A 57,671-nucleotide genomic window follows, 5' to 3' on the forward strand; every position below is an offset into this window, starting at 1 on the left:
TCTCCAACCTCTATATGGCGGAGCCTCCCGTGGCGCTGGCCGAGCGGCTGCTGGGGCTGGCGGGCCGGGAGGGCAGGGTGTTCCTGTCCAACTCCGGTGCCGAGGCCGTGGAGGCGGCCTTCAAGATCGCGCGGCGGACCGGGCGTCCCCATATCGTCGCGGCGCAGGGCGGCTTCCACGGGCGCACGATGGGCGCTCTCGCGCTCACGGGACAGCCCGCCAAGCAGGAGCCGTTCCTGCCGCTGCCCGGTGGCGTGACGCATGTGCCGTACGGGGACGTGGAGGCGCTGCGTGCCGCGGTGACCGAGCGGACGGCGGCCGTGGTCCTGGAGCCCGTCCAGGGGGAGAACGGCGTGGTGCCGGCCCCGCCGGGCTACCTCCGCGCCGCCCGGGAGATCACCGCGGCCACCGGGACGCTCCTGGTGCTGGACGAGATCCAGACCGGCATCGGGCGCACCGGGCACTGGTTCGCGCACCAGGCCGAGGACGAGGGCGCGGAGCCGGACGTGATGACGCTGGCGAAGGGCCTGGGCGGCGGTCTGCCGATCGGCGCCACGGTCGCCTTCGGCACGGCCGCCGGACTGCTGGCCCCCGGTCAGCACGGCTCCACCTTCGGCGGCAACCCCGTCTCCTGCGCCGCCGCCCTCGCCGTTCTGGACACCGTCGAGAAGGACGGACTGCTGTCCCACGTCCGGCGCGTGGGGGAGCGGCTGCGGGCGGGTGCCGCGGCGTGCGGGCATCCGCTGCTGCGCGAGGTGCGCGGTGCCGGGCTGCTGCTCGGGCTCGTTCTCGCCCGGCCGGTGGCGCGGGAGGTGCAGCGGGCCGCGCTGGAGGCGGGCTTCCTGGTGAACGCGGCGGCTCCGGACGTCGTCCGTCTGGTGCCTCCGCTCGTCGTCACGGAGGAGCAAGTGGACGCGTTCGTGCGGGCGTTGCCGGGGCTTCTGGAGGCTGCCGACGGCAGCTGAGCGGGGCGCCGGACAGGGCCGGGCGGAGCGCGGGACAGCGCTCCGCCCGGCCCTTGTCTTCACCGGGGAGGGGTGTCGGCGGGCCGTCAGGAGGGTCCGGTGGGACGGAAACCGACTCCCCGGACTTGCCACTGACCTGGCGAGATAGTTAGGTTAGGCATACCTAAGCATTTGTGGTCCTGGGTCGCCTCACCGGCCCAAGGCCCGGCCAACAGGTTCCCATGGCCCGGCCAGGAGGCGGAAGGGCCCGTCGGGACCGAGCGGCACAACGAGAGGACGAGCATGTCGGCACGGCGCGGGGAGACCGCGAACACGGCGGGTGGCCCCATCGAGGATCTGGTCGGCATAGGCTTCGGCCCCGCCAACCTCGCCCTCGCCATCGCGATCGAGGACCACAACCGCCGCAACCCCGGCAGCGCCATCCACGCGGGCTTCCTGGAGCGCCAGGAGAGCTTCGGCTGGCACCGGGGCATGCTCCTCGAAGGCGCCACCATGCAGGTGTCGTTCCTCAAGGACCTTGTCACCATGCGGGATCCCAGCAGCCGCTTCTCGTTCCTGCGCTACCTCCAGGACCGCGGCCGGCTCGCCGACTTCATCAACCAGAAGACCTTCTTCCCCACCCGGGTCGAGTTCCACGACTACTTCGAGTGGTGCGCCGCCGAGTTCGCCTCCGCCGTGGACTACGGCCGCACCGCCGTCACCGTCCGCGCCGAGGCGGGCGACGGCCCGGTGGAGAGCGTCGAGGTCGTCTCCCGCTCCGTCGCCGACCCGGCCGACGAGACCGTGCGCCGCACCCGCAACCTCTCCCTGGGGACGGGCCTCACCCCCCGCCTCCCGGAGGGCGTCCGCCTCGGCGAGCGCGTCTGGCACAACCGCGACCTGCTCTTCCGCGCCGGCGAGCTCACCGTCCGGCCGCACCGCCGCTTCGTCGTCGTCGGCGCGGGCCAGTCCGCCGCCGAGAGCGCCGAGTACCTGCACCGCACCTTCCCCGACGCCGAGGTCTGCGCCGTCTTCTCCCGCTACGGCTACAGCCCCGCCGACGACAGCCCCTTCGCCAACCGCATCTTCGACCCCGCCGCGGTCGACCACTACTTCGACGCCCCCGAGGACGTCAAGCAGGGCCTGCTGTCCTACCACGCCAACACCAACTACTCCGTGGTGGACGGCGAGTTGATCGAGCAGCTCTACCGCACCACCTACCAGGAGAAGGTCCGGGGCCACGAGCGGCTGCGGATCCTCAACACCACCCGGCTCACCGCCGTCGAGGACATCCCGGGCGGCGCCCGCGCCGTGGTCCGCTCCCTGACCTCCGGCGAAACCTTCACCCTCGACTGCGACGCCGTCGTCCTCGCCACCGGCTACCGCCCCGCCGACCCCCGTGAACTCCTCGGCGACCTCGCCGCCGAGTGCCTCACCGACGAGCACGGCCGGCTGCGCGTGGACCGCGACCACCGGGTGATGACCACCGACCGCGTCCGCGTCGGCATCTACGTCCAGGGCAGCACCGAGCACACCCACGGCATCACCTCGTCGCTGCTGTCCACCCTCGCGATCCGCTCCGGCGAGATCTGCGACTCGCTGCTGCTGCGCCGCACCGAACGGGACGTCCTGGCCGGCCGCGACGCCGCCACCGTCTGAACCCGCCCTTTTTCCCGAGGAATTCGATGCCCACCGCTACTCTCGACGACCTGCGCAACGACGTCGCCGACGTCCTCGGCGAGGACCCCGCCGACCTCCCCTTCGACGAGGACCTGCGCGACCTCGGCCTCGACTCGATCCGCCTGATGACCCTGGTGGAGCGCTGGCGCGCCCGCGGGCTCACCGCCGACTTCACCGAACTGGCCGAGGCCGAGCCCACCCTGACGGGCTGGCACACGCTGCTCACCGCCTGAACCACCCCGACGTCCGTCGACCCGCTCAAGGAGAACCATGAACACCCGTGCCGTCGCCCGGCGCCCCCGCCGCGCCGCCGCGGCCGTCCTCGCCGCCGCCGCCCTGCTGACCGTCACCGCGTGCGGCAGCGACAAGTCCGATGACGCCAAGCCCGCGGCCGGCGACGGCAAGGAGCGGGTGATCGAGGCGACCAACGGCAAGATCACCGTCCCGGCGGACGCCAAGCGCATCGTCAGCCTCTCCTACGCCACCGGCGCCCTGCTGGATCTGGGCGTCGAGCCGGTCGGCACCAGCGCCATCGACGAGAACAACCCCATGGAGCTGCTGCCCTCGCAGGTCGAGAAGGCCAAGAAGATCACCTCGATCGGCTCGGGCATCGAGACCAACATCGAGAAGGTCGCCTCCCTCAAGCCCGACCTCATCATCGTCGAGGGCGCCAGCGCCTTCGACTGGAATATCAAGCGGCTCGAGGGCATGGGCATCCCCACCCTCTACTTCGGCATCAAGACCCCCGGCGACCTCTACGCCGCCCAGGAGAAGATCGCCAAGGCCGTCGGCAAGGAAGATGTGTTCGCCAAGCTCAAGGCGGACTACAAGGCCAAGGCCGACAAGATCAAGGCCACTTACGGGGACAAGCTCAAGTCCAAGAAGTGGGCCATCGCCTCCTCCTACGGCAACGGCGAGTTCATGGTCGACACCCGCACCTCCTGGGTCGGCCGCATCCTCGCCGACGTCGGCGTCTCCTTCGCCAAGGCCGCCGACGAGGGCAAGGACCACGAGGTGACCTACTCCATGGAGAAGATCAACGTCCTCTCCGACGCCGACGTGATCCTCGTCCCGAAGGCGTTCGCCACCGGCGAGGTCCCCAAGGAGACCAAGGAGCTCCAGGACAAGCCCTCCTGGAAGCTGCTGAAGGCCGCCAAGGACAACCACGTCCTCCCCGTCACCTACGCCACCAGCGACCGCTACGGCACGTCGATCGACGTCCTCGACCAGATCGAGAAGATCGCCAAGGGCCTCTAGGCCCCCTGTTCGCCCCGGCCCGTCGGAACCCCCGCCGGGCGGGCCGGGGCAGCACCACCCCTTCGCTTCCTCCCGCCGCGCGCACCGCCGCGGCGGTCTCCCGCACCACGAACGACCCGGAAGGCGCCATGCCAGAGGTGACCAGCGACGCAGCACGGACCCTGGAGCTCACGCGAGCCCAGGAGGGTGTGCTGTCGGCGCAGCGGATCGACCCCGAGAACCCCGGCTACAACGTCGGCCAGTACGTGGAACTCAAGGGTGAGCTCGACGTCGCCGCCCTGGAGGAAGCCCTCCGCCGCACCCTCGCCGAGGCCGACGGGCTGCACATCCGCCTCGCCGAGGAGGACGGCCGCACCGTTCAGGTCCCCGTCCCCTTCGACGCCGCCGCCTGGCACCTTCCCCGCCTCGACACCACCGGCGCCGTCTCCCCGGTCGACGCCGCCGTCGAGCTCGTCCGCGCCCAGCTCGACTGCCCGCCGCGGCTGGACGCCGCCGACGGCGGGGCCCCCGCGCTCACCGGCTCGCTGCTGGTGACCGTCGCCCCCGGCCACCACCTGTGGTTCCAGTACTTCCACCACCTGGTCGTCGACGGCTACAGCGTCGCCCTGTTCACCCGCCGCGTCGCCGCCGTCTACACCGCCCTGGTGCGCGGCGAGGACGTCCCGGCCACCCCCTTCGAGCCCGTCGCCACCCTCGTCGGGGCCGACCGCGCCTACCTCGCCTCCGACAAGCCCGCCGCCGACCGCGCCTACTGGACGCAGCGCCACGACGGCCGGCCGCGCGTCACCGGCCTCACCGAGCAGACCGCCCAGGCCTCCTGGACCTTCCTGCGACACCGCACCGGCCTGGACGCCGAGCGCTCCGCCGCCGTCCTGGCCGCCGCCGAATCCGTCCGCTGCACCTGGGCCGAGGCCGCCACCGCCGCCGTCGCCGGCTACCTGCACCGCATGACCGGCACCACCGACGCCGTCCTCGGCATGCACTTCATGGCCCGCAGCGCCCGCGGCACCCTGCGCGTGCCCGGCATGGCCGTCAACGTGCTGCCCGTCCGCCTCGCCGTCCAGGGCACCGACACCCTCCCCGACCTGATCCGGCGCGCCGCCGGCGAACTCAAGGACGCCCGCCGCCACCAGCACTACCGCGGCGAGGACATCCGCCGCGACCTCGGCCTCGTCGGCAGCGACGAGCGGCTGTACGGGCCCATGCTCAACCTCAAGCCCTTCGACCTCGACCTGGACTTCGCGGGCATCCCCGGGCACACCGTCAACCTCGCCTCCGGACCCGTCGAGGACCTGTCGGTCTCCGTCAGCAAGAGCCCCGACGGCCTCCTCCACCTGGAGTTCGACGCCAACCCCGCGCTCTACGACGCCGCTTCCCTCGCCGGCCACGCCGAGCGCTGCGCCGACCTGCTGGCCCGCCTCGCCGCCGATCCCGCCCTCACCCTCGACGAGGCTCAGCTCCTCGCCAACGCCGAGCGCGAGGCCGTCCTGCACACATGGAACGCCACCGAGCGCCCCGTGGCCGCCGCCACCCTCGTCGAGCGCATTGCCGCACGCACCGCCGCCACGCCCGACGCCACCGCCGTCGTCTTCGAGGGCACCACCCTCACCTACCGCGAACTCGACGCGCGCGCCGAGGCGTTGGCCCGTACGCTCACCGCCGCCGGGGCGGGCCGCGACGCGATCGTTGCCGTGGCCGTGCCGCGCTCCGCCGAGCTGATGGTCGCGCTGCTGGGCGTCCTCAAGTCCGGCGCCGCCTATCTGCCGCTGGACACCGACTATCCGGCCGAGCGGCTCGCCGCCATGGCCGAGGACGCCGCACCCGTACGCGTCGTCACCACCGCCGCCGTGGCCGACCGTCTCCCGGCCGCCGCGCGGGACGTCGCGCTGCTGCTGGAGGATGTGAAGGAGTCGGACGCCGCGCCCGCCGCCCCCCGGCCCGACGACGCCGCCTACGTCATCTACACCTCCGGCTCCACCGGCCGCCCCAAGGGCGTCGTCGTCACCCACCGCGCCATCGTCAACCGTCTGGCCTGGATGCAGCACGCCTACCGGCTGCGCCGCGACGACCGCGTGCTGCAGAAGACCCCCGCCAGCTTCGACGTCTCCGTCTGGGAGTTCTTCTGGGCCCTGTGCGAGGGCGCCACTGTCGTCCTCGCCCGCCCCGAGGGCCACAAGGACCCCGCCTACCTCGCCCGGTTGATCGCCGCACAGAAGATCACCACCGTCCACTTCGTGCCGTCGATGCTCCGCGCCTTCCTGGAGGAGCCCGCCACCGCCGCCTCCTGCGCCGGACTGCGCCGGGCCTTCTGCTCCGGCGAGGCGCTGCCCGGCGACGTCGTCGAGCGCTGGCACGAGACGCTCCCCGGCGTTCCGCTGCACAACCTCTACGGCCCGACGGAGGCGGCCGTCGACGTCACGTACCACCGCACCCGCCCCGGCGCCGGCGTCGTCCCCATCGGGCGGCCGGTGTGGAACACCCGGCTGTACGTCCTGGACGCGGCCCTGCGCCCGGTCCCGGTCGGCGTCCCCGGCGAGCTCTACCTCGCCGGCGTCCAGCTCGCCCGCGGCTACCTGCGCCGCCCCGGACTGACGGCCGGCCGCTTCGTCGCCGACCCGTTCGGGCCGCGGGGCGGACGCCTGTACCGCACCGGCGACCTCGTTCGCTGGGCCGCCGACGGTTCCGTCGAGTACCTCGGCCGCACCGACGACCAGGTCAAGGTCCGCGGCTTCCGCATCGAACTCGGCGAGATCGAGGCCGCGTTGGAGGCCCTGCCTGGCGTCGCCCAGGCCGCCGTCACCGCCCGCGAGATCACCCCCGGCGGCGCCCGCCGCCTCATCGGCTACGCCGTGCCCGCCGCCGGTGCCGCCCTCGACCCGGAGGAGCTGCGCACCGGGCTGGCCGCCACGCTGCCCGAGCACATGGTGCCGCCCGCGATGCTCGTCCTCGACGCCCTCCCGCTGAGCCTCAACGGCAAGCTGGACCGCAAGGCCCTGCCCGACCCCGAGCCCGCCGCCGCCACCGCCTCGCGCGCCCCCCGCACCGAGGCCGAGCGTGTGCTCGCCGGCGTCGTCGCCGAGATCCTCGGCCTGGACGCCGTCGGCGCCGACGACAACTTCTTCTCCCTCGGCGGCGACAGCATCTCCGCCATCCAGCTCGGCAGCCGCGCCCGCCAGGCGGGCTGGGGCATCACGCCCCGCGTGGTCTTCGAGCGCAAGACGGTCGCCGCGGTCGCGGCCGTCGCCGAGCGCCTCGACGGCGGCGGGACCCGGGACGCCCGCGACGACGCCGACGGGCCGGTGCCCGCCATGCCCATCACCGAGTGGCTGCGCGAGCGCGGCGGGCCGATACGGCGCTTCGCGCAGACCACGGCCGTCACCGTCCCGGCCGGGCTCGACCCGGAGCGTCTGACGGCCGCGCTGGGTGCCCTGACGGAGCGTCATGATGCGCTGAGGCTGCGGCTGGTGACGGAGTCCGGCGGCTACGGGGCATGGACGACCGAGGTCCGCCCCGCCGCCCCCGTGCCCACCCTCCACCGCGCCGACCTCACCGGCCTCGACGGCGACGCCCTCGACGCCGCCCTCGGACGCGAGCGCGACGCCGCCGCCGACCGGCTCGACCCCGCCGCCGGCACCGTCCTCGCCGCCACCTGGTGCGACCTCGGCCCCGGCACCCCCGGCCGGCTCGTCCTCGCCGTCCACCACCTCGCCGTCGACGGCGTCTCCTGGCGCATCCTCCTGCCCGACCTGCGCGCCGCCTACGAAGGACGCGACCTCGCCCCCGCGAGCACCCCGCTGCGCCGCTGGGCCCGCGGCCTCCACGACGCCGCCGCGAGCGACGCCGTCCAGGCCCAACTCCCGCTCTGGCGCGAGATCCTGGCCCCCGGCACCGGACCGCTGCTCGGCGAACGGGCCGTCGACCCGGCCCGCGACACCGCCGCCACCGGGCGCACCCTGCGCCTGACGCTGCCCGCCGACCGCACCGCGCCGCTCCTGGCCGAGGTGCCCGCGCTGCGCCACGCCGGCGTGGACCACGTCCTGCTCACCGGCCTCGCCCTGGCCGTCGCCGGCCGCCGCCGGGAGAAGCAGGGCCCCGCCGCCCGCGCCGACCTGCTGCTGCGCCTGGAGGGCCACGGCCGCCAGGACCACCTCGTGCCCGGCGCCGACACCGCCCGCACCGTCGGCTGGCTCACCAGCGAATTCCCCGTCCGTCTCGACCTGGACGGGATCGACCTCGACTCCGCCGCCGCCGGCGGGGACGCCGCGGGCCGCGCCCTCGGCCTCGTCAAGGAAGCGCTGCGCGCCCTGCCCGACGACGGCACCGGCTACGGACTGCTCCGCCACCTCGACCCCGCGGCCCGCGCCGAACTGGCCGCCCTGCCCGCGCCGGAGCTGCTCTTCAACTACCTCGGCCGGTTCGCCGCCGACGAGGCCGAGTGGACGCCCGCCGGCGACGCCTTCGCCGCCGCCACCGACCCCGGACAGCCCGCCCTGCACGCCCTGGAGATCGGCGCGTTCGTCCACGAGCGGCCCGAGGGGCCGGAGTTGACGTGCGTGCTCACCTGGCCGGAGGGCGTCCTCACCGAGGACGCCGTCCGCGACCTCGCCGACCGCTGGTTCACCGCCCTGGACGCGCTCGCCGCCCACGCCGCCGGCGGCGGCACCGCCCGCCTGACCCCGTCCGACGTCCCGCTCGCCGGCCTCGGCCCGGACGCGCTGGACCGCGTCCTGGACGCCCACCCCGGCACCGAGGACGTCCTGCCGCTCTCCCCGCTCCAGGACGGGCTGCTCTTCCACTCCCTCTACGAGACCGCCGCGGACGACCTCTACACCTCCCTCACCGGACTCGAACTCACCGGCCCGCTCGACGAGGAGGCGCTGCACCGCGCCGTCGACGCCGTCGTGCACCGTCACCCGGCCCTGCGCGCGGGTTTCGACCACACCAGCACCGACCGCCCCGTCCAGACCGTCGAGGCCCGGGTCACCGTCCCGTGGACCCTGCACGACCTCACCGGCACCCCCGCCGAGGCCCTCGACGAGGCCGTGGACGCCATCGAGACCGCCGAGGCCACCCGGCCCTTCGACCTCGCCCGGCCGCCGCTGCTGCGCTGCGCCCTGCTGCGCATCGCCGACGAGCGCCACCGCCTGGTGCTGACCCGCCACCACATCGTCATGGACGGCTGGTCCACCCCGGTCATGCTGCGCGAGATCCTCGCCGCCTACGCGGCCGGCGGCGACGCCTCCGCGCTGCCGCCCGCCGCCTCCTACGCCGACCACCTGGCCTGGCTGGCCCGCCAGGACGCCGACGCCCACGCCGCCGCCTGGCGCACCGCGCTCGACGGGCTGACCTCGCCGACCCTGCTCGCCGACGTCCTCCCGGGCGACGGGGCCGACGGGACCCGGGCCGGTGAGGTGGACCTCCCGCTGCCCCGGGCGACCGCCGACGCCCTGACCGCGCTGGCCCGCAGCCACGGACTGACCCTCAACACCCTGGTCCAGGGCGCCTGGGCGATCCTGCTCGCCCGGCTGACCGGCCGCACCGACGTCGTCTTCGGCGCCACCGTCTCCGGCCGCCCGGCCGACATCCCCGGCGTCGAGTCCATCGTCGGCCTCTTCAGCAACACCATCCCCGTCCGCTTCACCGTGAACGAGGACGAGACCGTCGCCGACGCCCTGGCCCGCCTCCAGGACGACCAGTCGCGCCTCCTCGACCACCAGTACGCCTCGCTCGCCGGCATCCAGGCACAGGCCGGACTCGGCACGCTCTTCGACACCCTGCTGGTCTTCGAGAACTACCCCATGGACGCGGACGAGTTGACGGCCGGCGGCCTGGCCGTCACCGGCATCGGCAATCGCGGTGCCACCCACTACCCGCTCACCGTCCTGACCCTGCCCGGCGACGCCCCGCAGATCACCGTCGAGTACCGGCCCGACTCGTTCAGCGGCGAGCAGGCCGCCGAGCTGGGCGGCCGCCTGCTGCGCCTGCTCGCCGCCATGGCCGAGCAGCCGCGGGCGACCGTCGCCTCGCTCGACGTCCTCGACCCCGCCGAGCGCGACACCCTGCTGCACACCTGGAACGCCACCGCCCGGCCCGTCCCCGACGGCACCGTCGTCGACGCCTTCGAGCAGCAGGTGGCCGCCACCCCCGATGCCACCGCCGTCGTCTGCGGCGACCAGCGCTGGACGTACGCCGAACTCGACGCCCGCGCCGACGCATTGGCCGCCCTCCTCGCCGAGCGGGGAGCGGGACCCGGCGCGACCGTCGCCCTCGCCCTGCCCCGCTCCGCCGACCTCGTCGCCGCCGTGCTGGGCGCCCTCAAGTCCGGCGCCGCCTACCTGCCCGTGGACCTCGACCACCCGGCCGAGCGCGTCGCCCTGATGCTGGAGGACGCCGCACCGGCCGTCACCCTGACCACCCGTCAGGTCGCCGGGGAACTGCCCCTCGACGCGACCCTGTTCGCGGAGGACGTGCCGCAGGCCGCCGCCCGCCCGGCAGGCCTGCGCCGCCCGGCCCTCGACGACCTCGCCTACGTCATCCACACCTCCGGCTCCACCGGCCGCCCCAAGGGCGTCCAGGTGCCGCACCGCGGCCTGGTCAACATGCTCGACCACCACCGCTCCACCGTCTTCGCCCGCGCCGTCGAGGCCGCCGGCGGCCGTCGGCTCCGCGCCGCCCACACCGCCTCGTTCTCCTTCGACTCCTCCTGGGAACAGCTCCTCTGGCTCATCTGCGGCCACGAACTGCACGTCTACACCGAGGAGTTCCGCCGCGACCCGCAGGCACTGGCCGCCCGGCTGCGCGCCGACCGCATCGACACCCTCGACGTCACCCCGTCCTTCGGCCGGCAACTCGTCGAATGGGGCCTCCTCGACGGCGAGGGTCACCGGCCCGTCCTCTTCCTGCTCGGCGGCGAAGCCGTGGACGAGGCGCTGTGGACCCGAATCCGCGGGACCGAGGGCGTCATCGGCCACAACTTCTACGGCCCCACCGAATACACCGTCGACACCCTCGGCGCCGCCCTCGACGACAGCACCACCCCCTTCGTCGGCCGCCCCATCGCCAACACCCGTGTCTATGTGCTCGATGCGCGACTCCGGCCGGTCCCGGCCGGCGTCGCCGGCGAGCTGTACATCGCCGGACCCGGCCTCGCCCGCGGCTACGGCAACCGCCCCGGACTGACCGCCTCCCGCTTCGTCGCCGACCCCTTCGGTGACGAAGGCACCCGGATGTACCGCACCGGGGACGTCGTCCGGTGGCGCGCCGACGGCACGCTCGACTACCTCGGCCGCGACGACGACCAGGTCAAGATCCGTGGCTTCCGCGTCGAGACCGGCGAGATCGAGGCCGCGCTGGCCGGCCTGCCCGGCGTCGCCCAGTCCGCCGTCCTGGTGCGCACCGCCGCGGCCGGCGTCAAGCGCCTCGTCGCCTATGCCGCACCCACCCCGGGCGCGACCCTCGAACCCGCCGCCCTGCGCACGACGTTGGCCGCACGGCTGCCCGAGTACATGGTCCCGTCCGCGGTCGTCGTCCTGGACGCGCTGCCGTTGAACGTCAACGGCAAGCTCGACCGCCAAGCCCTCCCGGAGCCGGACGCCGCCCACTTCACCACCACCGGCGGCCGCGCCCCGCGCGACGAGCGCGAGGCCCTGGTGTGCGGGGTGTTCGCCGACGTCCTCGGCCTGCCCACGGTCGGCGCCGACGACGACTTCTTCGCCCTCGGCGGCCACTCGCTGCTCGCCACCCGCCTCGTCGGCCGCGTCCGCACCGCCCTCGGCCACCCGGTCACCGTCCGCGACCTGTTCGAGGCCCGCACCCCGGCCGCCGTCGCCCGCCGCCTCGACGCCACCGGCGCCGACCGGCCCGGCCCCACGGCCCGCCCGCGCCCCGAGGAGGTGCCGCTGTCGCCCGCCCAGGCCCGGCTGTGGTTCCTCCACCAGCTCGGCGGACCCAGCACCGCTTACACCATCCCCTGCTCCCTGCGCATCGAGGGGGAGCTGGACGCCGCCGCGCTGCGCGCCGCGTTCGCCGACGTCGTCGCCCGCCACGAGGCGCTGCGCACCGTCTTCCCCGACCGCGACGGCCGCCCGCACCAGAAGGTGCTGACCGCCGACGAGGCCCATGTCCCCTTCGAGGAGCGGGAGGTGGCGCCCGGGCACCTGGACGCGGCCGTCGCCGAGGCCGGAGCCCGCGCCTTCGACCTGGCCGCCGCGCCCCCGGTGCACGCCACGCTGATCGGCTCCGGCGACGGCGTCCACGTCCTGGTCGTGGCCCTGCACCACATCGTCGGCGACGAATGGTCCGAGGGCGTGCTGCTGCGCGACCTCGACGCCGCCTACGCCGCCCGCCTCCGGGGCGAGAAGGAGCCCGACTGGGCCGCCCTGCCCGTGCAGTTCGCCGACCACACCCTGTGGCAGCGCGAGCTGCTGACGGACTCCGCGGACGGCGAACGCCTCACCGCCTACTGGACGGAGCGCCTCGCCGGCCTGTCCGACGAGCTCGCCCTGCCCGCCGACCGCCCGCGCCCGGCAGAGCCCAGCGGACGCGGCGGCGCCGTCCGGCTGACCCTGCCCGACGCCCTGCACACCGCGCTGCGCGACTACGCGCACCGCACCGGCGTCACCCCGTTCATGGTCACCCAGGCCGCCGGCGCCCTGCTGCTCGGCTCCCTCGCCGGGGCCACGGACGTCGCCCTGGGCACCCCGGTCGCCGGACGGGCCGACGAGGCCGTGGAGAACGTCGTCGGCTTCTTCGTCAACACCCTCGTCATGCGGCACGACCTGACCGCCCCCGAGGGCGCGGCCGCTCCCACCTTCGACCAGCTCGTCGAGCGCTCCCGCGAGACCGTGCTGGGCGCGCTCGCCCACCAGGACCTGCCCTTCGACCGCCTGGTGGAGATCGTCAGCCCCGAGCGCTCGCTCGGCCGCCACCCGCTGTTCCAGGTCATGGTCCAGCACCGCAAGGAGGCCGCCGGACTGGACGCCCTGCTGGGCGCCCGCACCGAGCTGCTGCCCGACCCGCTGCACGCCGCCCGCTTCGACCTGGCCTTCACCTTCCTGGAGTCCGCCGACGGCGACCGCACCGACCTGACCGTCATCCACTCCTCCGACCTCTACGACCGCGCCACCGCCGAACTCCTCGCCGACCGGCTCCTGCACGTCCTGTCGCAGGCGCTCGCCGCCCCCGGCCGCACCGTCGACCGCATCGGGACCATGAGCCCGCGCGAGAGCCGGGCCCTGGCGGGGGAGTGGAACGCCACCGCGCACGCCGTGCCCGGGGGTACGCTCGTGACCCGCTTCGCCGAGCGGCTGGCCGCCACCCCGGATGCCGTTGCCGTCGTGTACGAGGGCACCGAGCTGACGTATCGTCAACTCGACGAGCGGGCCGGTGCGCTGGCCGCCCGCCTCGTCGCCGAGGGTGCCGGTCCGGACCGGATTGTCGCCGTGGCCGTGCCGCGCTCCGCCGAACTGATGGTCGCGCTGCTGGGTGTTCTGAAGTCCGGCGCCGCCTACCTGCCGCTCGACCTCGACTACCCCGCCGACCGCCTGGCCGGCATGGTCGAGGACGCCGCGCCGGTCTGCGTCGTGACCGTGGCGGACGAGCGCGACCGGCTGCCGCGGTTCGGTGACATCCCGGTCGTGCTCGCCGACGGGCCCGCACCGGCCGTGGACGCCGAACTGCCCGTCGCCGGGCCGCAGCACGCGGCCTACGTCATCTACACCTCCGGCTCCACCGGCCGCCCCAAGGGTGTCGTCGTCACCCACGAGGCGATCGTCAACCGCCTGGACTGGATGCGCGAGCAGTACGGCATCCGGCCCGAGGACCGCATCCTGCAGAAGACCCCGGCCAGCTTCGACGTGTCGGTCTGGGAGTTCTTCCTGCCGCTCGTCAGCGGCGCCGCCGTGGTCCTCGCCCGGCCCGGCGGCCACCGCGAGCCCGACCACCTCGCCGCCCTGGCCGCCGAACACGGCATCACCACCGCCCACTTCGTCCCGTCCATGCTCACCGCCTTCACCGTCGCGGCCGAGCAGGACGAGGCGATCCGCACCGGCTTCGCGGGCGTGCGCCGCGTCTTCTGCTCCGGCGAGGCCCTGCCCGCCGCCGCCGTGGACCGCTTCGCCGCCCTGTGGCCGCACATCGAGCTGCACAACCTCTACGGCCCGACCGAGGCGGCCGTCGACGTCACGTACCACCGTGCCGAGCCCGGTACCGGTGTCGTGCCGATCGGCCGCCCGGTGTGGAACACGCGCCTGCATGTCCTGGACGCGGCCCTGCGCCCCGTTCCGGTCGGCGTCCCCGGCGAGCTCTACCTCGCCGGTGTCCAGCTGGCCCGCGGTTACCTCAACCGCGCGGGCCTGACCGCGGGGCGCTTCGTCGCCGACCCGCAGGGCAGCGGTGAGCGCATGTACCGCACCGGCGACCTCGTCCGCCGCCGTGCCGACGGCTCCGTCGAATACCTCGGCCGCACCGACGACCAGGTCAAGATCCGCGGCTTCCGCATCGAACTCGGCGAGATCGAGGCCGCGTTGACCGACCTGCCCGCCGTGGCGCAGGCCGCCGTCGTCGCCCGGCCGCTGGCCCCCGGCGGCGCCCGCCAGCTCGTCGCCTACGCCGTCCCCGCCGCCGGTGCCACGCCCGACCCGCAGGAGCTGCGCGACGCGCTCGCCGGCCGTCTGCCCGAGCACATGGTGCCCGTCGTCGTCGCCCTGCTGGACGCGCTGCCGCTGAGCGTCAACGGCAAGCTCGACCGCAAGGCCCTGCCCGAGCCCGGCCGCACGGCCCGCCCGGCCTCGCCCCGAGAGGAACGGAACAGCCCGGCCGCCGCCATGGCCGCGGTCTTCGCCCAGGTCCTGGGGCTCCGCGATGTCGGCGAGGACGAGAACTTCTTCGCCCTGGGCGGCGACAGCATCGTCTCCATCCAGCTCGTCAGCGCCGCCCGCAAGGCCGGTTTCACCGTCGCCGCGAAGGACGTCTTCCAGCACCCCACCCCGGCCGCCCTGGCCGCCGCGGGCGGAACGCCCGTACCGCAGGACGCGCCCGCGGCGGCCGTCCCGGACGCCGACGGCGAACTGCCGCCGCTGCCCGTCGTCCACTGGCTGCGCGAACGCGGCGGCCCCATCGGCCGGTTCAACCAGTCGGTGCTCCTCACCGTCCCCGCCGGCCTGCGCCCCGACGCCCTGCGCGCCGCCCTCGCCGACCTCGCCCGCAACCACCCGGCCCTGCGCCTGCGCCTCGACCGCACCGACGGCCTGTGGACGCAGGAGATCCTGCCCGCCGACCAGGCACCCGCGGTGACCGACCCGGCCACCCTGCGCCGCGCCGACCTCACCGGCCTGGACACGGCCGCCCGCGCCGAACTCCTCACCAAGGAGGCCGACGCCTCGGCCGCCGCCCTCGACCCGGACCACGGCACCGTGCTGCGCGCCGTCCACCTGGACGCCGGGCCGGACACCGACGGCCGCCTGCTGCTGACGATCCACCACCTCGCCGTCGACGGCGTCTCCTGGCGCGTTCTGCTCCCCGGGCTCGCCGACGCCTACGCCGCCCGCGCCCAGGGCCGCTCCCCCGCCCTCGAACCCGAGGCCACCGGACTGCGCGCCTGGGCCACCACCCTGCTGGAGCACGCCCACAGCCGCACCCGCACCGCCGAGACCGCCCACTGGCGCACCGCGCTCGCCGGACCGCAGGCACCCCTCGCCCGCACCCCCGCCGACCCGCGCCGCGACACCACCGCCACCCTGCGCACCCTGCGCCTCGCCCTGCCCGCCGACCGCACGGCACCCCTGCTGAACGCCGTGCCCCAGGCGTACTCGGCCGGTGTGGACGACGTCCTGCTCGCCGGCCTCGCCCTCGCGGCCGCCGACTGGCGGCGCACCACCAACCCGGCCCTGCCCGCCGCCTCTACCGGCGCCCTCCAGATCGACCTGGAAGGACATGGCCGCGGCGGCAGCGACACGGCCGGCATCACCCCGGACCTGTCCCGCACCGTCGGCTGGTTCACCACCGTCCACCCCGTCCGCCTGGACGTCTCCACCCTCGACGTCGCCGCCGCCCTGGCCGGCGGCCGTCCCGCCGGGGACGCCCTCAAGCTCGTCAAGGAACAGCTGCGGGCCGCCCCCGACCGGGGTCTGGGCCACGGCCTGCTGCGCCACCTCAACGCCCAGACGGCGCCGGTGCTCTCCGCCCTGCCCGCCTCGCAGCTGCTCTTCAACTACCGCGGCCGCACCGATCACCAGGGCGCCGTGACCGGCTGGCCGTTCGCCCCCGACGCCGAGCGCGCCGCCGTCACCGAGGGCGCCGCCCCCGACGCCGGCATGCCCGTGCCGTACCCGCTGGAGCTCGACGCGGTCGTCCGCGCCGACGCCGACGGGAAGCCCGAGCTGGCCGTCGAGTGGTACTGGCCCGCCGCCCTCTTCACCGAGGAGCAGGTCGCCGCCCTGGCCGACCGCTTCTTCGCCGCGCTCGACGCCCTCGCCCGGCACACCGCCGACCCCGACGCGGGCGGCATCACCCCCTCCGACGTGCGCCTGGTCGCCATGGACCAGAAGCGCATCGACCGCCTCGAAGCCCGCCTGCGCAGGCGCCGATGACCGACGACCGCGGCCCCGCGCCGACCCCGCAGACCCCCGCCACCCGCGAGACCGAGAGCGCTCCCATGACTGAGACCCCCGACCTGATCCCGGCCGACGACCCTGCCGCGGGGTCCGCGCTCGAGGACGTCTACCCCCTGTCCTCCCTCCAGGAGGGCCTCCTCTTCCACGCCGTCTACGACGAGGACGCCCGGGACGTCTACGTCGTCCAGTCCCACCTGGACCTCGAAGGCCCCCTCGCCCTCACGGACTTGGCCGCCGCCACCGACGCCCTGCTGCGCCGCCACGCCAACCTGCGCGCCGGCTTCTGGTACGACGACGGCGAGGAGCCCGTCCAGTTCATCCCCCGGCACGCCGACACCCCGCTGCGCGAACTCGACCTCACCGACCGTGCGGACGACGAGGCCGTGCGCGCCGCCATGGACGAGGACTGGAACCACCGCTTCGACCTGGCCGAACCGCCGCTCCTGCGGCTGACGTTGCTGCGCCTGGGCCCCGACACCGCCCGCCTCGTCGTCACCTGCCACCACCTGCTCCTCGACGGCTGGTCCATGCCGATCCTGATGCGGGAGCTGATCACCCTCATCGGCTGGCGCGGCGACCTCATGGGCCTGCCGCCCGTCCGTCCCTACCGCGACCACCTCGAACTCCTCGCCACCCGCGACACCGACGCGGCCCGCCGCGCCTGGACCGCCGCCCTCGACGGCGTCACCGAGGCCCACCCGGTGGCCCCGGGCGCCGCGCTCGGCGCCCCCGTCGAGCCCGCCACCGTCGAGACCGAGGCCGACGCCGACCTGACCGCCGCCGTCAACGCCGCGGCCCGTGGCCGCGGGCTGACCCTCGGCAACGTCGCCCACACCCTCTGGGGCGTCCTCGTCGGCTCCCTCACCGGCGCCACCGACGTCATCAGCGGTACCACCGTCTCCGGCCGCCCCGCCGACCTGCCCGGCGCCGAGACCATGGTCGGCCTCTTCATCAACACCCTGCCGGTCCGCGTCCGCCTCGGCGCCGACGCCACCCTCGCCTCCACCGCCGCCGCCGTCCAGGCCGAACAGGCCGCCCTGATGGACCACCAGCACCTCGGCCTCGGCGGCATCCAGCGGCTGACGGCCGTGGACGGCCCGCTCTTCGACACCCTTCTCGTCGTCGAGAACTACACCGGCAGCGACGACGTCTCCGACACCCTCGCGCTGGCCGCCGGCGGTGCCGGCCTCGCCGTCACCGGCCTCGGCGCCCGCGACGCCACCCACTACCCGCTGACCATGTCCGTCCTGCCCGGCAGTACGCTGCGCCTCGAACTCGGCTACCGGCCCGACCTGTTCGACCGCGCCGCCGCCGAGCGCATCACCGGCCGCTTCCTGCGCCTGCTCGCCCTCTTCGCCGAACAGCCCGACACCCCGCTCGCCCGCCTCGACCTCCTCCTGCCCGGCGAGCGCGAGCAGCTGACGGCGGCGACCGACGGCGGTGACCACCCCGTCCCCGACGGCACCGTCATCGACCTGTTCACCGCGCAGGCCGCCCGCACCCCCGACGCCACCGCGCTCGTCGGCCCGGCCCTCGGGGGCAGCACCGAGGACCTCTCCTTCGCCGTCCTCGACGAGCGTTCCGACCGCCTCGCCCGGCTCCTGGCGGCCCGCGGCCTGGGCACCGAGCGCACCGCCGCCCTCGCCCTGCCGCGCTCCACCGACTCCGTCACCGCGATCCTCGCGGTCCTCAAGTCCGGCGGCGCCTACCTGCCGATGGACCTCGACCACCCCGACGAGCGCCTCGCCCTCCTCCTGGCCGACGCCCGGCCCGCCCTCCTGCTCACCACCCGCAAGGTCGCCCCCCGGCTGACCGCGGGTCCGGACACCACTGTCGTCCTCCTCGACGACCCGGCCGTCCGTGCCGAGCTGGACTCCCTGCCCGCCGGCCCGTTCACCGACGACGAGCGCGGCGGCCCCGTCGAACTCGCCCACCCCGCCTACCTCATCCACACCTCCGGCTCCACCGGCCGCCCCAAGGGCGTCGTCATCGAACACCGCGGCCTCGCCGCCCTCGCCCACGACCACCTCGACACCGTCTTCGCCGACGCCGTCCGCGCCACCGGCCGCGACCGCCTGCGTGCCCTGCACACCGCCTCGTTCTCCTTCGACTCCTCCTGGGAACAGCTCATCTGGCTGATCGGCGGCCACGAACTGCACGTCCTCGGCGAGCACGAGCGCCGCGACGCCGAGGCCGTCGTCCGCTACGCCACCGGGCACCGCATCGACACCCTCGACGTCACCCCCTCCTATGCCCAGCAGCTCCTCGACAGCGGACTGCTCGCCGGGGACACCCGGCCGCAGGTTCTCCTGCTCGGCGGCGAGGCCGTCTCCGAACCCCTGTGGGCCCGGCTCCGCGAGGAGCGAGACCTCACCTGCGTCAACTACTACGGACCGACCGAGTTCACCGTCGACGCCCTCGTCGCCCACCTCGCCGACAGCACCACCCCCACTGTCGGCCGTCCCCTGCGCAACACCCGTGCCCATGTGCTCGATTCGATGCTCCGCCCCGTCCCGGCCGGTGTCCCCGGCGAGCTCTACCTCGCGGGGGTGCAGCTGGCGCGCGGTTACCTCGACCGCCCAGGCCTGACCGCCTCCCGCTTCGTCGCCGACCCCAACGGCCCGGCGGGCAGCCGCATGTACCGCACCGGCGACCTCGTGCGCCGCCGCGAGGACGGCACCCTCGACTTCCTCGGCCGCACCGACGACCAGGTCAAGATCCGCGGCTACCGCATCGAACTCGGCGAGATCGAGGCCGTGCTGGCGGACCGGGAGGACGTCGGACACGCCGCCGTCCTCGTCCGTACGACCGGCGCCGGCATCAAGCGCGTCGTCGCCTACGTCGTCCCCGCCCCCGGCGCCACCCCCGACGCCACCGGGCTGCGCGCCGCCTGCGAGGCACGCCTGCCCGAGTACATGGTCCCCTCGGCCTTCGCCGTCCTCGACGCCCTCCCGCTCAACGTCAACGGCAAGATCGACCGGACCGCGCTGCCCGACGACGCCCTGGAGTACGCCGCGGGCGCCGAGGACCGCGCACCCGCGACCCCCGACGAGACTCTCCTCTGCGAGCTCTTCGCCGAGGTCCTCGAACTGCCCCGGGCCGGCGTCCACGACGACTTCTTCCGCCTCGGCGGCGACAGCATCACCTCCATCCGCCTCGTCGGCGCCGCCCGCGCCGCCGGACTCGCCCTCAGCCCCCGCGACGTCTTCGAGGGCCGCACCCCCGCCGGGCTCGCCGCCCGCACCGGCGAAGAGACGCCCGCGAACACCCCGTTCACCGCCCCCGCACTGCCGGAGCCGAGCGAGGAGGCCCGCGTCGCCGCCCCCGGCGACGCCGAGCTCTGGCCGCTCTCCCCGCTCCAGCAGGGCCTGCTCTTCGAGGCCCTCTACGACGAGGACGCCCTCGACGTCTACACCTCGCGCGACGTCGTCTCCCTGCGCCGGCCCGTCCCCCTGGACACCCTGCGCACCGCCGTCACCGCCGTCCTCGACCGCCACCCCAACCTGCGCGCCGGTTTCCTGCACGACGGACTCGACCGGCCCGTCCAGTTCGTCCCGGACACGGTCGACGTCCCCGTCACCGAGGCCGACCTGCGCGCCCTCGCCCCCGAGGCCGCCGACGCCGAACTCCGCCGCCTCCAGGACGCCGAGGCCCGCACCCGCTTCGACCTCACCGCCCCGCCGCTGCTGCGCCTGGTCTCCGTCCTCACCCCCGACGGCCGCCAGCACATCCTCGTCACCAACCACACCCTGCTGTGGGACGGCTGGTCCTCCGGCCTTTTCCTCCAGGAGCTCCTGGCCTGCTGCCACGCTCTGGTGACCACCGGCGACCTCCTCCCGGCCGACGAGGAGCCGCTGGCCTACCGGGACTTCCTCGCCTGGCTGCACGCCCAGGACACGGCGGCGGGCGAAGAGGCCTGGCGCACGGCCCTGTCCGGGGTCGAGGAGCCCACGCTGATCGCCCCGCACGCCCGCGAGCGCGCCTCGCTCCTGCCCGAGGAGCACAGCACCGAGCTCACCGCCGAGCTCAGCGCCCGCATCGCCGGCTGGGCCCGCACCCACGGCCTCACCCTCAACACCGTGCTCTCCGGCGTCTGGGGCCTCCTGCTGGCCGGACTCACCGGGCGCCAGGACGTGGTCTTCGGCACCACCGTCTCCGGCCGCCCCGCCGACCTCCCCGGCATCGACCGGACCATCGGCATGTTCCTCAACACCGTCCCCGTCCGCGTCCGTCTGGACCGCGACGAGACGGCCGCCGCCTTCCTCACCCGCCTCCAGGCCGAACAGGCCGCGCTGCTGCCCCACCACCAGCTCAGCCTGGGCGCCATCCAGCGCACCACCGGCCTCGGCCGCCTCTTCGACACCCTCCAGGTACTCCGCAACACCCCCGTGGACCAGGAGGAGCGGGACCGGGTCGGCGAGGCGCTCGGCGTGGAGGGCGTCACCGACGTCGACGCCACCCACTTCCCGCTCATCTTCACCACCAACCCCGGTGAACGCCTCGTCCTGGAATGGAAGTTCCGCCCCGACGCGTTCGACCGCGCCACGGTGGAGGAGCACGCGGGACGGCTCGTCTCCCTGCTGGAGCGCATCACCGCCGACGTGCCGGTCCGCGCCCTGGACGTGCTCACGCAGCGGGAGCGCGACGTGGTGCTGGGGGAGTGGGCGGACACCTGGCGCGAGCTTCCGGACGCTTCGGTGGCCGAACTGCTTGCGGAGCGGGCGGCGTTGACGCCGGAGGCGACGGCGCTGGTGGACGGGGACCGTGTGTGGTCCTTCGCCGAGCTGGACGCCCAGGTGAATCGTCTCGCGCGGTTGTTCCTGGCGCGGGGTGCCGGTCCGGATCGTGTGGTGGCGCTGGGGTTGCCGCGTTCGCTGGAGATGGTGGCGGCGCTGTTCGCGGTGCTGCGGGCGGGTGCTGCTTACCTTCCGCTGGAGCTGGACTATCCGGTGGACCGCCTCGCCTTCATGGTCGAGGAGACGGGACCGGTCGTCCTGGTGACCCACTCCTCCGTCCGCGACAAGATGCCTTCGGGCGTGCCGGTGGTGGAGCTGGACGATCCGGTCGTGTCCGCTGAACTGGCCGGATTCTCCGGTGAGTCGGTGGATGCGGTGGTGGATCTGGATGCGGCTGCGTATGTGATTTTCACGTCGGGTTCGACGGGTCGGCCGAAGGGTGTGGTGACTCCGTACCGTGGTTTGACCAATATGCAGCTCAATCACCGTGAGGCGATTTTCAACCCGGTGGTGGAGTCGGCGGGTGGGCGTCGTCTGCGGATTGCGCACACGGTGTCGTTCTCCTTCGACATGTCGTGGGAGGAACTGCTGTGGCTGGTCGAGGGGCATGAGGTCCATGTCCTGGACGAGTCGCTGCGCCGTGACGCCGAGGGCCTGGCCGCTTATTGCGCCGAGCATGCGGTGGACGTCATCAATGTGACGCCCTCGTACGCCCAAGCGCTCGTCGAGTGCGGTCTGTTGGACGAGGGCCGGCATCGACCGGTGCTCGTCCTCCTCGGCGGCGAGGCGGTGTCCGAGGTCCTGTGGAAGCTTCTGGCCGAAACGCCGGGACTGATCGGCTATAACCTGTACGGTCCGACCGAGTACACGATCAACACGCTGGGCGGCGGCACGCTCGACAGCGACACTGCCACGGTCGGCCGTCCGATCTGGAACACCCGCGCCCACGTGCTCGACGCCTGGCTGCGGCCCGTACCGGTCGGTGTCCCCGGCGAGTTGTACGTCTCGGGCGTCGGCCTGGCCCGTGGGTACCTGGATCGTCCGGGTCTGACGGCCGGCCGGTTCGTCGCGGATCCGTTCGGTGCGCCGGGCGACCGGATGTACCGCACGGGCGACGTCGTGCGGTGGCGTCGGGATGGTTTGCTGGACTTCCTGGGGCGGGTGGACGACCAGGTGAAGATCCGGGGTTACCGGGTCGAGCCCGGCGAGATCGAGGACGCGCTGACGCGGCTCGCCTCGGTCGCGCACGCGGCCGTCGTGGTCCGTGAGGACACCCCGGGCGTCAAGCGCCTGGCCGCGTACCTTGTCCCCGCAGGTCCCGACGGGATCGACGTGGCCGCCGTCCGTGCGGCGCTGGCGGCCGAACTGCCGGAGTACATGGTCCCGTCGGCGTTCGTCGTGCTCGACGCGCTGCCGCTGACCGTCAACGGCAAGCTCGACCGCAAGGCGCTCCCCGCGCCCTCCGGCGAGGGAACCGGACGGGCGCCCCGCACCGAGCGGGAGGCCCTGCTGTGCACCCTCTTCGGCGAGGTGCTCGGCCTCGAATCCGTCGGCCCCGACGACCACTTCCTCGACCTCGGCGGTCACTCCCTGCTGGCCACCCGCCTGGTCAGCCGGATACGGACGGCGCTCGACACCAGCCTGTCCATCCGCGACCTCTTCGAGGCGCCGACCCCGGCCGCGCTCGCCGAGCGCACCGCCCGGACCGACGGCGGGCACCCCGCCCTGGTCCGCGGCGACCGGCCGGCCGCCCTGCCGCTGTCCCATGCCCAGCGCCGGATGTGGTACCTGCAGAACCTCGACGCCTCGGGCGCCACCTACAACGTCCCGCTCGTCGTCCGCGTCAGCGGCGCGCTCGACCTGGACGCCCTGCGGCACGCCGTGGCCGACGTGACCCGGCGCCACGAGAGCCTGCGCACGGTCGTGGGACGGCGCGACGGGCAGGACGTCCAGCTCGTCCTCGACGCGCCCGACCCGGCCGACGCGCTGTACCTCGCCCCCACCACGGAGGCGACGCTGGACGCGGACGTGGCGGAGGCCGTCCGGTACGGCTTCGACCTCGCGCGCGAACTGCCGCTGCGCGTCACGGTGCTGGAGGCCGGGCCCGAGGACCACGTCCTCGTACTGCTCTTCCACCACATCGCCGGCGACGAGTGGTCGATGCTGCCCTTCATCGACGACCTCACCGCCGCGTACACCAGCCGCGCCGCGGGCGGCACTCCCGATTGGGAGCCGCTGCCGGTCCAGTACGCGGACTACACCCTGTGGCAGCGCGAACTCCTCGGCGACCCTGCCGACGAGCACAGCCTGCACGCCCGCCAGGCCGCCTACTGGAAGCAGGCGTTGGCCGGGCTCCCGGAGGAGTTGGCGCTGCCCACCGACCGGCCGCGCACCCAGGCCACGAGCCACCGCGGCGACACCGTACGGTGCCAGGTCCCCCCGGCCGTCTACCGCGGGCTGCGCGACGCCGCCGCGGCCACCGGCACCACGACCTTCATGGTGCTCCAGGCCGCCGTCGCGACCCTGCTGCACCGCCTGGGCGCCGGGGACGACATCCCGCTGGGTGCACCGGTCGCGGGCCGCTCGGACACGGCGCTCGACGGGCTCGTGGGCTTCTTCGTCAACACCCTCGTGCTGCGCAACGACCTCTCCGGCGACCCGACGTTCACCGAACTGCTCGGCCGCGTCCGGGAGAACGACCTCGCGGCCTTCGCCCAGCAGGACCTGCCCTTCGACAGCCTCGTCGAGGCGGTCAACCCGGTGCGCGTCCCCGGGCGTCACCCGCTGTTCCAGGTGATGCTCGGCTACCAGAACAACGACGGGCAGGGCGGCCGCCTCCTGGGGCTGGAGAGCCGGATCCTGCCGTTCGAGCTGGGCGCCGCCAAGTTCGAGCTCGACTTCAACTTCGAGGAGACGCCGAGCACCGAAGAGATCGATATCGCCTTCGAGTACCGGACCGACCTCTACGACCGCTCCACCGCAGAGGCCCTCGTCGAGCGCCTGCTGTCCCTCCTCGCCCAGGTCGCCGAGGACCCCTCCCGCCGCATCGGCGCGCTGGACGTCCTGACCGAGTGGGAGCACGGCGCGGTGCTGGGGGAGTGGGCGGACACCTGGCGCGAGCTGCCGGACGCCTCGGTGGCCGAACTGCTTGCGGAGCGGGCGGCGTCGACGCCGGAGGCGACGGCGCTGGTGGACGGGGACCGTGTGTGGTCCTTCGCCGAGCTGGATGCCCAGGTGAACCGTCTCGCGCGGCTGTTCCTCGCCCGGGGGGCCGGGCCGGACCGGGTCGTGGCGCTGGGGTTGCCGCGTTCGCTGGAGATGGTGGCGGCGCTGTTCGCCGTCCTGCGGGCGGGTGCCGCTTACCTTCCGCTGGAGCTGGACTATCCGGTGGACCGCCTCGCCTTCATGGTCGAGGAGACCGAGCCAGTGGTCCTGGTCACCGACTCCACCGCCCGTGACCGGATGCCGGACTTCGAGGCGATCGTCGAGCTGGACGATCCTGCTGTGGCTGCTGAACTGGCCGGTTTCTCCGGTGAGTCGGTGGATGCGGTGGTGGATCTGGATGCGGCTGCGTATGTGATTTTCACGTCGGGTTCGACGGGTCGGCCGAAGGGTGTGGTGACTCCGTACCGTGGTTTGACCAATATGCAGCTCAATCACCGTGAGGCGATTTTCAACCCGGTGGTGGAGTCGGCGGGTGGGCGTCGTCTGCGGATCGCGCACACGGTGTCGTTCTCCTTCGACATGTCGTGGGAGGAACTGCTGTGGCTGGTCGAGGGGCATGAGGTGCATGTCCTGGACGAGTCGCTGCGCCGTGACGCCGAGGGTCTTGCCGCGTACTGTGCCGAGCACGAGGTCGACGTCATCAACGTCACACCTTCGTACGCCCAAGCCCTCGTCGAGTGCGGCCTGTTGGATGAAGACCGGCACCGTCCCGTGCTCGTCCTCCTCGGCGGCGAGGCCGTGCCCGAGTCGTTGTGGACGCGGCTGTGCGAGACGCCGGGCCTGATGGGCTACAACCTGTACGGTCCGACCGAGTACACGATCAACACCCTTGGTGGTGGCACGCTCGACAGCGATACGGCGACCGTCGGCCGTCCGATCTGGAACACCCGCGCGCACGTCCTGGACGCGCAGCTGCGGCCCGTACCGGTCGGTGTCCCCGGCGAGTTGTACGTTTCCGGCGTCGGCCTCGCCCGTGGCTACCTCGACCGTGCGGGGTTGACGGCCGGGCGGTTCGTCGCGGATCCGTTCGGTGCGCCGGGTGACCGGATGTACCGCACCGGTGACGTCGTGCGGTGGCGTCGGGATGGTCTGCTGGACTTCCTGGGGCGGGTGGACGACCAGGTGAAGATCCGGGGTTACCGGGTCGAGCCCGGCGAGATCGAGGACGCCCTCACGCGGCTGCCCGCCGTCGCGCAGGCCGCCGTGGTCGTCCGGGAGGACACCCCGGGCGTCAAGCGCCTGGCCGCGTACCTCGTCCCCGCAGGTCCCGACGGGATCGACGTGGCCGCCGTCCGTGCGGCGCTGGCGGCCGAACTGCCGGAGTACATGGTCCCGTCGGCGTTCGTCGTGCTCGACGCGCTGCCGCTGACCGTCAACGGCAAGCTCGACCGCAAGGCCCTGCCGGTGCCCACCGCCTCGGACATGGCCGCCGGCCGCACGGGCCGGGCCCCGCGCGACCTGACGGAGAAGACGCTGTGTAACGTCTTCGCCGAGGTGCTGGGCCTGCCCGACGTCGGCATCGACGACAGCTTCTTCGACCTCGGCGGCCACTCCCTGCTGGTGATGTCGCTGCTGCACGGGGTCCGCGAGGCCTTCGGCCCGGACCTGGGCGTGGCCGACCTGCTGGCCCGGCCCACCGTGGCCGACCTCGCGGCCCACCTCGCTTCCCGGGAGGCGACCACGGACGCCCCCTGACCGGCACCGGATCACCAATAATCGACGAACGTCTGATCGACACCACTTTTCACAGAGGAGCACCACCATGAGCGCCACCAACCCGTTCGAGGACACCGACGGCCGCTACTTCGTCCTGGTCAACGCCGAGAACCAGCACTCGCTGTGGCCGACCTTCGCCGAGGTCCCCGCGGGCTGGACGGTCGTCCACGGCGAGGACAGCCTCCAGGGCTGCACCGACTACGTGGACGCCAACTGGACTGACATGCGCCCGGCCAGCCTCGCGGCCCGGTCCTGACCGGACCCCGCACCCCTGCACCGCGCGGTCCGGACCGGGACACCGGTCCGGACCGCGCGGCCGAACCAACCTGCTGAGAGCGGATACCTGACGTCGTGAGCACCCAACCCGCCAAGCCGGAGCAGCATCCCGGCCCTGCCGACCGGCCACCGGGCGACGAGCCCCTGGAGCAACAGTCGCCCACCGCCCCCGCGATGGACGACGAACGGCCCGACGACGAGCGGCTCGACGACGAGGACCTGAGCCCGAAGGAGCTGTCGGCCGAGCGCCGGGCCCGTGCCCGCCGGCTGCTGCGCGGCGCGCTGCGCCCGCACCGCGGCACCGTCGCCCTGGCCATGGCCGCTGCCTGTCTGCGGCAGCTCTCGCTGCTCGCCGTCCCGTGGTGCGTCAAGAAGGCGCTCGACGACGGCATCCAGCCGCCCGGGGACAACGGGGCCCTGCTGTTCTGGGCCGGTGCCACGGCCCTCGCCGCCTGCCTGCAGTTCGCCGGGCTCTACGGCTGGCAGTACTGGTCCGGTTCGGCCGACGCCAAGGTGGGCGCCGATCTGCGCTCGCGGCTGCTGGAGCACCTGTCCGTCCTGGACCGGGCCGCGCTCGCCTCGCGCGGCCACGGCGACCTGGCCATGCGCGCCACCCGCGACACGGACCTGGTGCGGGAATGGGTGCACGGTCTGGCGGTGTGGGTGGTGCTCGCCACCACGTTCGTCGTCGTCCTGCCCGGGCTCGCCGTCCTCGACCCGGTGCTGCTGCTGGTGACCGTGGGCATGCTGCCCTTCCTGGTCTGGGTCAACCTCTACTTCCCCCGCCGCTTCGGCGCGGCCAGCGACGAGCTGGCCCAGGCCCACGGCGAACGCGCCGAGGCCGTCACCGACCTGCTCCAGCTCGGCACCGGGCTGCGCGGCACCGGCGGTCACCGCCCGCTGGTGGAACGGCACGACCGGACCAGCGCGGAGGTCACCACGCGGACCGTCGTCGCCGCCCGCATCGAGGCGTCCTGGGCGGCCGTGGCCCCCTTCGTTCCCCGGGTGGCCGTCGCGGTCGGCGTGGGCGTCGGCGGACTGGCGGCCCTCGACGGCCGGCTGACCATCGGCGGGCTCGTCAACTTCACCTCGTGGATGGCCTACATCACGCTGGCCACCACGGTCCTCGTAGACCGGCTCCGCGAGCTAGGGCAGGCCGACGTGGCCGCCGCGCGGATCGACGAGGCGCTGTCCATAGCCGCCACCGTCACCGACCCGGCCGAGCCGGTCGCACTGCCCTCCGGCGGTGACCTGGAACTGTCCGGGGTCAGCGCCGAGCGCGACGGCACCACCGTCCTCGCCTCCGTCGACCTGACCGTGCGGCACGGCGAGTTCGTGGCCGTGCGCGGCGCCACCGGCTCGGGCAAGAGCACCCTGCTCCGGCTGCCCGTGCGCCTGGACGACCCGGCCACCGGCACCGTCCGCTATGGCGGGACGGACCTGCGCGCCGCCGCCCTGGACGACGTCCGCCGCCGCATCGGCTACGTGGCCCAGCGGCCGCTGCTGCTCTCCGGCACCGTGGCCGAGAACCTGCGGCTGGGCCGCGACCTGTCCGACGAAGAACTGCGTGCCGCCTGCGGGACGGCCTGCATCCACGACCAGATCGCCGCCATGCCCGACGGCTACGACACCCAGCTCGGCGAGAGCGGCACCGCCCTGTCCGGCGGCCAGATCCAGCGGCTGGCCATCGCCCGCGGGCTGCTCGGCGACCCCGAGGTGCTGGTGCTGGACGACTCCACCTCCGCCCTCGACACCACGACCGAGAAGCTGGTGCTGGAGCGGCTGCGCGGCTGGGCCGACGGCCGCACGGTGATCTTCGCCACGCACCGGACGGCCGTCCTGGAGGCCGCCGACCGCGTCGTCACCCTGCCGGACCGATCCGCCGATCCCGCCGATCCGACTGCTCCCGCCCTGTCCCTCGCGACCCCGGAGGCCGACCGTGGCTGAGCCGGTCCTGCTCAACGACCAGCCCGACGAGCGCCATGTGCTGCGCCGGGCCGCCCCCTATCTGCGTCCCCACCGGCGGGCCCTCGTGGTGGCCGTCGCCGTCGGACTCGCCGACTCCGCCGCCCTGGTGGCCGTCGCCCCGCTCGTCGGACGGGCCACCGACGCGCTGCTCGCCGACGACCGGACCGGGCTGCTCTGCGCGGCCGGCGCCCTGCTGGCGCTGGCCGTCGTCCAGCTCGGCCTGGCCCGCGCCGGTGAACTCCTGCTCGCCAAGGCCGGCGAGAACGTGGTGCGCACCCTGCGCGAACGCTGTGTGGAGAACCTGGCCTCGGCGCCGCTGCGCTTCCTGGAGTCGCACCGCACGGGCGAGTTGCTGCGCCGCACCACCAGTGAGGTCGCCGCGCTGGCCTCGTTCGTCCGCATGCACCTGCGCAACATCATCTCGGCCGTGGCCACGCTGGTGTTCACGCTGGTCGTGCTGTTCGGGTACTCGTGGCAGCTGGCCCTGGTGCAGCTGGTGGTCTTCGTGCCGCCGGCGCTCCTGGTGATGCGCTGGTTCAGGAAGGACGCGCCCGGCGCGTTCGGCGGGAAGGCGGCGGCCGAGGCGACGGTGGCGGCCACTTTCACCGAGACCCTCACCGTCCGGGAGGCGCTGCAGAGCGCCCGTGGACTGCCGGGCTGGATGCGGCGGTTCGGCCGGGAGAACTCCGTGGCGGTGGGTGCCGCGCGGCGGGCGATCCGGGTGGAGAACCGCATCGACCTGGTGAGCCTCGTCGAGGGGCTGGCGATGGTGGCGCTGCTGCTGGTGGGCGGCTGGTCCGTCTCCCGCGACGCGATCAGCGTCGGCACCGTTGTCGTCTTCATCCTCGCCAGCCGCAACCTCTTCGACTCGTTCTCCGACATCTCCCAGCTGGTCGGCCATGTGCAGACCGCGCGGACGGGCCTGGCCCGGCTGCTGGACCTGCTCTCCGCGTCCGACCGGGCCCGGGAGGGCGAGCCGGAGGCCGAGGAGCGGCCCGGCCTCGCGCTGCGCGGCGCACTCGACTGCGAGGCCGTGGGCTACTCCTACCGCGACGGCACCGAGGTGCTCGGCGGCGTCACGCTGTCGTTCGCCGTGGGCGACCGCGTCGGCGTCGTCGGCGAGACCGGGTCGGGCAAGACGACGCTGTCCAAGCTGCTGTGCGGGCTCTACACGCCCGACCGGGGCGCGGTGCGCTTCGCCGGGGTGGACCTCAAGGAGATCCCCGAGGCCGAACTGCGGCGCCGCGTGGTGCTGGTGCCACAGGAGGTCCGCATGGTGACCGGTACGGTGGCCGACAACCTGGAACTGGTGCGTTCCACCCCTACCCGCGCCGACATGGAGCGGGCCGTGGAGGAGCTGGGGCTGGGCGATTGGATCCGCGACCTGGGCGGTCTGGACGCCGAGGTGGGAGTCCGCGGCGGGCGGCTGTCGGCGGGGGAGCGGCAGATCGTCGGGCTGCTGCGGGCGGCGCTGGCGGACCCGGCGGTGCTCGTCCTCGACGAGGCCACCGCCGACATCGACCCGGTGACGGCGGAGCGGCTGGAGCATGCTCTGGACGGGATGAGTGCGGACCGCACGCTGATCGTCATCGCGCACCGGCCGGCGACGATCGCGCGGCTGCCCCGGGTCGTGGCCCTGGAGAACGGACGGGTGGTCAAACAGATGGCGCATGCACGGTGATGTAGGTTAGGGTTGCCTTACCTTGGTTGGGGGGTGGTTCCCCCGACCTGTCAGACGAGCCGCCGGCGATTCCGCGCACCCCCCTTCGCGCGGAGCCGCCGGCGGCACGGCGTCGGCACCGCCGCCCGCCCGGCCAGATTGGGATGATCGATGACCGTCGACACGCTGCCTCCCCGCATGCGGATCGTTCGCCACCCTCTCAAGTACCGCTTGCTGGAGGTCCGGAAGGTCGACCGGATCAGCCCTTCCACGGTACGGGTCACCTTCGGCGGCGAGGCCCTGGAGGGCTTCTGCGAGCAGGCGCCCACCGACCATGTGAAGCTCTGCTTCGCCGAGGGCGGCGCCGAGCTCCCCGTGGAGCCGGTCGTCATCAACGACACCTGGATGGACGCCCCGGTGGAGCCCATCACCCGGGACTACACCGTCCGCCACTACCGCCGCGACAGCCGCGAGCTGGACGTCGACATGGTCCTGCACGGCCGCGGCGTCGCCTCCACCTGGGCCGAGCGGGCCGAACCCGGCATGCGACTGGGTGTGTTGGGGCCGCGCGGCTCCGAGGTCCTGCCCATGATCCACGACTGGTACCTGCTGGCCGCCGAGGAGACCTCGCTGCCCGCCCTCGCCCGCTGGCTGGAGATGCTCCCCGCCGGCGTGCGCGTCCTCGCCTTCGCCGAGGTGCCCGGCCCCGAGGACGAGCAGGAGTTCCGCACCTCCGCCGACCTCACCATGACCTGGCTGCACCGCGGCTCCGCCCCGGCCGGCACCACCGACCTCATCGAGCGCGCCGTCCGCGCCGCCGAACTGCCCGCCGAGGGCCTCGGGTTCGCCTGGGTCGCCGGCGAGGCCACCAGCCTCAAGCCCGTCCGCCGCTACCTGCGCAACGAGCTCGGGCTCCTCAAGGAGCAGGTGGACGTGGACGGTTACTGGAAGCGCGGCGTGGAGAACCACGACCACCACGAGGACGACGAGCACGGGCACGCGTGAGCACCACAGTCACGGCCACCACCGGCGCCCCGGCCCCCGCCCCCGCGCGGCCCCGGGCCGGACGCGCCTGGCACGCCCGGCGGGCCGCCGGGCTGCTGGCCCTCCTCGCCCTCGTCGTCGTGCTCGCCGTCCTCGGCATCGGCATCGGCGCCAAGACCATCGCCCCCGGCGACGTCGTCCACGTCCTCCTCAACCGGGAGCCCGGCAACGACGACTGGATCGTCGTCCGCACCTCCCGGCTGCCCCGCAGCCTGCTCGGCATCACCGTCGGCGCCGCCCTCGGCCTGTCCGGCGCCCTGATGCAGGCCCTGACCCGCAACCCGCTGGCCGATCCCGGCCTCCTCGGCGTCAACGCCGGCGCCGCCGCGGCCGTCGCCGGTGCCACCTCGCTGCTGGACCTCTCCAGTTTCAGCGGCTATGTGTGGGCCGCCCTGGCCGGTGCCGCCGTCGCCTCGGCCGCCGTCTACCTGCTCGGGAGCCGGGGCCGGCAGAAGGCCACCCCGGTGCGCCTCGCCCTGGCCGGCACGGCCATATCCGCCGTCCTCGTCGCCTTCGTCAACGGGCTGGTCCTGCTCGATCCGCTCACCCTCAACAAGTTCCGGTTCTGGCAGATCGGCACCCTCGCCGGCGTCAACTCCTCGCTCCTCGGCCAGGTCATGCCCTTCCTGGGCATCGGGCTGGTGCTGGCCCTGCTGCTCGCCCGGCCGCTCAACGCGCTCGCCCTCGGCGACGACACGGCCCGCTCCCTGGGCGCCCACCCCGGCCGCACCCAGCTGGCCACCATGGTCGCGATCACCCTGCTGTGCGGCGCCGCCACCGCGGCCGTCGGCCCGATCGCCTTCGTGGGCCTGGCCGTTCCGCACCTGGCCCGGCTGATGGTCGGCCCGGACCAGCGCTGGCTGCTGCCCTACAGTGCCGTCCTGGCCGCGGCCGTGCTGCTGGCCGCCGACATCATCGGCCGCGTGGTCCTCACCCACGGCGAGATGGACGCCGGCGTCGTCACCGCGTTCCTGGGAGCGCCCCTGTTCATCGCCCTCGTCCGCCGTAAGAGGATCGCCCAACTGTGACCAGCAGCCGCACCCCGCTCGCGCCCGCCGCCGGGCGCGCCCCCGCGCCGGCTCCGGGGCACCGACCGCACGCGCTGCGCCTGCCCGGCCCCGGTCTCTCGGTGCGCTGGGACCCGCGCGCCACCGCCGTCGGCCTCGCCCTGGCGGCGGCGGCCCTCGCCGTCGGCGTCTGGACGCTGACCACCGGCGACTTCCCCATCCCCGTCGGCGACGTCCTCAAGGTCCTCGCCGGGAGCGGATCGCCCGGCGACGACTACATCGTCAACGAACTGCGGCTGCCACGGCTGTTGAACGCCCTGCTGGTCGGCTGCGCCATGGGGCTCTCCGGAGCGCTCTTCCAGACCCTCGCGCGCAACCCGCTCGGCAGCCCCGACGTCATCGGCTTCACCGTCGGATCCGCCACCGGCGCCCTCGTCACCATCCTGGTGCTGGGCGCCGGCGCCGCCTCGGTAGCCCTCGGCTCGATCGTCGGCTGCGCCCTCACCAGCGCGGCCGTCTATCTGCTCGCCTGGCGCGGCGGGTCGGCCGGCTACCGGCTGGTGCTGGTGGGCATCGGCGTCAGCGCCCTGCTGTCCTCCGCCAACGCCTATCTGATCGCCCGCGCCTCCTTCACCGACGCGCAGAGCGCCCAGGTCTGGCTCACCGGCAGCCTCAACGGCCGTGGCTGGGAGCATGTGTGGACGATGACGGCCTCGCTCGCCGTCCTCGCCCCCGCCGCGCTCGTCCTGGGACGGTCGCTGCGCATGCTGGAGATGGGCGAGGACGCGGCCGCCGCCCTCGGCGTGCGGGTGGAGCGCACCCGGGGCTGGTCCCTGGTCGTCGGCGTGGCGCTCACGGCCGTGTCCACGGCGGTCGCCGGGCCCGTACCGTTCGTCTCGCTGGTCGCCCCGCAGGTCGTCCGCCGGCTCACCAGGGCCACCGGTCCCAATCTGCTCGGCTCGGCCGTCATGGGCGCCCTGCTGCTCGCGGTCAGCGACCTTGCCGCCCAACGGGCCCTGGCGCCCACCCTGTTGCCGGTCGGTGTGCTCACCGGTGTGGTGGGCGGCTGCTACCTGGTCTGGATGCTGGCCCGGCAGTGGCGGTCCGGCCGGGGCTGAGACGCAAGAGCCACCGGGCGGGAGAAGATCCGGGAGCCGCGCGCGGGATCCAGCGCCGCCGCCCAGGCGCGCGGCGCCCGGGCGGCCTCCGTCTCCCGGAACCCGGCGCGGACGAACGACTCGCCGCCGCCCGTCGTCGCCGCGAACACCTCGGTCACCGAGCGCGCGGCGGCGTCCGCCAGCAGGGCGGCGAGCAGCCGGGAACCGACGCCGCGGCGCTGGCGGTCGGGGCGGACACAGAAGTTGTGCAGCACCGCCGGCAGCGTGCCCGGCACCCCGTCACCGGCATGGACGCCATCGGCATGGACGCCACCGGCGCGGACGTCACCGGGGTGGAGGCGCAGGGCCACACACCCTTCCATCACCCCTTCGGCGTCCTCGGCGACGAAGAACTGCGCCGCCGTCGCCCCGTACAGCCCGGGGGAGCGGCGGCGCAGCGCGCCCGAGCGCATGAACGGCTCGGACAGCGCGTACAGCGCGGCGGCGTCGGCGGGACCGGCCGTCCGCACCCCGTCGAACCCGGGGGCCGGGCAACGGACTTGCTGGGGGGACGCCGTGGTCACGGGGGCACCTTTCCTCGCGGGGTCCGGGAGGGACGCCCGGAGCGATAATAAGGCTAGCCTAGCCTAAGTTGACCTTGGTGATGTGGGGCCTCCCGACGGTCCCCCCGGGCCTTCCCGGCCCAAAACCGTATGACGTCAACCCACTTGGCGGTCTAGCGTCCGATCATGACCACGTTGGAGTTCCGCACCCTCCCGAAGGCCCACCTCGACCGCGCCCTCGACCTGGCCGACCTCGCCTTCCACGGGAGCCCCGAGGACGAGGAGCGCGAGAAGCACCGCGAATACCTGCGACGCTGCGACCGCGTCGGCGCCTACGACGACGGCGAGCTCGTCGGCATGCTCGGCGCCTTCCCGCTCGCCCTCTCCGTCCCCGGCGGCGAACTGCCCTGCGCCGGAGCCACGTTCGTCGCCGTCGCCCCCACCCACCGCCGCCGCGGCATCCTCAGCGGCATGCTCGCCGAACTCTGGCGCCGCTGCGCCGACCGGGGCCGCCCGCTCGCCGCCCTGTGGGTCTCCCAGGCCGCCATCTACGGCCGCTTCGGCTGCGCACCCGCCACGTACGGATACACCGTCGAGATCGACTCCGGCCGCCCCCTCGCCCTGCGCACCGCCCCCGCCGACCTGCCCCTGCGGCTCGTCGCCCCGGAGAAGGCCCCCGGCGCCGTCGGCCCCGTGCACGCCGCCCAGCGCGCCCTGCGCGCCGGCCGTGTCGCCCGCGACGACTACTGGTGGCGCGCCCAGGTCCTCCCCGAGACCGACGAGGACAACGACGAGCTCGGCCCGCCCCGCGTCGTCACCATCGGCACCCCGCCCGTGGGCTACACCGTCTACCGCACCGAGTCCGGCGACGACGAACCCGGCGCCCCCGGCGGCGTCGTCCACGTCCTCGAACTCGAGGCCGACACCCCCGCGGCCGCCGCCGCCCTCTGGCAGTACCTCGCCTCCATCGACCTCACCTCGAAGGTGCGGGCCTGGGGCCGCCCCCTGGACGACCCCCTGCTCCTCCTCGCCGCCGACCGCGACCAGGTCCGCGTCACCCAGGAGTTCCCCGCCCTCTGGCTGCGCCTGGTCGACGTCGCCGCCGCCCTGGAGGCCCGCTCCTGGGCCGCACCCTGCGACCTCGTCCTCGACCTCACCGACGACGCGCTGCCCGCCAACGCCGGCCGCCACCGCCTCACCGCGGGCCCCGCCGGCGCGGCTCTCACCCGCACCGACGACGCCCCCGACCTCGCCCTCGACGTCCGTGAACTCGCCGCCTGCTACCTCGGCGGCACCGAACTGCGCCACCTCGTCCGGGCCGGACTGGTCACCGAGCACACCCCGGGCGCCGCGGCGGCCCTGGACGCGGCGCTGCGCACGGCGTATCTGCCGCACACGACCGACGAGTTCTGACGTCAGCGGCACAAGGACGTGTCCACGACGCGCTCCAGACGCCGCTTGGCCGCCTTGCCCGGCTGCATGGTCACCGCGACGTCGGCGGCACGGCCCTTCTCGGTGACGCCGCCCCGGGTCTCGTACCCCGTCATGCTGCCGCCGTGGCCCCAGTAGACGCCGCCGCACGACAGGGGCCTGCTCACGATCCCCAGTCCGTAGCGGGCGCCGGGGCCGAGGTCCTCGGCGGGGACGGTGGTGCGCATCTGGGCGAGCTGGGCCGCGGGGAGGAGACGGCCCGCCAGGAGCGCGGTGAAGAACCGGTCGAGGTCGGAGTTGGTGGAGATCATCTGGCCCGCCGCCCAGCCCCAGGAGGGGTCCCATTCCGTCACGTCGACCAGGGGCCCGCCTTCCGACTCCCGGTAGTAGCCGTGGGGATGGGGCTCCCGGAGGGTCACGTCACCGGGGGCGGGGAAGGAGGTGTGGCGCAGCCCGAGGCGCTGGACGATGCGCCGGTCCACCTCCGCGGCGAGGGCGCGGCCGGTGACCTTCTCGACGATCAGGCCGGCCAGCACGTAGTTGGTGTTGCTGTACGCCCATTTCTTCCCGGGGGCGAAGTCGGCCTTGTACCGGAGGGCGATGTCGAGAAGGTCGCGAGGGGCGTAGTACCGGGGCTGGAGCTCCGCCTTGTCGCTGTAGTTGGGGAGTCCGCTGGTGTGCTGGAGGAGCTGGCGGACGGTGATGCGGCGTCCGTCGATCCTCTTCCCGCGGACGAGGCCCGGGAGATAGGTGTCGACCGGGGCGTCCAGGCGGACCTTCCCCTCGCCGACCAGTTGCAGCACGACCACCGCGGTGAAGGTCTTGGTGTTGCTCCCGATCCGCACCTGGCCGTCGACCGGCACTCCCGCCCCGGTGGCCAGATCACCGACACCGGCGGTGTACGAACGGGTACGGCCGTCACGGCCCGTGACACTCGCCAGCGCGGCCGGCAGGCCGTCGGCATGGACCAGTGCCTCCAGGCCCCGCTGGACCGAATCCGGCCGGGACGCGGCGGCCACCGCGGGCGGCGCCGGCACACCACCGACCGTCATCATCCCCAAGACCGCGGCCGTAACGGCTGCGCGACGGCCAAGGCCCTGCCATATCTGCTTACGCATGAGTCAACTCCTGTTGGATAATTGATGGTTACTTCTTCTGCCCGGCCGATGCCCGGCAGGTCAGGTCCCCGGCCGGGAGCCGGCCCGTGGTCAGGTAGAGCGCGGCGCTCTTGTCCGCACAGGAGTTGGTGCCGAAGACACCGTGTCCCTCTCCGCCCGCGACGGTGACCATCCGGGAGCCGCGCAGGGCGCGGTGCATGCCCCGGGCGGAGGCCAGGGGCGTCTGGGGGTCCCACTCGTTCTGCAGGATCAGTGCCCCGGCCTTGTTGTTCACCGTGGTCGGGAGCTCGCTGCCCGGCTTCCAGAAGGCACACGGCTTGATGCCGGACGCGAAGTCGCCGTACAGCGGGTACCGGGCCTTGTCGCGGATCGTGTCGCGCCGGTACTGCTCGGGGTCGCGCGGCCACGAACGGGAGGTGTCGGCGCACATGACCGCCCAGAGACCGGCGATTTCGTTCTCCGGGGGAAGCTCGGCGGCGGACGCGGCCGGGGCGGGCTTCCTGCTGTCGGCCGCCTTCTTCAGCCCGGCGACCCAACGGGCGGCCTTTTCCACGTGGAAGAACATGTCGCGCTGGGCGCGGATGTCGTCACCGGAGAGGGACTGCTTGTCGTCACCGATGGGTGTGCGGTCGGCCCGGGCGACGATGTCCCGGAAGGTCTTGCGGACCTCGGCCGGAGTACGGCCCAGCTTGTATGCGGTATGACGCCCGGCGGTCCACTTGCTCCACCTCACGAAAGCGGACTCGGTCGCCTCCGCGATCTGCTGGAACGACCTCCGTCCGAAGCGCGTGGGGTCGGCCGCGCTGTCCAGTACGAACCGGTCGGCCTGCCGGGGGAACATCTGCAGGTAGACGGCGCCGAGGTAAGTGCCGTACGAGGCCCCCAGATAGGAGAGTTTCTTCTCGCCCAGTACGGCACGGATGACCTCCATGTCGCGGGCGGTGTTGCGGGTGGTGAGGTGCCGCAGCCTGTCGCCGCCCCTGGCCCGGCACTTGTCGGCCACCGTCCGTGCCCACGTCACGTCCTTCGCGAAGGTCCCGGCGCGGTAGGGGCGTTCGGGGTTCAGCTCGTCGGGAGCCAGGCCGCAGCCGAGGGGGGAGCTCTTCCCGATGCCCCGCGGGTCGAAGCCGATGCGGTCGTATTCCTTCTTCACCTGCGCGGGGAGATCCGCCTCCAGCCAGACGGGCATCTGCAGGCCCGGCCCGCCGGGACCGCCCGGGTTGAGGAGCAGAACGCCGCGGCGTTCCTTCGCGCCGGTCGCCTTCAGCCGCGACACCGCGATGCCGATCTGCTTGCCGCCGGGATTTCCGTAGTCCAGCGGCACTTTGAGGGTCGTGCACTGCAGGGCGGCGGGACTCCCCGCGTCGCAACGACCCCACTTCAGGTTTTGCCGTGTGAACTGCCGCAGGGGGTCCTCGGCGGCAGACGCTGTTACGGGTGTCAGTGCCGGGACGAAAGTCGCCGCGATGCCGACGGCCAGAAGAGAAGTTATTCGTGCGTTTCGCACCATGATGCTCGTCCTTGCTGGTGGGAGTTTCGACCGGGCAGGGAACGATCATGGATCCCGGGGGTGCGGGCGCACATCGCGAGAAGGCGGGAAAAAGTCCTCCCCCGATCGAGGGAGGACCCCGGCGGGCCGAACCGGCCATACTTGGACCCACTATGATCAGGGGAATCCGCCCGCTTTTGCGTGGCTCCACGTATTCGGGCGCGCTGTTCGCCTTTTCCGGCGCGATGGCGAGCCTTCCCTTGCTGCCTATCGCCATGCTGCCGGCGCTGGTGTGGCCATCCGCCCCGTATGAAGTGCGGGCCGCCGTCACCCTGTTGCTCTGGGCGGTCCTGGTGGCCGCGGTCGGCCTCGCCCGTGCCGCGCGGCGGGTTCTGACCGCGTCCGCCCGCCGTCTGCTGAAGGTGCAGGTGCCGGATCCCGCGGCCGTACGCGAGCGCGACACGATGTCCCGCGCCGACCGCCGGCGGACTCCTCTCTGGCTGCTGCTGCATGTGGCGCTGGGGTGGGCGGGGACGCTGGTGGGCGGTCTGCTGTTCCTCGCGGGTCTGACCCTCCCGTTCGGCGCCGAGGCGGGGTTGAGTCTGTCCGGCCGCTCGGTGCGGGTGGCGGGCGGCTGGCAGGGCTGGGCCGCGGCGCCCGTCTGTCTGCTCCTGGCGGCGTTCGTGTGTGTGGCGGTGACCGGTGCCCTGCGGTGGCTGGCGCCGAGGCTGCTGGGGCCGTCGTCCGCCGAGCGGCTCGCGCTGGCGGCCGAGCGGGAGCGGCAACTGGCCGAACGCAACCGGCTGGCCCATGAGTTGCACGACTCGATCGGGCACACGCTGACGGCGACCACGATCCAGGCGGCGGTGGCGGCCGAGGTGCTCTCCGCCGACCCGGTGGCGGCGCGGGCCGCCCTGCGCAGCATCGAGGAGTCGTCGCGGACGGCTCTGGAGGACCTGGACTATGTGCTGGGCGTCCTGCGCGAGGAGAGGCCGGGGCATGGGGAGGACCCGGAGGCGGCACCGGCCCGGACCCTGGCCGACCTGCCCGAGCTGCTCGACCGGTTGCGGCACGCGGGCGCAGTGGTGGAGCCGGAGCTGTCGGGCGGGCTGACGCAGGTGCAGGGGACGCTGTCCCGTGCGGCGTACCGGATCCTGCAGGAGGGGCTGACGAACGCCCTGCGGCACGGGGCGGGCGGTACCGTCCGGGTCCGGGTGGCGGCCGGGCCGGACCGGCTGGAGCTCGGCGTGGTCAACCGGATCGGGACGGGAACGGACCGGGGCGCCTTCCCGACGTCCGGGCACGGCCTGCCCGGGCTGGCCGAGCGCGTCCGGCTCCTGCACGGTGAGATCGAGGCCGGCCCGGACGGGCGGGGACACTGGCGGCTGGAGGCCCGGCTGCCGGTACGGTTGCCGGCATGACCGACTCCGACGCGGGCGCAGCCGCCACGACCCTCCTGATCGCGGACGACGACGAGGTGACCCGCAGCGGACTGCGCACCTTGCTCGCGGCCCAGCCGGGGATCGCGGTGGTCGGCGAGGCCGCCGACGGTGTCGAGGCGGTCGAGCGGGCGCGGCTGCTGCGGCCGGACGTGGTCCTGATGGACGTGCGGATGCCGCGCCGCAACGGGATCGAGGCCACCCGGGAGTTGCTGACCGAACCGGATGGGCCGCATGAATCGGATGAACCGGCCGGACCGCCGAAGGTCGTGGTGATCACCACCTTCGAGAACGACGACTACGTCACCGCCGCACTCGGCGCGGGGGCCAGCGGCTTCGTGCTCAAGCGGCTTCCCGTCCGGCAGATCGCCGAGGCGGTGCGGATCGTGGCGGCGGGGGAGGCCATCCTCTTCCCGGCGGCCCTGCGCCGGATGGTCACCGCCCGCCCGCCGGCCTCCGCCGAGGCACTGCCGAGGGCGGCCCTGACGGGGCGCGAGGAAGCGGTGCTGCGGCTGATGGCCACCGGCCTGTCCAACCCGGAGATCGCGGAATCGCTCACGGTGAGCCTGGAGACGGTGAAGACCCACGTCGGGAACGTGCTGACCAAGCTCGGCGCGCAGAACCGGACCCACGCGGTGGTGATCGCGTACGAGTCCGGGCTGGTGGTGCCGGGCTTCACCGGCTGACGCGGGATGCCCCGATTTCCGGCCCGAGCTCCTTCTCCAGCAGCGTGAAGGACTTGGGCGCCCCGCCCGGCTGCGGCTTGCCCTCCTTGCGGCCGACGACGCGGTAACCGGCGTTCCGGTAGTAGGCGTTGAGCTGTGGATTGGTCGCCAGGCAGTCCAGGCGCACGCAGGTCCGTCCCGCCGCCGCCACCCGCTGTTCCGCGGCGCCCAGCAACAGCCGCCCCGTCCCGGGCGCGGCGACGTCCCGGTCCACCATGAGCCGGTGCACATACCCGGCCACGGGCGGCTGCGGACCCCAGGCGGCCTCGTCCTCCCACCACAGCTCCCAGGCGCCGGCGATGCGCCCGCCGGCCTCCGCGAGCCAGACCTCGCCGTGCGCCATGACCCGGCGGAAGTGGCCCTCGTCCAGCTCTCCCGGCCGCCACTGCCCGGTGACGCCGCGGCTCAGCAGCCGGCGTGCCGCGCCGTCGCGGAGGCGGACGAGGCCGGCCAGGTCGGCCTCGGCGGCCGGGCGGATCCACAGATCGTTCACCCGGGGATCTTCGCACATCCGTCCGGCGTCGGTCTCCACCGGAAGTGACGGCGCATCAAGTCCTTGCGGGTTTACCGCAAATAGGCGTGTGACCTGCAACTACCCGTGTTCCAGGCCGCGTTCCGGCGCCTTCGATGTGACATGCGCAAACCATGTGTCGTAGGGTCTCGGCGAGTTGTTACTCAAGGTACTGCCGTGGCCAGTGATGGGCGGTCGCGGCGGCCCTCCCCCCTCACAGCTCCACCACGGCGCGCACAGGACCGGAATCCGGCCGCACGCGCCGCAGAAAGGCATGTCCATGTTCCGAATACGGATGCCGAGACCCGTCGCGCTGGTCGCGGCGGGCGGCATCGGCGCCTTCGTCGCCACCCTCGCCGTGCCCTCCGCCTTTGCGGACGCCCCCACCTCCACCGGCACCTGCACCCTCCGCCCCGCGGGCCAGAACTCCGAGGCGCCGCCCAGCTGCCTCGGCGTCACCGCCTCCCTCGACCGCCTCCCCGCCGTCGGCGAGCGGACCACCCTCACCGTGGACGTCAGGGCGCAGACCGCCGTCGAACGCGCGGGCCTCGCCCTCCAACTGCCGCCCGCCCTGCGGATCGTCGGCGACGACCGCGCCCCCGCGGCGGACGCCTTCGGGCAGCGCACCAGCCGGACGCTCGCCCTCACCCCCGGCACCCGCACCGTCAAGGTCGCGGTCCGGGCCGTCGCCGCCGGACCCGCCCAGATCCAGGCGGACATCAGCGACATCGACCGCCCCGACCCGCGCCGCGCCGGCCACGCCTCCGTGGAACTCACCATCGGCAAGGCCAAGGGCAGCACCACCAAGGGCGTCTCCGTCACCGAGGCCGCCGCCACCCGGGTCGACGGCCCCACGGCGCACGACCGCCCGGCCCGCCCGGGCGCCGCCGCCCCGGCCGCCCCGAGCGCGCCCCCGCGGGCCGCCGCCCCCGCCAGGCGCTACGCCCCGGTCTGCGTCAGCGGCACCCTGCGCAACCGCTTCCAGTCCTCCGAGGGCGGCAGCTGGAACCGGAAGGCCAACCGCGACCTGCCCGTCAGCAACGCCAACGTCACCCTCTGGGGCAGGGCGACGGCGAACGGCGGCACACAGAAGCTCGCCACGGGCCTGACCGGCAACGGCGACGGCCGGTTCAACCTCTGCTACACGCCGACCACCTCCGTCACCTCCCGGGTCTGGGCCGAGTTCCAGACGCAGGCCGGCACCATGTGGTCGGTCGTCGACGGCTCCAACCGCCGTTACGCGACCACCTCCAACGCGCTGAGCAACGTCTCCGGCAACAAGAGCCTGGGCGACGTCTACGCCAACAGCGGCCAGAGCCGCGCCTGGCACGCCTTCGACACCCTCAACAAGCTCTGGTGGGACCGCGGTTCGACCAGCACCTGCTGGACGAGCAACCAGCAGAACGGCCGCTGCACCCCGATCACCGTGCAGTGGTACCCCGGTTCCCGGGACGGCACGTACTGGACGAACCGCGACGACAAGGTCCACCTCGCGGACAACGACCCGGACTCCGGCCACACCACCGTCCACGAGGCCGGCCACTCCCTCATGGGCAAGCTCTACAACGGCTGGTGGCCCTACGTGACCAACTGCTCGCCCCACTACGTCAACCGCACCTCCTCCACCACCTGCGGCTGGACCGAGGGCTACGCGGACGCGGTCGCGTTCCACACCTTCAAGGACACCGTCATGACGTGGGGCAACGGCAGCTCCATGAACCTCGGCAACGACCGCACCACCCGCGGCATCGACTGGGGCGACGCCTGCGAGGCCCGCGTCGCCACCGCGCTGGTCGACCTCTGGGACCGGGTCGACGGCGGCTGGACGAAGAGCAACACCATGATGTCGCGCGAGCGCTCGTCCACCTTCCGCGAGTACTTCCTCACCGACCGGCCCGCCCACGGCCTGGACAGCGGGGCGAAGGCCCGGAAGGTCCTCTACGACCACACCATCCAGTACTGATCCGTCGGCGGCCGCCCGGCCCGGGCGGCCGCCGCGGACGGATAACGGCTGGACAGCGCACCGGACCCGCCCTCAAGATCATTTACATGACGAACCCCGGCCCCCGCGCCGAACGCGCCGTCGCCCTGGCCACCGAGGCCGGCCGCCGGCTCGGCCTGCGCGCCGACGAACCCCGTGTCCTCCACGACGTCTTCAGCGTCCTGGTGCACCTCGCGCCGGACCCCGTCGTCGTCCGCGTCCCCACGCTCGCCGTGGCGGACCCCGCCGAACTGGCCGGGAAACAGCGGCGGGAACTGGCCGTCGCCGGATGGCTGGCCGACAGCGGCGCCCCCGTGGTCGGCCCCAGCCCGCTGGTGCCCCGCGAACCCGTCGAGGCCGGCGGGACGTCCATGACCTTCTGGGAGTTCGTCACCGAGACCGACCCGCTGCGCGACCTCCCGCAGGACGACCCCGCCGCCCTGGAGGACCGCTTCGCCGAACAGACCGGCTGGACCGCCGAGTTGCACACGGCCCTCGCCGGTTACCCCGGCGACCTGCCGGTCCTGTCCCCCCTCGTCCCGGCCGTCGGCACGGCACTGGAGGGACTGCGGACGGATCCGCAGTCCCTCACCACCGCCGACCTGGACCGCGCCGAGCGCGAATACGCGGCGCTCGAAGCCCTCGTCGCCGACTTCCCCGCCCGCTTCCCGCGGGCGCGCCTCCAGGCCCTGCACGGCGACTCGCCCGCCTACAACCTCCTGCGGACCGCCGGCGGCCACCGCTTCGCCGACTTCGAGGACGTCACCCGCGGACCCGTCGAATGGGACCTCACCTTCACCGGCCCGCGCGGCATCGAGGCGTACGAGCGCGCGAGCGGCACCCGCGTCGACCGCGAACTGCTGGACCTCATGGAGGGCGCACGCCTGCTCCAGGGGCTGTCGGCGCTGACCCTCGCCCCGAAGGTGCCCGAACTGGGCGCGATGCTCGCCCCCATGGTCGAGCAGTGGCGGGCGCGTACGCCACTGACGCTCAGAAGCCTCTAGGGGCGGGTGCCTACGAGGGCAGCTCGGCGAAGACGTACACGGAGCGCGCGTTGAACGACTCGGTCAGCGTGCGCCCGTAGCCCGCCGCCGCCTCCTCGGCCGTCACGCTGCGCGTCCGCCAGCCCAGTTCCGACAGACGGTCCGCCGGGGGAGTGCGCTCGTCGGAGTGGACCAGCTCGGCGATGTCGATGCCGAGGGGGTTCATGCTCCCGGCGATCGCGGGCGCGTCGACCGTCCTCGACCGGGCGCCGAAGGCCTCCACCGCGAGCCGGCTGCCCGGGGCGGAGAGCCGGTGGATCTCCTTGAACAGCTGCTCCTCCGCCTCCGCGGGGAGGTACGGCAGAAGTCCCTCGGCGAGCCAGGCGGTGGGACGGGAGCGGTCGAACCCGGCCCTCTCCAGCGCGGACGCCCAGTCCTCGCGCAAGTCCACCGCGACCGGCCGGTGTTCACAGGGGGCGACCGCTCCCCGCTCGCGCAGCACGCGCAGCTTGAAGTCCAGCACCAGCGGCTGGTCGATCTCGTGGACGACGGAACCGGCCGGCCAGGGCAGCCGGAACGCCCGCGCGTCCAGCCCCGAGGCCAGCACGACCACCTGTGCGACGCCCGCCTCCGACGCCTCGGCGAAGTACTCGTCGAAGGCCTTGGTGCGGACGGCCAGATAGGTGGACGCGGCCGGCCAGTACTGCAGGGGATCGGCCGCCGCCTCGGCCTCCGTCGTCGGCATCGGCACGGGCGGCCGGGCCTCCTCGACGAACGGGAGGGCGTACGGATCCTGGATCAGGGGATCAGGCCGGTTGGTCTCGACGGCTCTGGCGGCCGCCACGGCCAGAGCGGTGATGCCGATTCCCGAGACGATGTCCCACTGCTGGCCCGAGCTCACAAACTCCTCCTTGCATGGATAAATCTGTTGAACGCCTGATCATGCTAGATCGCGTCGGCTGCGGGCATCGTCGGATTTCGGCCGGATCTTGTGCCGGAGCGGCCCGGCCGCTCCGGCAGGACGGGTCAGTGTCCGCGCTCCAGCCATTCCGGGCGGCCCGAGCCGCGCGGAACAAGGACGGTGCGAAACCTGCCGGGGGTCTCGGACATGACGACCTGGTCGGTGACGCCCTGGTAGCGGCCGCACGGGGTGTCCGCGGTGAAAGTGTCCGGATCGAGGTAGGCGTGCCGCTCGCCGGTGCCGGCGAGTTCGCGCGCGTAGTCCTTGTCGAGGACGCCGAGGCTGAGGATCCACAGCGCGACCCGGGTCAGCGAGACGTGCACACGGTAACTGCCGCCCTCGGTGGCGCGCCGCATCAGGGCGGCGATGATGCCGGTGGTGGCCAGCCAGGGCACCAGATAGTCGTTGACGACCTTGATCGGGGGCAACGCCGGGTTGTCGTCGGTGCCTTCGAGGTTCATCATCCCGCTGACGCAGCCGGCGGTCTGGTCGAAGCCGACGCGGTTCGCCCAGGGGCCGTGCCGGCCGTGCAGGCTGACGGTGGCGTGGATGATGCCCGGCCGGACCTCGGCGGCCTCCTGCGCGGTCAGCCCCATGCGCTCCAGATAGCCCGCGCGGTGGTTGGCGTAGAACACGTCGGTGCCGCGGAGCAGTTGGCGCAGGACCGAGGCGGCCTGCGGGTCCCGGGCGTAGTCGAGCGTGGCGGAACGCACACCGACCTGGGCGGTGTAGTAGAGGATGTCGTTCTCGAACTGGCCGGGCCGCCAGACGTTGAGCGCGTCGGCACCGTGCTGGGCCATGGTGCGGCCGATGGCCGCGCCCGCGATGACGTGGCCGAGGCCCAGGGCGCGTATGCCGTCCAGGGGCTGGGTGGCACCCGGCGGCAGCGGCTCGGGGTCGCTGTCGCCGATCTTCTCGATCTCGATGAGGGGCATGCCGGCCAGGACGTCGCGGTACTGCCGGGTGTCCAGGAACTCCCGGGTGCTGCGCAGCATCGGCATGACGACGCCGGCGTCGGCGCCCGCCCGCTCCAGCTCCGCGCCGGACCGGCGGGCGACGGCGCCCGCGATGGCCAGGGCGTCGTCGGGGACGCCCAGCAGCTTCAGGGTGCGGGACTTGAGCGCCGGATAGACGTTCAGGGGCATCACCCAACGGCCGTCGCCGGCACGGTAGAAGGAGAGGGCGAAGGGGTCGTCGGGGGCGGCGACGGGGTAGCCGTTGAGCTTCTCCCACTTGCCGTCGTAGAAGGGGCACAGCCGGTGCGGGGCCTTGCGCAGGTCCATGGCGATGTCCTGGCCCGGGCCGCCGCGGTGCTGCCACAGCTTGGCCAGGGCGACGGACTTGGCGGTCAGGCCGAGGGCGGGCGCGGCGGCCAGCCGCAGGGTGGAGGGGACGACCGGGTCGGCGCCGGTGAAGGAGACCGTCCCGCCCGCGTCGTGCGCGGCCATGCCGACGCCGCCGAGGACGTCGTCGAGCGCGGCGTGGATGTCGAAGTCGTCGCCGGACGCGGCGGTGACCGGCTTGTCGAGCGCGGCCGTGATCCTGTCGGTGAGTTCGGTGTGCATCAGGCGTGCCTTTCCGGGGCGTTCAGGCCCGGGCGTTCGTGTCGGGGGTCTTGGCGAGGGCGCGCATCAGGGCGATCTGCGCGCGGTCGCGGCGGGCGGCCAGTTCGCCGACGGGTGCGTTCCCGAAGGCCTGCTCGGCCTGTTCGGTGAGCCGGGCGACGGTGGCCGCGTCGAAGGCGGGGCTGCCGAGGCCGGGCCAGGCCTCCTCCATGGCGCGGCCGAGGTGCCGGAGGAAGTGCGGCAGGCCGCCGGGGCCGCCGCCGAGGTGGAAGGTGCGGAAGGGGCCGGCGGCCGCCCAGCGCAGGCCGATGGAGTCGGTGACGATCTCGTCCAGCTCGGCCTCGGTCACCACGCCTTCGGCGACCAGGTGCACGCATTCGCGGAAGAGCGCGGACTGCAGGCGGTTGGCGACGAAGCCGGGGATCTCCTTGCGGAGGATCTGCGGCTTCTTGCCGAGCGCCGTGTAGAAGGCGTGGGCCCGCCGGAGGGTCTGCGCGGAGGTCCGTTCGCCGGGGACGACCTCCACCAGCGGGACGAGGTGCGGCGGGTTGAACGGGTGCCCGACGACCAGGCGTTCCGGCTGCCGCATCGCCTCGGCGATCGCGGTGGCGGGGATGCCGGAGGTCGAGGTCGCCAGCAACGCGCGGTCGGGCGCGGCCTGTTCGACGGCCTTCCAGATCTCCTGCTTCACGGCCAGGCGCTCGGGGCCGTTCTCCTGCACGATGTCGGCGTCCGCGACCGCGCGGGCCAGGTCCGGCTCGAAACGGAGCCGGGACGTCAAATCCTCGGTGGGCAGCCCGAGTTCGGCCAGGGCCGGGGCGATCTCCGCCAGCCCGGCCAGGACCTGCTCCTCCGCGTCGGGGCGCGGGTCGCTGACGACGACGTCCAGGCCGTGGGCGAGGAACAGCCCGGCCCAGGAGATCCCGATCACGCCGCCGCCGATGACGGCCGCCTTCCGGTATCCGGCGAGCGGGTCGGTGGTGCTGGAAACGTGTGCGTTCATGGCGTGTGTGCCCCCTTCTCAGTGGGCGAGGTAGTCGTGGACGACCGTGGCCGGGCTCAGGGTGAGGTCGGTGAGGATGTGGCTGGCGGAGACGACCTCCAGCACCGGCAGGTCCGCGAGCGGTGCCAGCGCGTGGGCGAAGAGCTCCAGCCGGGCCGGGCCGCGGAAGGCGCTCTTGACGGTGATGTCGGTGATCTGCGTGCGGACCAGTTCGCAGATGCGAGGCCGGCCGTCGTAGCCGGGGACCGCCTTGACCATGAAGGTGGGGACGCAGATCTCCGCCCGGGCCTCTTCCGGGTCCATCGGGTGGTGCTTGTAGCCCATGGTGGCGGTGGCCACCCGCAGCGAGCCGTAGTCCAGGGTGCCGACGAGGGTGTCGGAGTCGGTGTAGAGCCTGGGCGAGCCGGCCTTCTTCGGGTAGGCGCCCAGCTCCCGGCCGCTCGATATCGCCGGCACGCTGTCGAGGTACATCGCCAGGTTGTACTCGCCGCGCTCGCCCTCGTACGCGACGGGCACGACCTGGCCCGCCTCCGTGTAGTCGCCCAGCCCCGTGACGTCGGGCATCCGCATGATCTCGAAGCGCACCAGCGGCTCGGGCACCGACAGCGGCTCGGGGACGACCCGGCGCAGCGCCCCGGGGTCGGTGCGGTAGGTGATGTTGAGGTACTCGCGGTCGGTGAACCGGTACCGGGTGGGGGCGAAAGCGGGTGCGTCCAGCGGGGTGGTGAACAGCTGGGCGACGTCGTGCATGTCCATGAGTGGCTTCCTTGGAGACGCCTGTGCCTGTCGGGGCGGGGAGCGGATCCGTCCGCTCAGCGCCCGACACCACTGCACTCCACAGGGATCATGTCTGTCCAATATATGTTTCCGGAAGATTCGATAGGGTTTTGCCTATGGAGTTCACCCAACGCCTGCTGGAGCAGTTCCTGGCCCTCGCCGAGGAGCAGCACTTCGGCCGGGCGGCGGAGCGCCTCTCGATGAGCCAGCCCCCGCTCAGCCAGGCGATGCAGCGACTGGAGCGCGGGCTCGGCGTGCGCCTCCTGGACCGCGGACCCGGCGGGGTGCGCCTCACCCCCGCGGGCACCGCCTTCGTGACGGAGGCACGGCGGATGCTCGACGTCCGGTCCGCCGCCGTCGAGCGTGTGCGGCGCGTCGCCCACGGCCTGGAGGGCGACGTGCGCGTGGGATACGTGAGCATCCTCAGCCACCGCCACCTGCCCCGGCTGCTGCGGGCCGCCGCCGAGGAACTCCCCGGCCTGCGCATCCACCTGCACCAGGACTCCACCGCCACGCTCGTCGAGACGATCCGCTCCGGCGCCCTGGACCTCGCGTTCATCCGGGACCCCTCGCCCATAACGGACGACCTGACGGACGAACTGGCCGTCCACGGCTTCGCCGAGGAGCGCATCGTCGCGGCCCTGCCGGACGAACACCGGCTGGCCGGGACCGACTCCGTCGCCCTGACGGACCTCCGTGACGACGACTTCGTCCTCCTCAGCGAGACGGCCCTGCCCGAGCTCGCCCGGCAGGCCCGTCTCGCGTGCCGCGAAGCGGGGTTCACGCCGCGCTGCCGCGCAGACGCCGACGACCTCACCGGCCTGCTCGGCTACGTCGCCGCCGGGCTGTGCGTCAGCCTCATGCCGGAGGACCTGCGGGACTTCCCCCTCCCCGGAATCTCCTTCGTGCCGTTCCGGGAGGAGTCGCCGTATCTGCGCACGACCGTCGCCGCCGTGCACCGCACCGACGCGGACGCGGCCGTGCACCGCCTCCTGGACCTCATCACCCGGCACGCCCGGCCGTGAGCCCCGCTGCTCAGCGCTCGGCGGCGAGCCACTCCAGTGCCCTCAGACTGGGCATGAAGCAGTACTCGCCGCCCCGGACGGTGACGAAGCCCGGCAGCCCTGTCAGACGCCGGCGCACCGGCCTGGCCGGAATGACGTAGGTTCCGGTCCCGTCGTTGGTGCCGACGAACGGGTCCTTCGTGTGCCCCAGGCCCGCGAAATCGCCGTTGTTGATCCAGACTTGAGTGATGAACTCGAACTGCCGGGCGAGGTCCGCGCCCATGAAGATGAAGAACAGTCCCCGCTCGACCCCGTCGTCGTCGGTCCGCCCCTCGGGCAGGGGAGGGCCGTAGAGGGCGCCGCGCCGCACCATCCGGTGGATCCGGGTGTCGACGATGCCCCCGGTGAGCGAGTCGCGCGGATTGACCCGGCGGATGTGCGAACCCTGCGGCACCCGGAGGCCGTCCGGATCGCTCTCGTGGTAGGCGAAGTCGTTGTTGCGCCGCGGATCCGCGCCCAGTTCGGGGTCGTCCCGCTCCGGCGCCAGGACGAGAGGCGCACCGCTGCGCCAGCGGCCGACCATCTTGGCCGCGAGCAGTTCCTCGTCGTCGCGGGAACGGGCGTGCTCCCTCAGGTAGGTGCGGAACCCGGCGACGTCCGTGGCGAACTGCCGGAAGGCGACATAGGTTCCGTTGCGCCCGAGGACCTCCGGGGACGGCATGGGGGAGACCCGGCCCGACTCGTCCTCATGGCCGAGGACGAACTCGCCGGGCATCACATGGTCCTGGCCGGGGAGGGGTTCGATACCGCTGCCGATGACGTACGGGCCGCCGATGCTCTCCCGGAAGCCGAAGTGCTCGCGGCCGCTGGAGGGCATGTAGACGTCGCGCTGGTAGATCCGGGAGACGCCGTCGAGCCCGGCGGCGATGGCGAGCGGCTCCTCCAGCTCCTCCTCGGCCGTGGTGATGATCACGATGCCGATGTGCACGTCCTTGCTCCCCAACGGCGGTACCCAGCAGGCGGGATCGCCGTCGCCCGTATCGCCCAGGACCTCCTTGCGCGCGGCCATGCCGGCCCGGAACTCCTGCGGAAAGCTCGCCAGGGAGTCCTCCGGGACACCGAGCGCCGCCAACCCGGTATAGGTGAAGGCGATGTTGAAGGTGAAGGGGCGCGGCCTGTCCATGCCGGTGGCCGGGGTGACGGAGGGAAGGACCTTGCGCAGCGCCCGCCGGGCCGCCGCGGGGTCGTCGATCCGGTACAGCTGGTACACCCCGTGGCACGCCCCCGGCGGGGGCCTCAGCAACGTCCCCTGGATGTCCCCGAGTTCGAGGCGGGGCTCCCGGCGCTCCGGTGCGCCGCCGCTCATGCCTGCGCGGCGTCGAGGAGTTCGCCCAGGGCGGCCAGGGTCCGCTGCCCGCGGGCGACGTCCCGCACGGTGGCGTCCTCGTTGGACCCGTACCACACGCTGGCCTCGACCTGATGCTTGGCGATGTAGGCCAGCGCGTCCGGTGACTTCAGGCCCGGATAGCCCTCGGCGACGTCGGTGAACATATGGTCGATCCACGGTGTCGCGAAGTTGATGACGTCCACCACATACGGATTGAACTCGTCGCTGTATGTCGCGGCGAACAGGATCTGCGTGCCGTCGTTGATCAGACAGACGCGCAGGTCGTGCACCGTCCCCAGCTTGCCCTCCCAGTAGGCGGCCTCGATCTGGGCCTTCTCGACGCGCTCGCGGAAGATCTCCGCCCCGCCCGGTCTGACCGGCGCCACCAGCGTGAACTCGGCCTTGTTGCCGACCCGCAGCCCCGTGCCGTCGGTCTGCCGGCGCGTGGGCTGCGTCCACTTGCCGATCTCCGCCGCCATGACGTCGGGCGAGATCGGGACGTAGTCCTGCTCGGTCATGAGGGTCCTCCTTCGTCCGTCGTTGCGTGAGCCGCGCCGGAAGGCGGCGCGAGCAGGTCGGAGGCCTCGTCCGGCTCTGCGCGGACCTGTCCGTTGAGGCGGTGCCGTTCCACGGAGGACCGTCGGTAGACCTCCTTGCGGAGCCGCTGGATGCTCCCGACCGGGGCGTGCTCGGCGGCGCACCGCCACGGCGTGATCGAAATGCCGTCGGCCGCCGCCAGGTTGCCGTCGCCGCCGATGTCCTGCCGCGGGAAGCGGAGACGGGCGACGGTGACGAAGGGCGACAGATCCTCGGGCCACTCGACGGTGAGGTCGTCGATGGGCATCTCCTCCAGGGATCGGCACAGCTGCACCTGGAAGTCGAACTCACAGCCGTGCCGCGCCAGTTCCTCGACCAGCGCGGGCCGGAACACCTCGGCCTCGCCCGACGGGTCGAGATCACGGATCCCGATCGCGGCCGCCGACGCCTCGGTCGGCCTGATGCGCAGCTTGGCGATGTGGTCCCCGTGGCGCACGGCCCCCATCGACCAGAAGGATGACAGCAGCAGGTTCTGCCAGCGCGCCAGCATGCCGACGCGCAGCAGGGCGCCGAGCTCGTCCCAGGCCCAGTCCTCCGGCGGGAGCGTCCCGTAACCGGTGACCCAGTCGTGGAACAACTGGTGGTTCCCCTTCTTCCCGCCCGCCCGGTACTTCGGAAGGTCGATGAAGATCCTGGCCAGGAACCGGTAGTGCGCAGCGGTGTTGCAGAAGAAGACCGGAGCGTTGATCATGTTGAAATCCATGGTCCCGGTCCGCGGCTCGTCCTCCAGCGCGGTTTCCGCCTCGATGCCGAAGACCTTGGTCGCCATGCCGACCACCTTGCCCAGACCGCGGTCGGCTCCCAGATGCGAGAGTCCGTTGGAGTACCGCACCAGGCAGTCATGGGTCCCGGGGCGTGCGTAGACGCCTTGGGCGTACTCCGGCGGGATCCCGTCCAGGATCTCGAAAACGCCTCTGACCAACCCGTACGCCTTGGCATGGGCGAAGCGGACGGCGCGGTTTCCACCCTCGGAGCGCACGGAGTTCCGCTCGAACTCCAGGATGGTGTCGATGACTTCCTGCTGGCTTTCCTCGAACTGCGGCTCGGGAGGCTCGACATCGGGTGAATAACCGACCGGACGCGCCAGTGCCATGCGTTTCCCCTAGTGCGTGCATACGGTACGCAGTAAATACCGGGGGATCGTAGGACGGGGCGGAGCCGGTGCGGCGGCGGACATCCGGCCGGTACGCCGGACGCATCCCGGAATCACCCGGACGGCCTCACACCCGAGGTCCGGCCCTGCAGCCCCCGCACGGTGTCCCCGAAGGTCCAGCCCCTGGAACCGTCCCAGTTGACCGACCAGGTCATCAGGCCCTTCAAAGCACTGCCGTAGTGGTTCCACGCCTGCGCGACGAGGTCCGGTGACATGTAGCCGCCGCCGGCACCGGGCTGGGCGGGCAGGCCCGGGACCTGCTTGTCGTAGGGCACCCGGATCGTCGTGCCCTGCACGACCAGCCCCTTGTCCAGGCAGTCGGTCTGCGCGACGAACCCCTCGACCGTACCCGCGGAGTACGAATCCCCGGAGCAGCCGTACATGTTGCCGTTGTAGTACTGCATGTTCAGCCACCACAGGCGGCCGTTGTCCGCGTACTTCTTCACGATCGGCAGGTACGCGCCCCAGATCGACCCGTAGGTCACGCTGCCCCCGGTCACGTACGCCGTCTCGGGCGCCATCGTCAGCCCGAACCCCGCGGGCATGCGCGCCAGCACCCCGTCGATGATGCGGACGAGGTTGGCCTGCGAGGCCGACAGCGTGCCGATGCTCCCGCCGCCGGTCAGCCCGGTCTCCAGGTCGATGTCGATCCCGTCGAAGTTGTACTTCGTCAGGATCGGCACAATCGTCTCGACGAACCGGTCGGCGACGGCGGAGGAACCGAGGTCGATCCCGGCCGCCGCGCCCCCGATCGAGAGGAGGATCGTGGCGCCCGCCGCTTTCGCCGCGCACATCTCGGCCGGGGTCGCGACCTTGACGGTCGCGTCCATCCCGTCCTCCCACAGCGCGGTTCCGTCCGAACGGATCACGGGGAAGGCGGCGTTGATCACGTTGTACCCGTGGGCGGCGATCCGCCCGTCCGTGATGGGGGTCCAACCGAAGGGCGGGTGAACGCCGTTGGCCGCGCCGTCCCAGTTCTCCCAGTAGCCCTGGAGGACTTTGCCGGCGGGTCTGGGCTTGGTGGGACAGGTGTCGTCGTCGCGTGGTGCGGAGCGGGCGACGGCGGTGAGGGCGAAGGTCAGCGCGAGGGTGAGGAAGGAGACCAGGACGTGGCGCAGTGGGGGTGTTGTTCGGCCGATGGTCATGGCACGGAAGGTAGGAGGGGGTGGGTGAACCGTCAATAGGTCTGGACCAGCTGTGGACACGGGTGATCAGGCCGGACGGTCCTGTGGGTCCGGCATCGTCGCAGGTCTGTGTGGTGCCCGGTGCGGAGGGTTTTGTAGGGCGTCCTTGTACCGGGTGACGGGTCAACAGCCCTTGTGCGGCTGGTCGATGTGCGGAGTAACGTCGGTTATGTCTGGATGCGCGACCCGCATCCTCGCGGGATGCGCATGGACCCGCACAAAGAGTTGGATTGGGTCGACATCATGACAGCTAGATCAGATACGGATATCCGGGGACGGCCCCGATGGCCCCGACGGCCCCGACGGCGTCGTGCCGCGGCCCTGCTGGTGGCCGCTGCCGCCGCCACCGCCGTGAGCGTCACCGCGGCGGGTGCGTGCGGCGGCGGGGACGACGGACACGGCCGGGGCGGTGAGCGCGGGTACGTCGGAGGGCCTGCCGCGGTTGCCACGGCACCCGGTCATGGCGCGGACCATCAGGGTCCGGCGGGCCACATGGGTCATATGGGCCGCATGGGGCGTATGGATCACAGGGGTGCGATGGGCCCGATGGGTCCCACGACCCCGAGCGCACCGGCGGCGGCCAACCAGGTGAACATCGCCGGCTTCGCGTTCTCGCCGTCCACCCTGACCGTCAGCAAGGGCACCACGGTGACCTGGACCAACAAGGACCAGGCCCCGCACACGGTGACCGGAGGCGGGCTGAACTCGCCGACGCTCGGCAACGGTGCCACGTACAGCTTCACATTCAAGTCCACCGGAACGTTCAACTACATCTGCACGATCCACCCGAACATGCACGGCACAGTCGTAGTGAAGTGAAGTGAAGTGAGGTGAGGCGTGGCGGACGGCCCTTGCGGCGAGGTCTCCTCGACCGCCGGGGCCGCGGCTGCCGCGTGCCGACATGTGGCTGCTACGACTGCTGACCGCGGCGGGGCTCGCCGTCGACGCCTACGTCCATGCCGAACTGGCCGGTACCTACGACCCGGTGGGGACCGGTTTCACCGAGGGCACGCTGTTCCGCGCAGAGGCCGCGGCCGCCGCGCTCGCGGCGCTTCTCGTGCTGGTGGCCGGCAGGAGCCGCCTGGTGTGGGTGTTCGCCTTCCTCGTGGCCGTGTCGGCCCTCGGCGCGGTGCTCCTGTACCGGTACGTGGACGTGGGCTCCCTGGGCCCGCTGCCCGACATGCACGAGCCTGTGTGGTACACGAAGAAGGCCGTGTCCGCGGTGGCCGAGGCGGTGGCGGCGGCGTCCGCGGCCGTCGCCCTGGTCGTCCTCGGCCGCCGTCGTGCGGCGGCGGGCAGGGAGGGGTGACGGCTCCGCCCGTAGGCGTGGCGGTTCCGGACGGCGGCCCGGCCGGTGGGTAGGGTCGGCCCGTTTCCGTACGCGCGCGATGCGCAGAGCGATGGGGCCGACGACATGACTCGGGCAGACACACCGACCTGGACACGTGGACGCCGCATTCCGGCCGTGCTGATGGCCGTCACCGCGGCCGTCGTACCACTGGGCTGCTCCGGGGGCGGGGGCGGCGGCCACGCACCGGCCTCGTCGGCGGCGGCCCCCACCTCGACGTCCCCGACGGCCGCGCCCTCCACCCCGAAGGCGGCCACGAAGGTGACCATCGTCAACTTCGCCTATGATCCCTCGCCGTTGACCGTCGGCAAGGGCACCACGGTGACCTGGACCAACAACGACGAGGCTCCGCACACGGTGACCAGCGACGGTTCCGGCCCGCTGCACTCCCCGACGTTCGGTCGCGGCGGTACCTACAGCTACACGTTCGACTCGGTCGGAACGTTCACCTACTACTGCACCGTTCACCCGAACATGCACGGAACGGTCGTGGTGAAGTGAGGTGATACGCCCGCGGGCGGCCGGTGCACGCGCCCGCCGGGGCGCGCGGCCCGAAGAGCTCGTCACCGCGCGCGGTCAGGGGCAAGCTCAAGAGGTCTTCTGCAGCAGCCAAGCGTTCGGGGTGAAGGAGGAGTTGACGAAGACCACGCAGCCGCCGCTGTAGTAGGTCTGGACCTTGGTCCAGCCCTTCGGCGGTTGCGCGCTGGCGCAGGCGTTGACCTGGGTGCCGACGGGGAGCCCGTCCAGCTGCTTGATCATCTTGATGTTCGAGCCGCCCATCACGCGGCACGAGGCGCTGGTGCCCCAGTTCACGTCGACCCAGCCGTCCGGGGTCATCGAGTCGGCGCACACCGTGCGGGTCTCGCCGGGCGACGCCTGGGCCGGGCTCGCCGCGACGGTGGCGACGAGCGTCGCGCCGAGAAGTGCCAGACCCGCGGTGCGGAGTCGTCTCATGGGGGTGTCTCCCAAACGTGAAGAATGCACTGATGCGCTGATGAGTGATCAGTGTTGGCCAGGGCATTCAATGGCTTGTGTGAAGGATTTGAGGAGAGCGTTTTCGGCCATAAGGCGCCCGTCATGACGGCCGCCCACCGAACTGCCAGTTGTGCACCTCGATGTCGGCGTACAGGTCCGGGGTCAGGACGGCGCGTGCCGTGTCCGGGCCCTGGGCCCGGACCAACGCCGCCGTGCCCAGCCAGGTGGTGCCGTCGTCGGACAACAGCGGCCCGTAGGCGATCAGTTCGTCCCGATCGGGCGGTAGCGCGAGGTCGGCGGCCCGCCCCGTGGCGAGGCCGAGCGCAGGTCGACGATGCGCACGCTTCCGTGAGTGTGTCGCCGTCGTCGGCGAAGGCCGCCCACGGGCGATCATCTCCTCCGCGTACCGGTCCATATAGGCCCCATGCTCTTCGAGCAACTCCTCACGCAGCGGCAGGGAGCCGGCCCGGTTCCCGCCCGCCCGGATGCCGGTGCCGCCACACCCAGAAGACCGCGGTCGACACCGCCGCCCACACCGCCAGCACCGCGAACGGGAAGACGTGCTGGTGGCCGCCGAAGTACACCGCCGTGTGCTGGGCGTTGACGGAGGCGCCCGGCGGGAGCCAGCGGCCGATGACGCCGAGGGGGGAGGGGAGGAGGGGCCAGGACACCGCGCCGCCCGAGGACGGGTTGCCCAGGATGACCATCAGGCCCCAGGTCGGGATCATCGCCCAGCGGCCGAAAAGGGTGTTGAACATGGTGAAGACCATGCCGGTGGTGAACATCGTCAGGGCCAGGATGAACCAGGACTCGGCGAACGGGAGACGCAGGGCGCCCAGGACCCAGTCCACGACGGCGCAGATGGCGAAGCCGCCGAGGGCGGCCAGGGCGAGGATGAAGGCGATCCGCTCCGGCGGGTTGAGATCACGGGCGTTGACATTCAGCTGGATGGCGCCGACGAAGCCCAGGATCACGGCGGCGAGCGTGATGTAGAACAGGGCCAGCCCCCGCGGGTCGCCGCTCTGGAGGGGCTTGATGTCGGTGACCGTGACGGGCACACCGGTGGCGGCGCCCACCTTCGGGGCCGTCTCGGCCAGCAGTTGGGCGACGGTGGCCCCGGAGGCCCCCGAGACGTCGAGCATCGCCCCGTTCCCGTGCGGCCAGAGGACGGCGAACACCTGCTGCTGGTCCACCGCGTTGCGTGCCGCCGCGTAACTGTCGTAGCGGAGCAGCTCCAACGAGGTGTCCAGGGCGCTCTCCATGCCCTCGACGAACTTCAGCTGCTTCTCCTGGGACACCGGCCGTGAGGTCACGGCGGTGGGGATGCGGTGCGGGGTGGGATTGGCCATGGCGTAGGTGTACGAACCGGCGAACAGCCCGGCCGCGGCCGCGACGATGAGGACGATGACGGTCGCGGGGAGGAAGGGCGAATGCCGGAACCGGGCCCAGGGGCCCCGCTCCTCGGTCCGGCCCTCCGTCGCCATGCGGCCAAAGTAAGCCCATGAGGCCCGTGGTGCGGCATGGGAAGGAGCCGACCGGGGTACCCGGGGCGTATGAGCGCGCACTCCCCCCGCACCCGCGTCGCCGTGGTCACCGGCTCCGACTCCGGCATAGGCCGCGCCACCGCCGCCCGCCTCGCCGCCCAGGGCATGGACGTCGGCATCACCTGGCACAGCGACCACGAGGGCGCCGAACGCACGGCCGCCGAGGTACGCGCCCATGGGCGCCGGGCGGCGATCACGCGGCTGGACCTCACCGAACTGCCGGACGCCGCCGACGTCGTCGACCACTTCGCCGACGAGCTCGGCCGCGTCGACGTCCTGGTCAACAACGCCGGCACCGGCTCGGCCGACCTCTTCCTCGACCTCACCCTCGAGACGGTCCGGCAGGTCGTCGACGTCGACCTCGTCGGGCCGCTCCTGCTGGCACAGCGCGCCGCCCGCCACATGATCGCGCAGGGCGACGGCGGCCGGATCGTCAACGTCACCAGCGTCCACGCGCACCAGCCGCGCGTCGGTGCCGCGCCCTACTGCGCCGCCAAGGGCGGACTCGGGCTGCTCACCCAGGTGATGGCCCTGGAGCTGGCCGAGCACGGCATCACCGTCAACGCCGTGGCCCCCGGGGAGATCGCCACGCCCATGACCCGGCAGGCGGACGTCGACGTCCACCGGCAGCGCAGGCCCGGCATCCCGCTGGGCCGCCCGGGGGACGCCCGCGAGGTGGCGGCGGTCATCGCCTTCCTCAGCGGGCCCGACG

38 protein-coding genes (2 of these 38 only partly in view) are annotated in these 57,671 nt (G+C 73.1%); 22 read left to right on the forward strand and 16 right to left on the reverse strand.

Translation table 11 applies throughout. From position 1 onward, the window contains the following. From AB8735_RS34760 to AB8735_RS34815, 12 genes are all read left to right on the forward strand, one after another. A protein-coding gene (locus AB8735_RS34760) for an acetylornithine transaminase (RefSeq protein WP_372411618.1) crosses the window boundary here: on the forward strand, positions 1-965 show its 3' portion. Its footprint begins 232 nt before the window's first position; the window shows 965 of its 1,197 coding nt (coding positions 233-1,197); the start codon falls outside the window, past its left edge; its stop codon occupies positions 963-965. A gap of 282 nt (positions 966-1,247) precedes the next feature. Then, positions 1,248-2,603, forward strand: a complete 1,356-nt coding sequence (locus AB8735_RS34765; RefSeq protein ID WP_372411619.1) for a lysine N(6)-hydroxylase/L-ornithine N(5)-oxygenase family protein — start codon at positions 1,248-1,250, stop codon at positions 2,601-2,603. A gap of 26 nt (positions 2,604-2,629) precedes the next feature. Further along, positions 2,630-2,857, forward strand: coding sequence for a phosphopantetheine-binding protein (locus tag AB8735_RS34770; RefSeq protein WP_372411621.1), 228 nt, complete (start codon positions 2,630-2,632; stop codon positions 2,855-2,857). 37 nt (positions 2,858-2,894) lie between these two features. Next, positions 2,895-3,881: an ABC transporter substrate-binding protein gene (locus tag AB8735_RS34775; RefSeq protein ID WP_372411623.1), complete on the forward strand. Its 987-nt coding sequence runs from the start codon at positions 2,895-2,897 to the stop codon at positions 3,879-3,881. 137 nt (positions 3,882-4,018) lie between these two features. Then, complete coding sequence (locus AB8735_RS34780; RefSeq protein ID WP_372411624.1) at positions 4,019-16,468, forward strand: amino acid adenylation domain-containing protein; 12,450 nt, start codon at positions 4,019-4,021, stop codon at positions 16,466-16,468. Continuing rightward, the gene (locus AB8735_RS34785; protein ID WP_372411626.1) at positions 16,465-26,148 is read left to right on the forward strand and encodes an amino acid adenylation domain-containing protein; all 9,684 of its coding nucleotides are present in this window, start codon (positions 16,465-16,467) and stop codon (positions 26,146-26,148) included. The genes AB8735_RS34780 and AB8735_RS34785 overlap by 4 nt, the downstream gene beginning before the upstream one ends. Before the next feature lie 67 nt (positions 26,149-26,215). Next, positions 26,216-26,425 carry an MbtH family protein gene (locus AB8735_RS34790; protein WP_344021261.1) on the forward strand — a complete coding sequence of 70 codons (210 nt, stop codon included), beginning with the start codon at positions 26,216-26,218 and terminating at the stop codon, positions 26,423-26,425. A gap of 95 nt (positions 26,426-26,520) precedes the next feature. Further along, positions 26,521-28,392: an ABC transporter ATP-binding protein gene (locus AB8735_RS34795; protein WP_372411629.1), complete on the forward strand. Its 1,872-nt coding sequence runs from the start codon at positions 26,521-26,523 to the stop codon at positions 28,390-28,392. After that, the gene (locus AB8735_RS34800) at positions 28,385-30,094 is read left to right on the forward strand and encodes an ABC transporter ATP-binding protein (RefSeq protein WP_372411631.1); all 1,710 of its coding nucleotides are present in this window, start codon (positions 28,385-28,387) and stop codon (positions 30,092-30,094) included. Before AB8735_RS34795 ends, AB8735_RS34800 begins: the two co-directional genes overlap by 8 nt. A gap of 150 nt (positions 30,095-30,244) precedes the next feature. Continuing rightward, entirely contained in the window at positions 30,245-31,078 is an 834-nt protein-coding gene (locus AB8735_RS34805; protein ID WP_372411633.1) for a siderophore-interacting protein, read from the forward strand. After that, positions 31,075-32,145, forward strand: coding sequence for a FecCD family ABC transporter permease (locus AB8735_RS34810; protein WP_372411635.1), 1,071 nt, complete (start codon positions 31,075-31,077; stop codon positions 32,143-32,145). The genes AB8735_RS34805 and AB8735_RS34810 overlap by 4 nt, the downstream gene beginning before the upstream one ends. Next, complete coding sequence (locus tag AB8735_RS34815; RefSeq protein WP_344021250.1) at positions 32,142-33,242, forward strand: iron chelate uptake ABC transporter family permease subunit; 1,101 nt, start codon at positions 32,142-32,144, stop codon at positions 33,240-33,242. Before AB8735_RS34810 ends, AB8735_RS34815 begins: the two co-directional genes overlap by 4 nt. On the opposite strand, the gene AB8735_RS34820 is transcribed toward AB8735_RS34815, so the two are convergent. Beyond that, positions 33,194-33,805, reverse strand: coding sequence for a GNAT family N-acetyltransferase (locus tag AB8735_RS34820; protein ID WP_372411636.1), 612 nt, complete (start codon positions 33,803-33,805; stop codon positions 33,194-33,196). The genes AB8735_RS34815 and AB8735_RS34820 overlap by 49 nt on opposite strands. A 165-nt stretch (positions 33,806-33,970) precedes the next feature. Here AB8735_RS34820 and AB8735_RS34825 point away from each other — a divergent pair, with 165 nt between their 5' ends. Beyond that, a complete protein-coding gene (locus tag AB8735_RS34825) occupies positions 33,971-35,197 on the forward strand; it encodes a GNAT family N-acetyltransferase (protein WP_372411637.1) in 1,227 nt (408 codons plus the stop codon). Between the two features lie 2 nt (positions 35,198-35,199). Here the strand turns inward: AB8735_RS34825 and AB8735_RS34830 are convergent, their stop codons facing one another. Both AB8735_RS34830 and AB8735_RS34835 read right to left on the reverse strand, forming a co-directional pair. After that, positions 35,200-36,333, reverse strand: a complete 1,134-nt coding sequence (locus AB8735_RS34830; RefSeq protein ID WP_372411638.1) for a serine hydrolase domain-containing protein — start codon at positions 36,331-36,333, stop codon at positions 35,200-35,202. A 28-nt stretch (positions 36,334-36,361) separates the two neighbouring features. After that, on the reverse strand, positions 36,362-37,843 hold the full coding sequence (locus AB8735_RS34835) for an alpha/beta hydrolase (protein WP_372411640.1): 1,482 nt from the start codon (positions 37,841-37,843) through the stop codon (positions 36,362-36,364). 224 nt (positions 37,844-38,067) lie between these two features. Between AB8735_RS34835 and AB8735_RS34840 the strand changes: the two genes are divergently transcribed. Together AB8735_RS34840 and AB8735_RS34845 are read left to right on the forward strand one after the other, a co-directional pair. Then, complete coding sequence (locus AB8735_RS34840) at positions 38,068-39,243, forward strand: sensor histidine kinase (protein ID WP_372411641.1); 1,176 nt, start codon at positions 38,068-38,070, stop codon at positions 39,241-39,243. Next, positions 39,240-39,947, forward strand: coding sequence for a response regulator (locus AB8735_RS34845; RefSeq protein ID WP_372411642.1), 708 nt, complete (start codon positions 39,240-39,242; stop codon positions 39,945-39,947). Before AB8735_RS34840 ends, AB8735_RS34845 begins: the two co-directional genes overlap by 4 nt. On the opposite strand, the gene AB8735_RS34850 is transcribed toward AB8735_RS34845, so the two are convergent. Further along, entirely contained in the window at positions 39,937-40,497 is a 561-nt protein-coding gene (locus AB8735_RS34850; protein ID WP_372411643.1) for an N-acetyltransferase family protein, read from the reverse strand. The genes AB8735_RS34845 and AB8735_RS34850 overlap by 11 nt on opposite strands. 280 nt (positions 40,498-40,777) lie before the next feature. On the opposite strand from AB8735_RS34850, the gene AB8735_RS34855 reads away from it, so the two are divergent. Then, the gene (locus tag AB8735_RS34855; protein ID WP_372411644.1) at positions 40,778-42,460 is read left to right on the forward strand and encodes a mycolysin; all 1,683 of its coding nucleotides are present in this window, start codon (positions 40,778-40,780) and stop codon (positions 42,458-42,460) included. Between the two features lie 86 nt (positions 42,461-42,546). Further along, entirely contained in the window at positions 42,547-43,482 is a 936-nt protein-coding gene (locus AB8735_RS34860; protein WP_372411646.1) for an aminoglycoside phosphotransferase family protein, read from the forward strand. A 10-nt stretch (positions 43,483-43,492) separates the two neighbouring features. Here the strand turns inward: AB8735_RS34860 and AB8735_RS34865 are convergent, their stop codons facing one another. The 4 genes from AB8735_RS34865 to AB8735_RS34880 all read right to left on the reverse strand — a co-directional run bounded on the left by AB8735_RS34865 (position 43,493) and on the right by AB8735_RS34880 (position 47,746). Then, entirely contained in the window at positions 43,493-44,362 is an 870-nt protein-coding gene (locus AB8735_RS34865; RefSeq protein ID WP_372411647.1) for an SAM-dependent methyltransferase, read from the reverse strand. 125 nt (positions 44,363-44,487) lie between these two features. Continuing rightward, entirely contained in the window at positions 44,488-45,987 is a 1,500-nt protein-coding gene (locus tag AB8735_RS34870; RefSeq protein ID WP_372411648.1) for a CoA transferase, read from the reverse strand. A 22-nt stretch (positions 45,988-46,009) separates the two neighbouring features. Beyond that, positions 46,010-46,990, reverse strand: coding sequence for a 3-hydroxyacyl-CoA dehydrogenase family protein (locus tag AB8735_RS34875; RefSeq protein ID WP_372411650.1), 981 nt, complete (start codon positions 46,988-46,990; stop codon positions 46,010-46,012). A gap of 18 nt (positions 46,991-47,008) precedes the next feature. After that, entirely contained in the window at positions 47,009-47,746 is a 738-nt protein-coding gene (locus tag AB8735_RS34880; protein WP_372411652.1) for an acetoacetate decarboxylase, read from the reverse strand. Positions 47,747-47,883: 137 nt separating this feature from the next. Between AB8735_RS34880 and AB8735_RS34885 the strand changes: the two genes are divergently transcribed. Beyond that, the gene (locus AB8735_RS34885) at positions 47,884-48,792 is read left to right on the forward strand and encodes a LysR substrate-binding domain-containing protein (RefSeq protein WP_344021219.1); all 909 of its coding nucleotides are present in this window, start codon (positions 47,884-47,886) and stop codon (positions 48,790-48,792) included. 10 nt (positions 48,793-48,802) lie between these two features. Here the strand turns inward: AB8735_RS34885 and AB8735_RS34890 are convergent, their stop codons facing one another. The 5 genes from AB8735_RS34890 to AB8735_RS34910 form a co-directional block, all read right to left on the reverse strand. Then, positions 48,803-50,137: a Dyp-type peroxidase gene (locus AB8735_RS34890; RefSeq protein WP_372411653.1), complete on the reverse strand. Its 1,335-nt coding sequence runs from the start codon at positions 50,135-50,137 to the stop codon at positions 48,803-48,805. Next, positions 50,134-50,676, reverse strand: coding sequence for a hypothetical protein (locus AB8735_RS34895; RefSeq protein WP_372411654.1), 543 nt, complete (start codon positions 50,674-50,676; stop codon positions 50,134-50,136). Before AB8735_RS34895 ends, AB8735_RS34890 begins: the two co-directional genes overlap by 4 nt. Then, entirely contained in the window at positions 50,673-51,848 is a 1,176-nt protein-coding gene (locus tag AB8735_RS34900; RefSeq protein WP_372411655.1) for a catalase family protein, read from the reverse strand. The genes AB8735_RS34895 and AB8735_RS34900 overlap by 4 nt, the downstream gene beginning before the upstream one ends. 113 nt (positions 51,849-51,961) lie before the next feature. Next, positions 51,962-53,053 carry a chitinase gene (locus AB8735_RS34905; RefSeq protein ID WP_372411656.1) on the reverse strand — a complete coding sequence of 364 codons (1,092 nt, stop codon included), beginning with the start codon at positions 53,051-53,053 and terminating at the stop codon, positions 51,962-51,964. Positions 53,054-53,347: 294 nt separating this feature from the next. After that, on the reverse strand, positions 53,348-53,554 hold the full coding sequence (locus AB8735_RS34910; RefSeq protein WP_372411657.1) for a hypothetical protein: 207 nt from the start codon (positions 53,552-53,554) through the stop codon (positions 53,348-53,350). A gap of 84 nt (positions 53,555-53,638) precedes the next feature. Here AB8735_RS34910 and AB8735_RS34915 point away from each other — a divergent pair, with 84 nt between their 5' ends. The 3 genes from AB8735_RS34915 (at position 53,639) to AB8735_RS34925 (ending at position 54,941) form a co-directional block, all read left to right on the forward strand. Next, positions 53,639-53,911, forward strand: a complete 273-nt coding sequence (locus AB8735_RS34915; RefSeq protein WP_344021209.1) for a cupredoxin family copper-binding protein — start codon at positions 53,639-53,641, stop codon at positions 53,909-53,911. Between the two features lie 82 nt (positions 53,912-53,993). Further along, positions 53,994-54,401, forward strand: coding sequence for a hypothetical protein (locus tag AB8735_RS34920; protein ID WP_372411659.1), 408 nt, complete (start codon positions 53,994-53,996; stop codon positions 54,399-54,401). A 105-nt stretch (positions 54,402-54,506) separates the two neighbouring features. Further along, positions 54,507-54,941, forward strand: a complete 435-nt coding sequence (locus AB8735_RS34925; RefSeq protein WP_372411661.1) for a plastocyanin/azurin family copper-binding protein — start codon at positions 54,507-54,509, stop codon at positions 54,939-54,941. Positions 54,942-55,028: 87 nt separating this feature from the next. Here the strand turns inward: AB8735_RS34925 and AB8735_RS34930 are convergent, their stop codons facing one another. From AB8735_RS34930 to AB8735_RS34940, 3 genes are all read right to left on the reverse strand, one after another. Beyond that, on the reverse strand, positions 55,029-55,394 hold the full coding sequence (locus tag AB8735_RS34930; protein WP_344021203.1) for a hypothetical protein: 366 nt from the start codon (positions 55,392-55,394) through the stop codon (positions 55,029-55,031). Positions 55,395-55,515: 121 nt separating this feature from the next. Next, positions 55,516-55,830 carry a hypothetical protein gene (locus AB8735_RS34935; RefSeq protein WP_372411662.1) on the reverse strand — a complete coding sequence of 105 codons (315 nt, stop codon included), beginning with the start codon at positions 55,828-55,830 and terminating at the stop codon, positions 55,516-55,518. Between the two features lie 28 nt (positions 55,831-55,858). Next, complete coding sequence (locus AB8735_RS34940) at positions 55,859-56,899, reverse strand: ABC transporter permease (protein ID WP_372411663.1); 1,041 nt, start codon at positions 56,897-56,899, stop codon at positions 55,859-55,861. 69 nt (positions 56,900-56,968) lie between these two features. Here AB8735_RS34940 and AB8735_RS34945 point away from each other — a divergent pair, with 69 nt between their 5' ends. Then, on the forward strand, positions 56,969-57,671 hold the 5' portion of the coding sequence (locus AB8735_RS34945; protein ID WP_372411664.1) for an SDR family oxidoreductase. It continues 149 nt past the right edge of the window; only the first 703 of its 852 coding nucleotides appear in the window; its start codon is at positions 56,969-56,971; the stop codon falls past the right edge of the window.

Source organism: Streptomyces luteireticuli (assembly GCF_041519305.1).
GTDB classification, from domain to species: domain Bacteria; phylum Actinomycetota; class Actinomycetes; order Streptomycetales; family Streptomycetaceae; genus Streptomyces; species Streptomyces luteireticuli.

Bases quoted from the DNA above. Each gene is read 5' to 3' on its own strand.
- AB8735_RS34765 (WP_372411619.1), top strand. From the start codon at position 1,248: ATGTCGGCACGGCGCGGGGAGACCGCGAACACGGCGGGTGGCCCCATC.
- AB8735_RS34770 (WP_372411621.1), top strand. From the start codon at position 2,630: ATGCCCACCGCTACTCTCGACGACCTGCGCAACGACGTCGCCGACGTC.
- AB8735_RS34775 (WP_372411623.1), top strand. From the start codon at position 2,895: ATGAACACCCGTGCCGTCGCCCGGCGCCCCCGCCGCGCCGCCGCGGCC.
- AB8735_RS34785 (WP_372411626.1), top strand. From the start codon at position 16,465: ATGACCGACGACCGCGGCCCCGCGCCGACCCCGCAGACCCCCGCCACC.
- AB8735_RS34790 (WP_344021261.1), top strand. From the start codon at position 26,216: ATGAGCGCCACCAACCCGTTCGAGGACACCGACGGCCGCTACTTCGTC.
- AB8735_RS34805 (WP_372411633.1), top strand. From the start codon at position 30,245: ATGACCGTCGACACGCTGCCTCCCCGCATGCGGATCGTTCGCCACCCT.
- AB8735_RS34825 (WP_372411637.1), top strand. From the start codon at position 33,971: ATGACCACGTTGGAGTTCCGCACCCTCCCGAAGGCCCACCTCGACCGC.
- AB8735_RS34830 (WP_372411638.1), bottom strand. From the start codon at position 36,333: ATGCGTAAGCAGATATGGCAGGGCCTTGGCCGTCGCGCAGCCGTTACG.
- AB8735_RS34835 (WP_372411640.1), bottom strand. From the start codon at position 37,843: ATGGTGCGAAACGCACGAATAACTTCTCTTCTGGCCGTCGGCATCGCG.
- AB8735_RS34840 (WP_372411641.1), top strand. From the start codon at position 38,068: ATGGCGAGCCTTCCCTTGCTGCCTATCGCCATGCTGCCGGCGCTGGTG.
- AB8735_RS34845 (WP_372411642.1), top strand. From the start codon at position 39,240: ATGACCGACTCCGACGCGGGCGCAGCCGCCACGACCCTCCTGATCGCG.
- AB8735_RS34850 (WP_372411643.1), bottom strand. From the start codon at position 40,497: ATGTGCGAAGATCCCCGGGTGAACGATCTGTGGATCCGCCCGGCCGCC.
- AB8735_RS34855 (WP_372411644.1), top strand. From the start codon at position 40,778: ATGTTCCGAATACGGATGCCGAGACCCGTCGCGCTGGTCGCGGCGGGC.
- AB8735_RS34860 (WP_372411646.1), top strand. From the start codon at position 42,547: ATGACGAACCCCGGCCCCCGCGCCGAACGCGCCGTCGCCCTGGCCACC.
- AB8735_RS34870 (WP_372411648.1), bottom strand. From the start codon at position 45,987: ATGCACACCGAACTCACCGACAGGATCACGGCCGCGCTCGACAAGCCG.
- AB8735_RS34875 (WP_372411650.1), bottom strand. From the start codon at position 46,990: ATGAACGCACACGTTTCCAGCACCACCGACCCGCTCGCCGGATACCGG.
- AB8735_RS34880 (WP_372411652.1), bottom strand. From the start codon at position 47,746: ATGGACATGCACGACGTCGCCCAGCTGTTCACCACCCCGCTGGACGCA.
- AB8735_RS34885 (WP_344021219.1), top strand. From the start codon at position 47,884: ATGGAGTTCACCCAACGCCTGCTGGAGCAGTTCCTGGCCCTCGCCGAG.
- AB8735_RS34890 (WP_372411653.1), bottom strand. From the start codon at position 50,137: ATGAGCGGCGGCGCACCGGAGCGCCGGGAGCCCCGCCTCGAACTCGGG.
- AB8735_RS34895 (WP_372411654.1), bottom strand. From the start codon at position 50,676: ATGACCGAGCAGGACTACGTCCCGATCTCGCCCGACGTCATGGCGGCG.
- AB8735_RS34900 (WP_372411655.1), bottom strand. From the start codon at position 51,848: ATGGCACTGGCGCGTCCGGTCGGTTATTCACCCGATGTCGAGCCTCCC.
- AB8735_RS34905 (WP_372411656.1), bottom strand. From the start codon at position 53,053: ATGACCATCGGCCGAACAACACCCCCACTGCGCCACGTCCTGGTCTCC.
- AB8735_RS34910 (WP_372411657.1), bottom strand. From the start codon at position 53,554: ATGACCGGGTGCCGTGGCAACCGCGGCAGGCCCTCCGACGTACCCGCG.
- AB8735_RS34915 (WP_344021209.1), top strand. From the start codon at position 53,639: ATGGGTCCCACGACCCCGAGCGCACCGGCGGCGGCCAACCAGGTGAAC.
- AB8735_RS34920 (WP_372411659.1), top strand. From the start codon at position 53,994: ATGTGGCTGCTACGACTGCTGACCGCGGCGGGGCTCGCCGTCGACGCC.
- AB8735_RS34925 (WP_372411661.1), top strand. From the start codon at position 54,507: ATGACTCGGGCAGACACACCGACCTGGACACGTGGACGCCGCATTCCG.
- AB8735_RS34930 (WP_344021203.1), bottom strand. From the start codon at position 55,394: ATGAGACGACTCCGCACCGCGGGTCTGGCACTTCTCGGCGCGACGCTC.
- AB8735_RS34935 (WP_372411662.1), bottom strand. From the start codon at position 55,830: ATGGACCGGTACGCGGAGGAGATGATCGCCCGTGGGCGGCCTTCGCCG.
- AB8735_RS34940 (WP_372411663.1), bottom strand. From the start codon at position 56,899: ATGGCGACGGAGGGCCGGACCGAGGAGCGGGGCCCCTGGGCCCGGTTC.